Raw genomic sequence first — 55608 nt, 5'->3', positions numbered from 1 at the left:
ACGTTGATGTCCCGCCCCTGCTCCAACCACGTGTACCAAGTGACGCCCACCCCCGCGAGCAGTGCCACCTCTTCCCGCCGCAACCCCGGCGTCCGCCGCCGCCCACCCGGCGTAAACCCGACCTCGTCCGGCTGAATCCGCTCCCGCCGGCTCCGCAGAAACACCCCGAGCTCCCGCCGCTGCTCCCCCTTGTCCACAGCAGGGCCCGCAGACACCCCCCGCATGACGCGAACAGAACTGTCGGTGGCGGCTGGAACAGTGGTCATGGCACCATCATGCGGGCAAGAGCATCCTGGTTCCAGGTGGTGGCAATACCAGGATAAACAGGCTCTTAGTACCCGGCTGCCGGCGGGCGCAGGGTGGAGGCATGACAGACCAGCTCCAAGCCGCCACCACCCCGGTCGCCGCCCGGCCGCGTGCCGCCGCGTCGCCGCTGGGGCCGGTGGCCTTGACCACCTTGCTCTTCGGCGCCTTCCTGCCGATGCTCTCCTTCTTCATCATCAACGTCGCCCTGCCGGCCATCGGCTCGGACCTGAGCGCGTCCTCCGGCGAGCTGCAGCTCGTCGTCGGCAGTTACGGCATCGCCAACGCGACTCTGCTGGTCGTCGGCGGTCGCCTCGGCGACGGTTTCGGCCGCAAGCGCCTGTTCCTGATCGGCCTGACCGGCTTCACCGTGATGTCACTGATCTGCGCCATCGCCCCGACCATCGGCGTACTCCTCGCGGCCCGCGTCGTCCAGGGCGCCACGGCCGCCGCCATGACCCCGCAGGTCCTCGCGTCGATCTCCAGCCTCCTCACCGGCGAACACCGCGCCCGCGCGATGGCCATGTTCGGTGTCGCGGGCGGTGCCGCGGCCGCACTCGGTCAGATCCTCGGCGGCGTACTGGTCGAGGCCAATGTCTTCGACCTCGGCTGGCGGGCAGTGTTCCTCGTCAACGTCCCGGTCGGCCTCCTGGCCGTCGTAGCCGCGATCCGGCTGCTGCCAGAGACCAAGGCCGACAAGGCCCAGCGCGTCGACCTCGTCGGCGCCGCACTGCTCGCGCTGACCCTGGTGCTACTGCTGCTGCCGCTCACCGAGGGCCGACCGCTCGACTGGCCACTCTGGACGTGGCTCTGCCTCGCCGCGACGATTCCGGCCGTGGTGGTGCTCGGCCTGCACCAGCACCGCTCGGAGCAGGCCGGCAAGTCCCCACTGATCCCGCCGACCGTCCTGCGGCTGCGCGCGATGCGGATCGGCCTCCTGCTGGCGGTGGCGTTCTTCACCACTTTCGGCGGCTTCATGTTCGTGTTCGCGCTCGCCACCCAGGGCGAGGCGCACATGTCCCCGCTGGAAGGCGGTCTGAGCCTGCTGCCGCTGGCGGTCGGGTTCCTGATCACCTCGATCTACGGCCCGCGTCTGCAGGTGCGGTACGGCGCCGGCCTGATCCTGCGCGGGTGGATCATCCAGGCCGTCGGCTACGCCCTGCTCGCACTCGTCGCCCTCACCATCTGGCCGGACGTGAACCCGTGGAAGCTCGCCGTACCGATGCTGGTCGCCGGCTTCGGCTCCGGCCTGGTCATGGTGCCGCTGATCGGCGTCGTGCTCGGTCAGGTCCCGGCGGCCCAGGCAGGCCTCGGCAGCGGCATCCTGCTCACCAGCCAGCAGACCTGTCTCGCCCTCGGCGCGGCCACGGTCGGTACGGCGTACCTGTCACTGGCAGGCACGTCATGGGGCCAGGGCGGAGCACTCGCCGCAGTGGCAATCGCCATCACCGCCATCTCCCTCCTCATGACCCCAGTCACCCACCAACTGCGCTCGCGCCCGTAAGGGATTGTCGGTCACCAGTGGGAAGGGCGGGTGAGGGACGGGGATAGCTTGGTGGTGCGGTCACCTCGGGCGGCGTTGACCTGGGACTGCGTGAGGAAGAGGGCGCCGGTCAGGTCGGCGCCGCGGAGGTCGGCGTCGCGAAGATCGGCGCCGATCAGGTCCGCCTGGCGAAGGTCCGCGTCACGCAGGTCGGCGGCGATCAGGTACGCACCGCGCAGGTTGGCCTTCGCGAGGTCGGCGCCACGGAGACGGGCGCCGATCAGGTCGGCGCCGCGGCGGTCCTTCTTCTTGGTCTGCTTGCCACGGACGAGCTGACTCGTCTTCAGCAGCAACTCGTTGACCGCGGCCCGCTCGGCGTCCACATCCACAGTGGTCAGGTCCGCCGTACGACTCACACCTTCAACCCGGTCGATCGCCGCGCGCACCTCGGTGTCGAAAGCCTTGTATTCAAGGGCTTCCGTGAGATACCACAGCAGCTCGTGCAGCTGGCGCAGGATCGGCAGGGCCGCGAACATCGCCTGCCCTGGCTGCTCCCGCCAGCTCGTGCCGGCGCGCCGGGAGATCTCCTGACCGGCGCCGAAGCAGTCGTAGACCGTGCAGCCCGGGAAGCCCTTGGAGCGCAGCTGGCTGTGAATGCCGCACCGGAAGTCGGTGGACAGATTCGGGCAGGCCTCGCCCGCGGGCTTGTCGATCGCGAAGTCCGCGGACCTGCTGAACGTCAGCGCGACGCAGCAGAGCCCGAAGCAGCTACTGCAATCCGCGCGGAGGTCAGTTGTGCTCGGCAACCGTTTGGCCGGTGCGGCGCCAGCGGATGCCGGCCTCGATGAAGTCGTCGATCTCGCCGTCGAAGACGCCGGAGGTGTTGCCGGACTCGTACTGCGTCCGCAGGTCCTTCACCATCTGGTACGGGTGCAGCACGTACGACCGCATCTGGTCGCCCCACGAGCCCTGCACGTCACCGCGCAGCGCGTCGATCTGGGCCCGCTCCTCGGCCTTCTTCAGCGCCAGCAGCTTCGCCTTCAGGATCACCATCGCGGAAGCCTTGTTCTGCAGCTGGGACTTCTCGTTCTGGCAGGAGACCACGGTGCCGGTCGGGATGTGGGTGATCCGGACCGCGGAGTCGGTCGTGTTGACGCTCTGACCACCCGGACCGGACGACCGGTACACGTCGATCCGCAGCTCTTCCTCGGGTACGTCGATCTCGTCGGTCTGCTCCAGCACCGGGACCACCTCGACCGCCGCGAACGACGTCTGCCGGCGACCCTGGTTGTCGAACGGCGAGATCCGGACCAGCCGGTGCGTACCCGACTCCACACTCAGCGTGCCGTACGCGTACGGCGCCTTGACCCCGAACGTGGTCGACTTGAGCCCGGCCTCTTCGGCGTACGACGTGTCGTAGACCTCGGTCGGGTAACCGTGCCGCTCGGCCCAGCGCAGGTACATCCGCTGCAGCATCTCGGCGAAGTCGGCCGCATCCACGCCGCCCGCGCCGGACCGGATCGTCACCAGCGCCTCGCGCTCGTCGTACTCACCGGACAGCAGCGTGCGGACCTCGAGGGACTGGATCGCCTTGCTCAGCGGACCGAGATCCTTCTCCGCCTCGGCCATGCTGTCGGAGTCGTTCTCCTCGCGGCCGAGCTCGATCAGTGCGCCGAGGTCGTCGAGGCGGCCGCGCAGCGTGGTCACCCGCTCGACATCGGACTGCAGGCTGGACAGCCGGGACGTCACCTTCTGGGCGTTCGCCTGGTCGTCCCACAGGTCGGGTGCCGCGACCGCCTCACCGAGCTCGGCGATCTCCTTGCGCAGGGAATCGAGATCGAGCACCTTCTCGATCGAGGTCAGCGTCGCGTCGAGCTGCTTGAGCTCCGCGTCAAAATCCAGTCCAGCCACAACCAAGCAGCGTACCCGCTAGGCGGTGGTCACCGGTAAACCGAGGCCATGCCGCAGGACGCCGAAGACATAGGCGACCGCCTTCTCGAGCTCAACCCGCACGTCTTCGAGGTCGGCCGCGGACGCCTTGTCGGGCAGTAGGCGCAGCAGTTCTTCTTCCAGGACCTTCAGCGCGCCCGCGAACTGAGCGGCGATCAGCCGATTCCGCAGATGCTCGGGGCGCCGCTCGTCGAGGGCGGCGGTCAGCAAGGTCTCGAGTTCCGCCGCGTTCAGGCGACGACGGGCCAGCAAGGCCGGGCTGTCCTCGATCGTGCGAACGAACTGCTTCCAGGTCGCCAGATGCCCGACCTCCAGCCGGTCCCGGATCCCGGCCAGATAGCTCGCCTCCAGCACATCCACCGGATCCGCGTCGGCCGGTGCCTCCCGGATCGCCCGCGCCGGACCGCGCCACCAGCCCTGCTCGTCGAAGAACAGGTCCTCCTTGGTCGGGAAGTGATTGAACACCGTCTGTACGGCGACATCCGCCGCGCGCGCCACCTCCGCCACGGTCACCGCATCGAAGCCGCGCTCCAGGAACAGCGTCGTCGCGACGTCCGAGATGACCTGCCGGGTCTGTCGCTTCTTCCGCTCCCGGCGCCCGCTCTCCTCCATTGCACCGAGGGTAGAGCATCTGCTTTACTTCATCCAATCTTGTAGTCACTACATCTTTGGAGCACATCCAATGACAATTCTTGTCACCGGCGGCCGCGGCAAGATCGCCCGCGCCGTCGCCACCGGCCTCGCCGCCGCCGGTCACGACGTCCGCGTCGCCTCCCGCGAACCCTCGACCCTGGGAGCTGCCGCGGTCAGCTATGACCCAGCCGACCCCGGTCCCGCGCTGCACGGCATCAGCCAGGTGTTCCTGTACTCCGATCCGTCCTCGGCGCCGGCCTTCGTCGCGGCCGCCGACGCCGCCGGTGTGAAGCAGGTGGTGATGCTCTCGTCGCTGTCCTCGCTGGGCGGTCCCGAGGACCCGCATGCAAGGACCGAACGCGTCATCGCCGGCGGGTCCTACGCGACCACCCGGCTGCAGCCCGGCGCGTTCATGAGCAACGCGACGTTCTGGTCACACCAGGTCCGCGCGACCGGGCAGATCCGGCTGCCGTACCTGGACGCCGAAGAGGCGCCGATCCACGAGCAGGACATCGCCGACGCCGCGCTCTGCGTCCTGCTCGACGGACCGGGCAACGGCCACGACGGCCGCGGCTACCCGCTCACCGGCCCGGAGTCCATGACCCGGCGGCACCAGATCGAGCTGATCACCCAGGTCACCGGGGTGCCGATCGAGGCTGTCGAGCTCACCCCCGACGAGGCCCGGGCCGAGCTGCAGCTGCGCGACCCCGGCCAGCGCGAGACGTTGCTCGCCTATTGGGCTTCCCAGGTCGGCAGGCCGCAGCCGATCGAGCCCGGCGTCGAACGACTGACCGGCCACCCGGCCCGCACCTTCACCACGTGGCTGAACGACAACCCAGGGCTCTTCGCCTGACCGAGCAAACCCACGGCATGATCCGCGGGCTCATCGGATCGGCACGACGGCGGCGGCTTCCGAGGCGATGCCGGAGGAGCCGGGCCAGCCGGGCGGCTCGAACGGGAGGTCGACGGACGACGTGAGCCGCACGGTCACCGTCGTACCGGCGACGTCCGCCGACCAGTCCAGGCCGTCGAATCTGTTGCTCGCGGCAACTTGATCCAGATACTCGGCGGTCAGCCGGCGCGCCTCGTCCGGGTCGAGCCCGGCGTTCCCGTCCGCGGCCGGCTGCGCGTAGATCGCCGCCAGCCCGTTGGCCGCCGCCAGCACCGCCCCGTCCGCGGTCGCGTCCAGGTCCCGGCGGACCAGGAACACCTTCGAGATATCGGTGACCACCACGATCATCAGGAGGATGATCGCGGTGAACCCGATGATCAGCACGGTCATCTGACCCTGTTCGTCCCGGCGCCTCATCCGTCGCCCTTGGCTTCGCGGTAGTCGCCGTACGGCTCGGTGTGCGAGGCGCTGATGTGGATCGCCGGAGGTTCACCGCCGAGGGCGTCCGGGATCAGTGGCAGGCGTACTTCGGTGTCGAGGGTGACCGTCACGGTCGAGCCGGACTCGAGGCAGGCGGGGTCGCAGGTGATCCGGAGCTGGTCAGGGCTCAGCTCCATTCCCTGGTCCTTCATCGCCAGGCGCGCCGCGTCGAACGCCCGCCCGCGAGCGTCGTCCTCCGACAACCCCGCCGGCACGATGATGAACGCCCGCCCGGCCGCCCGGGTTGCCGCGGTCGCGCCGTACGAGGCGCGCTGTACGTCGAAGACCGCCAGCATCACGTACACCAACGGAACCATCAGCAGGATCGCCAGCCAGGAGAACTCCACCACCGCGCTACCGCGCTCGTCACGTCGGCCGAAGATCCACCAGGTGCTCATTCGCCGGTCTCCTTCACGGCGTGCCCTTCGACGCTGAAGTCGATCCCGGGACCCCACAGACCGAGCGGTGGCATGTGCGCCTTGACCACGACCAGCACTCCCGGCTGCCCGTCGACGTCGGTCTCCTCGGCGGACACCGAGTCGATCAACTGGTCCCGCACCACGCCGCCGACCAGATCCCGCGTCCGCGATTCACCGTCGGCGGGCACCCGGTTGAGTACGGCCGCATAGTGCGCGCCCTCCGATGCCGCGGCCGTCGCCGTGTTGCGCACGTACAGGTACAACCCGACCTGCAGGATCCCTAAGAACAAAGGGACTACGAGCATCGAGACCAGCACGAAATCCACCACCGCCGACCCGCGCTCGTCGCGTGACCGCGGCGCAGACCGGCCCGCGGCCGAGCGGAGGTGGGCGGAACGCATCACTTGTTGCCGACGGAGTCCAACGCGTCTTGGAGCATTCGCTGCAACTGCGTGCCGGCGAGCTGCCAGATCGCGACGACCAGACCGGCCGTCATCACCGTGATGAGCACCCAGCCGGGGACATCGCCGCGTTCCCTGCGGGCCTCACGTGGCTTCGGCAGCACCGCCAGGAACAGTCTGGTCAGGAGTAGGGACATGAGTTCTCCTCAGTTCATCCGGCGATCAGCCGGATTCCGACAGCGCCTGGATAGAAGGCGAACGCGATGGTCACCGGCAGGACCAGAAAGATCACCGGGACCATCATGGCTACCTCGCGGCGTGCGCCGGACTCGATCAGCTCGCGCCGCCCCGCCTCACGAATGTCACCGGCCTGCGCCCGCAGGACGTCGGCCAGCGGGGTGCCGCGTTCGAGCGCCACCGCCAGCCCGTCCGCGAACCGCGAGAGCGCCAGCAGACCGGTGCGATCCGCCAACGCGTCCAGCGCGCGGACCAGCGTCTCCCCCGCCCTGGTCTCGGCCAGGACACGTTTCAGTTCGTCGGCCAGCTCACCCCGGCACGATCGCGCGACCCGGTCGAGGGCCCCGGCCGGACCCTCACCGGCGGCCACCGACAACGCGAGCAACTCGGCCACGGTCGGCAGCTCGACGAGCAGCCGGCGCTCGCGACGCCGTACCTGCGAGGTGAGATAGGTGTCTCGGGCAAGCACTCCGAGGACACCGAGCAGAGTGCAGAACGCCAGCATCCCGATCGGGTTGCCGGTGCCGAGCGACAGCGCGACGACCGAGACGACCAGCGCGCCGCCGAACGCGACGGTCCCCCACAGCAACTGCTCGATCCGGAATTCCTCGACCGTCCGCTCCACCCCGGCCCGCGCCAACCGTCGGCGGATCGAGTTCGCCCCGCCGAGCAGGCGCTCCAGCCGCTGCGCACCCGATCGCAGCGATGGCCCGAACAACCGCAGGATCGCGTGGAACGGCGAACCCGAGTTCACCACCCCCACGAACACCTCGGGCCCACCGAGATCACGCAGGTACGGCGAGATCCGCTCGTCGGCCGTCGGCCTCCGCAAGAACGGCAACCGCCGTACGACGATCAGCAGGCCGGCGCCGAACAGCGCTCCGACGAGGCCGCCCATCAGCAACGGACTCATCGCAACACCCGCTCGGGCTCGGGCAGGCGGCCGATCCGCAGCATCAACCGATACGCGACCACACACACGACCGCGCCCGCACCGATGATCAACGCACCCATCGCGGAGTTGTAGCGCTGGATCACATCGCCCTGGAAGGACAGCAACGCCAGCACCAGCCAGGGCGCGGCCACCGCGACGCGGGCGCCGTTGACCGACCACGACTGTCGCGATTCGAGCTCGGACCTGGTCCGGGCATCGTCGCGCAGGAACGACGACAGCGACCGAAGCAACCGCCCGAGATCCCCACCGCCCACCTCGCGCGCGATCCGCAACGCCTCGACCACGCGATCGCCGACCGGGTCCGCGAGCCGTGCCTTCAACCGGTCCAGCGACTCCGCGAACCGGCCCGTCGACGCGTAGTCCGCTCCGAACCGCCGGAACGGTTCGCGCAACGGCAACGGCCCCCGCTCACCCACCTGAGCCAACGCCTCGGACAGCGACAGTCCGGCCCGCACCGCCGACGCGATGTTGTCCACGACATCCGGCCACAGCTCACGGAACTCGGCCAGCCGCTTCCGCGCCCGGCTCCGCACCAAAGCGATCGGCATCCCGCCGGCCATCAGCCCGAACACCACACCGACCGGCCAGGCTCTCGACACCACGAGCATCAGCAGGAACCCGACCAGTCCAGTGATCACACACGCGCCGATGAACGCGGCCGGCGTCACGCCTTCGATCCCCGCGCTCGCGAGCAACTCCCGGCTCCGGCCGATCAACCGCCCGTCCGTGGCCGGCTGGGGATCCCTCGGCGTTACGAACGTCGCGATGATCAGCAGCAAGCCGATCCCGAAGAACAACCCCAGCAGGAGCCCCATCAGCCGACACCTCGCGGCAACTCGGTCAGCAGCCCGGCCAGGTTGTACCCGGCCTGCAGGAACCGCTCGGGATGCGGCAGATGCCCTTCGGCCCGGCGGAGATGCCCGTCGACCGTGCCGAACAGCGTCTCGGTCTCGATCGCCTGCTCCTCGATCCGCCCGCTGACACCCACGATCTCCCGCACCCGCCGCTGCCCGTCCGCCCCGATCCCGAGGTGTATGACGAGATCCACGCAGCCGGCCACCGTCGGCAGCACGAACCGGGATCCGATGTTCTCTCCCGCGAGCAACGGCAGCGTGCACATCTTCGTCAGCGCCTCGCGCGCCGAGTTCGCATGGATCGTGCACATGCCGGGGAGGCCGCTGTTCAGCGCCAGGAGCAGATCCAGGCACTCCTCCCCGCGCACCTCGCCGACGATCAGCCGCGACGGCCGCATCCGCAGCGACTCCTTGACCAGGTCGCGCAGCCGCACCTCGCCGGTGCCCTCCAGACCTGCCTGCCGGGTCTGCATCGACACCCAGTCGGGGATCGGCAGCTTGATCTCGAAGACCTCCTCGCAGCTGATCACCCGCTCGCTGCCAGGGATCGAGCCGGCCAAGGCGTTCAGCATCGTGGTCTTACCGGCCTGCGTGCCGCCGGAGACGAGGACGTTGAGACCGACCGCGACCGCGGCCTCCAGCACCGCACCCGCGTGCGGTGTCAGCGAGCCGAGCGCGACCAGATCGCTCAGCCGGGTGGCGCGGACGGTGAACTTGCGGATGTTGATCGCCGCATACCGCTGGGTGATGCCGCCGAGCACGATGTGCACGCGGCTCCCGTCCGGCAGCCGGGCGTCCGTGAACGGCTGGGACACGTCGATCCGCCGGCCGGTGGTCTTGAGCATCCGCTCGACCAGATCGCTGACCTCCTCCTCGGTCAGCACGGTCGTGGTCAGCTCGTGCCGGCCCTCGCGGGCGATGAACACCCGGCTCGGCTCGTTGATCCAGATCTCTTCGACGGTCGGGTCGTCCAGGAACCGCTGCAACGGGCCGAAGCCCGCGACCCGGTCGTGCACCTCCCGGCTGACCGCCTCCAGGTCACCGATCGGCGGCACCACACCGGTCAGGCTGCGCTCGTCGTACTCGCGGACGACGGTGGCGACGATCGCGTTCACCGCACCCGGATCACGGAGCGGATCGATGCCCTCCCGGCGCACCACATCGCGCACCTGGGCGTCGATCAGCTCGACCGCGCCGTCCCAGCCCGACCGGCGCGCGGCGAGTCTGTCGGCTGTCATCGGTCTCCCCGTGTGTGTCCCGTCTGGCGACCACGCGGTCACCATGCGCGACCATCCTTTCAACGGTGGGGCACCCCGCGCCACTCGCATCCGGCGCCCTGTGGACAACCGTGACACGCGAGGGGCTCACTGACCGTATCCATCGCGTCACGACGAGGTCCAGAAGATTGCAGCTTGTTGCAATCCCGCCTCAGCGGTGGACGAGCGTGTGTTCGAAGGAGTAGCGGCTGGCGCGGTAGAGGTGGGAGCCGTACTCGACCGGCTGGCCGTGGTCGTCGTACGTGATCCGGGTGGTCGCCAGGAGTGGTGCGCCGGGCTCCTCGGACAGGAGCCGGGCCTGCTCGAGTGAGGCGGGGATGGCGGAGATGGTCTGGTGCGCCACCTTCAGCCGCACCCCTTCGGCCCGCAGCAATTGGTAGAGACCCCGCTCGGCCAGCGTGGCCGGGTCCGTCTCCAGGAGGTCAGGCGGCAGCCAGTTCCGCATCAGCGCGAGCGGCTCGCCGTCCGCCCGCCGCAGCCGCTCCAGCCGGAGCACTCGGTCGCCCTCCTCACACTGCAGCGCCGCAGCGACCTCCGCAGTGGCCGGAGCGACACCGAAGCGCAGTACGTCGGTCTCCGGCTTCCGGTGCGCTGCCGCCAGGTCGTCGTACAGGCTAGTGAGCTCAAGAGAGCGCCGTACTTGGCCGGAGTTCCCCACTACCTGGGTGCCGACGCCGCGTTTGCGCACGAGCAGACCCTGGTCGACCAGGCGGGCGATCGCCTGCCGGACCGTCGGCCGGCTCAGCCCGTACGCCTCCGCCAGGTCCACCTCGTTGCTCAGCCGGGATCCGACCGGCAGTTCACCGCCCTGGATCGCCGCCTCGAGTTGCAGCGCCAACTGCACGTGCAACGGCGTTCGGCTGTTCCGATCGACCCGGACCTGGACGGTACTCATGCGCACATCCTGAAGCCTCGGCCCGATTCCGTCGACCCACCACCCGGATTTGATCAGATGGCTTCCTTTGTGAACGCGTCCCGGAAACGGCGCAGCGCGAGATCGGTGTCGGCCGACGCGAACGCTTCCAGCCCGACCGTGCCGTCATAGCCGAGCTCCCGCAGGGCTGCGGCGATCATGGGGTAGTTGATCTCCCCGGTCCCCGGCTCACAGCGGGTCGGTACGTCGGCCACCTGGATCTCACCGAGGTACGGGAACGCCTTGCGGATCAGCTCGATCAGGTTCCCCTCGCCGATCTGCGCCTGGTACAGATCGAGCATCAGTCGCAGGTGCGGATGCCCGACCGCCTCGACCAGCGCGAGCGTGTCGGCCGCCTTCCCGAACGGCACGCCGGGATGGTTGACCTCGGTGTTGAGGTTCTCCAGCACGAACATCACGCCGTACCGCTCCCCGAGCTTCGCCAGCCGCTCCAGCGTGCGCGCGGCCGTCAGCCACATCGCGCCGGTGACCTCGTACGTCGGTGTCACCGGCAACCCATCGAGCCTGAGCTCGGTGCCGTGCAGGTTGAGGCGCGGGCAGCCGAGCTCCAGGGCGACATGGACGGACTGCTCGGCGGTCACCAGCAGCCGATCCTGATCGTGGGTCAGCGAGCCACCGATGTACCCGGTCATCGACGAGAACACCGCTCCCGTCTTCTTCAGCGCGGCGATGTCCTTGGACATCCAGGTCCAGATCTCGACGTCGAAACCGGCGGCGTCGATCCGCTCCACCCGTTCGGCGAAGGGCAGGTCGACGAACATCAACTCAGCACAGACAGCCAGCCTCATCGGAGCTCCTCGATGCGCACCGCACGGTTCTCCTGGTAGGACGCCATCGCGGCCAGCGCGACCCGCAACGCGTTGCGTGCGTCGTGGCCGGTGACCGGCGGTACGCCGTCGCCGCGCACGACGCCGGCGAACTCCGCGAGCTCCCGCACGTAGGCGTCGTGGAACATTTCCTCGTCACTGCGGAATGTCTGCTGCTGCAGGCCGCTCGCGCCGTAAAGCACCAGCGGACTGCTCGGCAGGCCCCCGGCCATCACCATGCCCTTGCTCCCGAACACCTCGCCGCGGACGTCGTAGCCGTAGAGCGCGGAGAAGTTCGCCTCCGCGGTCGCGATCGCGCCGTTGTCGAAGGTGATCACCACGACCGCGGTGTCGAGCAGCCCGTCCTCCTTGTACTGCGGGGCCACCAGCGCATCCGCCTTCGTGAAGACCTCGACCGGCCGGGCCCCGGGGTTGAGCCAGAGCAGTGTGTCGAAGTCGTGGATCAGGGTCTCTCGAAAGATCGTCCACGGCGGGATGCCGGCCCGCAGACCAGCCGGTCCGCCGGGGTCCCGGGTGATCGAGCGCATCAGCTGCGGCGTACCGATCAAGCCGTCCACGACAGCCTGGTGGGCCGCGGCAAAGTCCTTGGCGAACCGTCGGTTGAAGCCGACCTGCAAGGGGACGCCGGCGGCATCGGTCGCGGCGATCGCCTGGTCGATCTCCTCGAGCGTCAGCGAGGCCGGCTTCTCACACCAGACCGGCTTCCCGGCCGCGGCTGCGCGTTGGATCAGGTCCAGGTGAGCGGCGGCGATCGAGGTGATCACCACGCCGTCGACGTCCTTCAGCAGGCTGTCCACGTCCTGGGCCTCGGTGCCGTACCGCGCCGCGAGCTGCTGCGCCGCCTCCGGTCTGGCGTCGGCGACCGCGGCCAACTCGGCGCCGGGCACGTCCCGCGCGATGTTGCCGGCATGCATGGTGCCGATCCGGCCGGCTCCGATCAGCCCGAGCCGTACGACCGGCAGGCCGTGGTCTGTGCGCATCGGCAACCCCTTCGCGAGCAGGGACTAGAGCGCTCTAGTCATCGCTAGGGAACAATGCTTTGATGGTCCCGGTCAAGACCCTGGGAGAATCGGCGAGATGAATCACCGACCGACGATGGAGGACGTCGCGGCCCGCGCCGGCGTGTCCCGCGCCCTGGTCTCGATCGTCTACCGCGACGTGCCGGGGGCGAGCGACGAGACCCGGGCCCGGGTGTTCGCGGCCGGCGACGAGCTCGGGTACCGCCCCGACCACCGGGCCCGACTGCTCGGGCGGCAGCGCACGCGGCTGATCGGCGTGGCCTTCGACGTTCGCCAGCCCTTCCACGGCGACCTGGTCGAGGCGCTCTACCCGGCGGCCGAGGCGCTCGGCTACGACCTCACGTTGAGCGCGGTCACCGGTTCCCGTCGGGAGGCGGTCGCGATCCAGTCCTTGCTGGACTACCGCTGTGAATCGCTCGTGCTGCTTGCTCCCACCGCGCCGCCGTCCGCGCTGGCCGCACTTGCCGAAGCTCAGCCGGCGGTCGTGATCGCCCGCAAAGTACGGGCCGCCGGCGTTCACGTCGTACGCACTGACGACGCGGCCGGATCTCGCCTGGCCGTGGAGCACCTGTTGTCACTCGGCCACACCCGAATCGCCCATGTCGACGGTGCCCGTGCTCCCGGCGCGGCCGAACGTCGGACCGGCTACACCCGGGCGATGCGCCGCGCCGGGCTCGAACCACTCGTCATCCCCGGCGGCCCGACCGAGTCGGCCGGTGCGACAGCCGCCCGCGAGCTGCCGTCCGGGGTCACGGCCGTTGCCGCCTTCAACGATGCCTGCGGCATCGGCCTCCTGCACGCCCTGCGGGGCCGGGACGTTTCGATCATCGGGTACGACGACTCGACGCCGTCGCGCCTGGATCACATCCAGCTGACGACCATCGCCCAGAACGCCGATCGACTCGCGGCGGCCGGACTCGGCCTCGCCATCTGCGAGGACGGCCCGCCACAAGAGGTCATCACCGACCCGGACCTGGTCGTGCGGGCGACCACCAGGTCGCGCTAGACCAGATCATCCGGGCAGGTTGTACGGCGTAATCGGCTGGAGGTTGCTGGGCGGCGTACGGACTGCGGGGAGCAGGTGGTGGGCCTGCAGGAGGTGCTGGCAGGCGTGGTGAAGGTCGGTCGGGAGATCGTGGTGCAGGACCACGGAGAGCGCACCCGCTCGGAGGAGTGAGAGGTTGTCGGCGTCGAGGTCGTGGGCGACGAAGCAGCGGTACTCACGGCCCAGGTCTGCGAACGCCTGGACGATGGCGCGGTTGCCGCCGCCGATGGAGTAGACCGCGTTGATCGCCGGATCGGCGGTGAGCGCGGCCAGGGCCTGTCCGTGGATGGTGGTGTCGAGGCCATCGGTCTCGGCGAGTTCCACCACCGCGCGGCCCGGTGCCAGCCGGCGCAGGGTGGAGCGGAAGCCCATCTCGCGTTCCTCTTCACCACGGAACGACCCACGGCTCAGCGTGACGAGCACAGTGCCGGGCTCCGCGCCCAGCCATTGCGTGAGGAAGTACGCCGCTGTCGCACCGGCGGACCGGTTGTCGATGCCGACGTACGCGAGGCGCTGACTGCTGGGCAGATCGGTGACCAGGGTGACGACCGGGATGCCGGCGGCGACGAGGCGATCGACGGCTTCGACGACCTCGGGCTCGTCCGGCGCCTTGAGGATCACGCCCTGCGAACCGCGTTTCCGCAGCTTGTCCAGGGTCGCGACGACGTCCGCGGCGGAGGCGGTTTCACTCAGGTCGAATCGGGCCCGCAGCACCGCCGGGCGCAGACCGGGCAGCGCCGCTTCCAGGGCGGCACGGACCGATCCGGAGAACCGGGTCGGGGCCTGCATGACCAGGTCGATCACCAGCGTGCGACCACCGAGCCGGATCTGGGCGGCTTGCCGGTCGAGGTCGTGCACGGCCTGGTCGACCTGGCGGCGCGCGCGGGCGCTGACGCCGGCCCGGCCGTTCAGCACCCGATCGACGGTCGTCTCGCTCAGACCGGCCTGGACCGCGATGTCGCGGACCCGATGCTCGCGTCCCATCGTCGCGCTCCGGTCCGAATGACGGGTTTTTGGTGGATTCAGGGGATTCCGAACCCGTCAAGAAGACCCCAGGCTAGAACAATCACCCCGAGAGGAGCCAGCCATGTGGTTGAAACCGTCCGACGTTCAACTGGAAGACCTGTTGACGGTGCTCAAGCAGCAGACCGACCCCGCGGACTACCCGTACGCCGAGCGGATCGAACAGCAGGTGCCGCTGTACGACGCGGTGCGGATCCGGCGCGAGGACCCGCGGGCCGTGCAGGCCGAGTTCGTCCGGGCGTTCGCCGACGGGCCTGGGATCGTCGTCCTGAAAGGGGCCTTCGGCAACGATGCGGTCGACGCGGCGACGGCCGGGTTCAACCGCCTGATCGCCCGGCAGCACGAGTCCGGGACCGCGGCCGGTGACCACTTCGCCAAGCCGGGTGCGAACGACCGGGTCTGGAACGCGCTCGAGAAGCTGGCGATCGCGGCACCGGACGTGTTCGCGGCGTACTACGCCAACGACCTGCTCGCGCTGGTCGCGTCGGCTTGGCTGGGGCCGGCGTACCAGGTGACGTCGCAGGTGAACGTGGTGAACCCGGGCGGCGAGGGGCAGACGGTGCATCGGGACTACCATCTCGGGTTCCAGTCCGATGAGGTGGCAGCGCAGTACCCGGCGCATGTGCATCGGTTGTCGCCGGCGTTGACGCTGCAGGGGGCAGTGGCGCACTGCGACATGCCGGTCGAGTCGGGGCCGACGCTGTATCTGCCGCATTCACAGAAGTACGAGCTGGGGTACCTGGCGTACCGGCAGCCGTCATTCGCCTCGTATTTCGTGGAGAACCACGTGCAGTTGCCGTTGGAGAAGGGCGACGCGGTGTTCTTCAATCCGGCGCTGTTCCATGCGGCCGGCAGCAACCACTCCGCCGACATCAAGCGGATGGCCAACCTCCTCCAGGTCTCATCCGCCTTCGGGCGCGCGATGGAGAGCATCGACCGGGCCCGGATGATCGACGCCGTCTATCCCACCCTGCTCCGGCTGACCGATCCCGTAGCCGTGGAGAACGTCATCGCCGCCACGGCCGAGGGCTACGCCTTCCCGACCAATCTCGACCGCGACCAGCCCATCAACGGCCTGGCACCCCAGTCGCAGGCCGGCCTCCTCCGCCAGGCGGTCGCGGAGAGCTGGACCGCGGACCGGTTGACCGGCGCCCTCGCCGACCACAGCATCCGCCGCGAGACCCACTGAGCATGAACGTTGGGTGAACCCGGTCCGGATCACGGGCAGGTGCTGTCGGCGCCGGGTGCTCGTCAGGCAGGATGGCACGTTCGCCGTCGGGGCCTCGGGCTACGCTTACCGGCGCGCCACTCGGACGACCACGCCGTACGCCGCCCGTACGGCCGACCATCGAGGGAGAAGGCATGGAACCGCTGCGTATCGGGATTCTCGGGGCCGCCCGGATCGCGGACCGGGCGATCGTCGCGCCGGCCCGGTCGACCGGCGCCCGGCTGGTCGCGGTGGCGGCCCGGGACTCCGGCCGGGCCGAGGCGTTCGCGGCGGAACACCAGGTCGAACGGGTGCACGCGTCGTACCAGGACGTCCTGGACGACCCGGACGTGGAGGTCGTCTACAACCCGCTCGCCAACGGCTTGCACGGCCCGTGGAACCTGCGGGCGATTGCCGCGGGCAAGCATGTGCTGACCGAGAAGCCGTCGGCCAGCAACGCCGCGGAAGCCGCCCAGGTCCGCGACGCCGCCCACGAGCGCGGCGTGGTCTTCATGGAAGCCTTCCACTACGCCTACCACCCGGTGATGCGCCGCCTGCAGGAGCTCGTGGCCAAGGGCGAGCTCGGCGACCTGCAGCACGTCGAGGCAACCATGGTGATGCCTCCGCCGCCGGACCAGGACCCGCGCTGGTCACTCCCGCTCGCCGGCGGCGCCGTCATGGACGTCGGCTGCTACGCCATCCACGCCCAGCGGATGCTGGCGCCGTACGCCGGTGGTGCCCCGAAGCTGACCAACGCCCGCGCCGGCGAACGCAAGCGGCTGCCCGGCGTCGACGAGTGGCTCAACGCCGACTTCGAGTTCCCCAGCGGCGCAACCGGCGCAGTCCGCACGAGCATGGCCGCCGAGAACGTCGAGTTCAGCCTGAAGGTCGTCGGAACCCGCGGCGAGGCCTTCGCCCCGTTCTTCGTCCTCCCCCACAACGACGACCGGGTCATCGTCACAACCAAGGAGGACACCTGGGTCGAACACCTGGGCACTCGCACTTCCTACACCTACCAGCTAGAGGCCTTCACCGCGGCAGTCCGCAACGGCGCCCCGCTCCTCACCGACGCCAACGACGCGCTGGCCACCATGCAACTCATAGACACCTGCTACCAAGCCGCCGGCCTCCAACCCCGCCCCACCTCGCAGATCTAGCGCCGTCCGCCAGTCACGGTCACTTTCCTCCGGCTGCGCGGGCGAAGGCCTGGATGAGGGGATGCGGGCGGGTGCCGTCGCCGGCCAGTTCGGGCTGGAAGAGGGTGGCCAGGTAGAACGGGTGGTCGGGTAGCTCCGCGATGCGGGGGTCGCCGGCGGCGTCGTACCCGCTGAAGACCATGCCGTGCTCGCGCAGCACGTCCATCCGGCTGCTGTCGAGGCCGTAGGAGCAGTGGTACCGCTCCAGCGACCGCTCCACCCCCAGCAACTCCGCGGCCCGAGTCCCCGGTGTCACCTGGACCGCATCCTCGTGACCGACGAGTGAGCAGGCCAGCGGGACGATGAGCAGGTCCTCCGCTTCCGGACTGCTCTCGGCGTTCTGCGCATCCGGCCGCCCGCACACGTTGCGAGCGAATTCGAGCATCGCGTGCTGGAACCCTGCACAAGTGCCGAGGAACGGGATCCCGTTCTCCCGAGCGATCCGGACCGCGGCGATCGCTCCGGCCTCGTCTCGATACGGGCTCCCCGGAACCAGCCAGATCCCGTCGAACCCCTTCAGGTCCTCGTCGACCTCCTCGGTCGGGACCCAGTACACGTCGAGGTCCAGGTTGTCGCGATCCTTCAGCCGATCCAGCAGACCGGGCACCCGCCCATGCGAACGGACGTGCGGTGAGCGGTCTCCGACCAGGGCGATGCGTCCTGAGTAAGCGTTCATGCCGTCCATCCTGGGCGTCGAGCCGGCATCAGCGCCAACGATGATCTCTGCAGTCCGCATAAGCGATACTGATCGGCGTGGATCCCCACCTGCTGCGGACGTTCGTCGCTGTCGCCGAGTGCGGTTCGTTCTCCGCGGCCGCGGACCGCCTCGGCTACACCCAGTCCGCCGTCTCCCAACACATCGCCGCCCTCGAACACGACCTCGGTACGCCGCTCCTCCGGCGCCGTCCCGTGGTTCCGACCCCAGCCGGCGAGCGCCTCCTCGAACACGCCGCGCCCATCCTCCTCCGCCTCGACGCCGCCCGGGCCGACGTCCGCCGTACCATCGCCGACCCACCGGGCACTCTGACCATCGCGGCCTCCCCCTTGGCCGCAGCCGACGGCCGCCTGGCGATCGCCCTCCGCGAGGTACGACGCTCCCGCCCAGGCACCGAGGTCACCCTGACGGTCTGCGGCCGCGAAGCCGTAGCCCGAGGAGTAGCCGCCGGAGACTTCGCCCTGGGCCTGGTCGACGGCGTCGCCGCGCCGAGCGATCCCTTGCGGCTGTCTGACGCCGGATCGCTACGCACCACTGCCGTGGCCCACCAGCAACTGGTCGTGGCGCTTGCCGCGGACCACCCACTGGCCCGCCGCCGCGGCATCAGCCTCAACGACTTGATCGACGCCCGCTGGATCGACGCCCCCGACCTCGCCGCTCCGCTGCCCACCCTGCGAACCGCGACCGGTTCCGACGCCCTCCGCCCAGCCCTCACCTACGCCGGCACCGACCTCCAAACCCTCCTGACCCTCATCACCACCGGCCACGGCCTCGCCGTCCTCCCCCACTCAGCCACCCAAACCCCCGCCGACGCGCACAGTTCGACGGCCCTGCCCGGGATCGCGGCCGTTCCGCTCACCACCCCGCGACTTGTGCACCGGATCGAGCTCCTGCACGGCCACCTCACGGAACCGGCCGCGTCCGCGTTGGCCGCCGTACTCTCCACCTGACCTCGGACACCTACTCGGGACCTCGGACATCTCACGTCCTGTCCGAGGTCCCCACGTCCTGTCCGCGGCCCGGTCAGACGTCGAGTAGTTGCTCGAGGCCCGCACGTGTCATCGGGTAGTCGAGGACGCCGACGGCCTCTCGCTCGGCGAACACCGCACGCTCGGCGTCGTCGGGGGTGATGGCTTCGCAGATCGCGTTGTAGGCCCAGTTGAGCCAGGCGGTCAAGGCGATGCCGAAAGACTCCAGGGTGAGCTTCGGCCACTCCGCGACGTCGAGATAGCCCTCGCGGAACGCCGCGACCGCCTTCGGGTTGGTCGACGGCCGCATCGTCCAGTGCGTCAGCGCGATGCCGATTTCCAGCTCGGCAGTGAGTGACCCTGCGAAGTCCCACTCCATCACGATGAGTTCGCCGTCACGGCCCTGCCGGACGTGCGACGGGATGAAGTTCTGGTTGCAGAGGATAAGCCGGTCAGAGCCGAGATCCGTCTCGATCCCGTGGAGATCAAGCAAGACCGGAAGAGCCGCGTCGAGCTGCTCGGCCCACGGTTTGCCGGCTGCACGAGCTCGATCGCGCAACTGGTACCAATCGGCTTCCGGGCGGCGTGAGATCACGTACGGATTGATGGGCGAATCGCTGGGAACGGCCAACGCGTGCAGCGTCCCGAGCGTCGTACCGGCCCGGCGCGCCAGCGCGGTCGAGATCGGCAACACCGGCGACGGGCCGACGTCGATCCACTTGTGAACGCGCCAGCTCTCGCCGCGAACTCGCTCGATCAGCTGACCTTGCGGACTCCGTACGGCGACTGGTGCCACCACGCCGGCCGCGACCGCGGCGTCCCGCAGCCGAGCACCGAGCTCGGCCTGCGCCGCCGTGATCCAGTCGAAGACCGTGACCGCGAGCCACCGACCTCGGTCGGTCGTGATTCCCCAGCACCGCCCCATCGGCGTGAACGAAACCGGCGTGGCCGCGGCGGTGACCTCGCCCAGGCCGAAGGCGCCGGCCAGCGCCTCCGCCAGCCCGTCCGGCGCGGCGGGCGTGTCCGCGAGCCGTCGCTCGACCTCGGCCTTCAGCGCAGGCCAGTCCCGTTCGCCGTACTCAGCGGCCAGGGCGCGCTGCGCATCGGCGAGCGACGCTCCTGGCTCGGATTCGCGCAGTACGCCAAGAAGGTCCTTGGCCTGTTTGCGCAGGTACTCGATACTCGGCCGATCCGGCAGCAGTCTCATCACGCGTCCTCTCGCGCCCGGACTCGCACGGGCCACAAGAGAGCGTCACCCACCGCACTCGGCTGATCGATCGCGAGGTGGCTTCCAGCCTTCCGGCGAGTCTCGGCGCGCCCTCAGCACGCCTGCGTGACGCTACCCAACCTTCCTCCGGCGGTCAACGGCGCCCGCGCCTACTTCCGGCCCTGCTTGGTCGGCGGGATGATCGAGCTGTCGCTCGGGTTGGGTTTCGGCTGTTTGGGTTGCTTGGGCTTGCGGACTTCACGTCCGCCTTTGTTCTTCGACATGACGCACTCCCGGAGCTTGAAGATCGCTGACATCGCACAGGCCGACGGCCGTCGTACGCCGCGGTACTCCTCATGCCCCGGGGGTCGTCTTCGACGCTACACCCAAACCGCCGCTTTCAGTCGTGGATCTGTCAGCCGGCGGCCGCGGTCAGGAGGGTCTTGGCGGCGTACTCGAGGCCTTCCAGCTGGCCCAGCTCCTGGTCCTCGTGCTCGATGTTGACGGCCATGTCCGGGTCGATGCGCTTGATCGCGGCGAGAAAGTCCGTCCAGAACGCGACATCGTGACCACGGCCGACGGCGACGAAGTCCCAGGAGGAATTCTCCGGCCAGCGGCTGAGCGTGTCCTTACCACCCAGCCCGATGGCGCCAGGGTCCGTCGGAAGCACCCGCCCGAAGCGGTCGTCCAGTACGCCGTTGACCTTGGCTGCTGCGTTGATCCGGGTGTCCTTCGCGGCCGCGTTGTAGACCAGGCCGCCGAGACTGTCCAGGGCGCCGACCGGATCGATCCCCTGCCAGAACAAGTGACTCGGGTCCATCTCGGCCCCGACGTGGGTGGCGTCGATCTCCTCGGCGAGCCGCACCATGGTGGCCGGGTTGTAGACCAGGTTGTGCGGATGCATCTCGATGCACACCTTCACGTCGGCGTCGGCAGCCCGGGCCTGGATGTCCTTCCAGTACGGGATCGCCACCTCGTTCCACTGGTAGTCGCGGGCGTCGAGGTACACGCTGTCCCAGGGCAGGACCGTCCAGGATGGCGCCGTACCACCGGCGTGCGCCTCGGGCAGGCCGGACATGGTGACGACCCGCTTGACGCCGAGCAGGGCGGCGAGCTCGATGGCGTCGACCACGTCCTGGCCGTGCTTGCGCCGTACGTCCGGGTCGGGGTGCAGCGGGTTGCCGTTGCAGTTCAGAGCTGTGAGCGCGACGCCGGCGGCGTCGAACTGGGCGAGGTACTCGTCGCGGGCGTCCTTGCTGCCGCGGATCTCGTCGATCGGCAGATGCGGCGCGGGCAGGAAACCGCCCGAATTGATCTCCGCGCTGTCGAGGCCGAGTCCGCGCAGCGTCGTCAACGCGTCACCGATGGGCAGGTCGTGCAGGCAGGCCGTGTAGGCACCGAGCTTCATGGTGATGGTCCTTCCGGATCAGTCGATGGTGACGGCCGCGCCGCCGGTCTGGGCCGAGGTGACAACGGCGCCCAGCAGCCGCAGGTTGCGCAGTCCGTCCTCGAAGGTCGGGCAGGGCGGGAGTCCCTCGACGCCGGCCACCTGGCCGAGGAATGCCCTGGCCTGGAAGGCGAACAGGTCGTTCTGTCCGTGGCCGACCCCGGGGAAGTCCATCGGCAGGCCACCGGTGATGTAGGGGTGTTCCGGGCCGACGAGCACCTGGCGGTACCCCTGGGTCGCGAGTGGTGCCGTGCCGTCGACGAAGCCGAACTCCGACGCCCGGGCGAGCTCGAACGTGGCCGAACCCTTCTCGGCGAAGGCCTCGAAACCGAGCCCGTTCGGGTGACCGAACGAGGTCCGGGACGCCGACAACGTCGCGGTGGCTCCGGACGCGAACCGCGCGGTGAAGCTGACCAGGTCCTCGTTCTCGACCGGCTCCGTCTCGTCGCTGACCGCCGCCAGGGCGTGCCCCACGACCGCACCGACCGGAAGGTGCCGCTCGGTGATGTACGTCGCCAGCACCGCCCCGCCGACCGACTCGATCGGCCCGCCGAGGAACTCGGCCACGTCGGCCAAGTGAGCGCCGATGTCAGCGAGCGCACCGGAACCGGGGCCACCCTTGTACCGCCAGCTCATCGGAGCCATCGGGTCACAGCCGTAGTCGCACCAGTAGTGCCCGTCGAGGTGCAGCAGCCGGCCGATCGCCCCGGACTCGAGCTGCGCACGAACGGCGTTGATCGCCGGCGAACGCCGGAAGGTGAAGCCGGTCGCGGTCTGTCGGCCCGAGGCGCGTGCGGCGGACACCATCGCAGCCGCGTCCTCGACGCTCGGCGCCAGCGGCTTCTCACAGAGCACATGCTTGCCGGCGGCAAGCAGACCCTCGACGATCTCGCGGTGCAACGTGTTGGCGACCACCACGCTGACCACGTCGACGTCAGGCGCCTCGGCGATGGCCTGCCACCTGGTCTCGGCCCGCTGGTACCCGAACCGGTCGGCGGACTCCTTCGCGACGCCGGCGTTGACATCACCGACGGCGACGAACCGCACCTCGGGCAGCCCGGCGCCGTGGATCGCGGTCGCGGCCCGATAGCCGGCCAGGTGCGCGCGGCCGGCCATCCCCGCACCGATCACCGCCACGCCGATGGACGAAGATGACATGCCTGCTCCTCACCTGCACAGATCCGGATTCCCTGCGCCTGTTGAATTTCAAGCGCTTTAAGACTCTGCTACCATGCTTGTCCTGACAAACTGTTGTCAAGGGCTCGCCACCGGGAGATTCCGTGACCACTCGCGATCGACGTTCGGCCGGCGCGACCCGGCGCCCACGGCTGGAGGATGTAGCGGCCGCGATCGGCATGTCACCGTCGTCGGTCTCGCTCGCGCTCAGCGATCGGCCAGGCCCCAGCGAGGAAACCCGCCGCCGGGTGCGGGAGGCCGCCGACCGGCTCGGCTATCGGCCCGACCGGACCGCGAGTCTGCTGGCGCGCCGTCGTACCCGGCTGTTGGGAGTCATGCTCGACATCCGGAGTCCGTTCCATGCCGAGTTGGTCGAGGATCTGCATCGGGCCAGCGCGGGCCGCGGCTACGAGCTGGTTCTCAGCGCCGTGACCGCCGAGCGGGACGAGCGGCGCGCGATCGAGACCCTGCTGGACTTCCGCTGCGAGGCCCTGATCCTGCTCGGCCCGTCCGGATCGATCCCCCGCCACGGTCTGCCGGTCGTGGCCATCGGTAAGCACACCGGCACCGGCATCGATGTGGTCCGGGCCGCGGACGACCTCGGCGTGGCGCAAGCCGTCGCGCATCTGGTGGGCCTCGGTCACCGCGAGATCGCCTTCGTCGACGGCGGCAAAGGACCGATCGCGGCTCTGCGCCGGCGCGGCTACCGGACCGCCATGCGCGAGCACGATCTGGCCGACTCGCTGCGGATCATCCCGGGCGGACACGACGAGCTCGCCGGCGCACAGGTCGGTCGGGTGTTGCTCGACGACGGCCGACTACCGACCGGGATCGTCGCGTCCAACGACATGTGCGCGGTCGGCCTGCAGGACACCTTCACTCGTGCCGGCGTACGCATCCCGGAGGACGTGTCGCTCGTCGGGTACGACAACAGCACGCTGGCGCGGCTCGCCCACATCGACCTGACCTCGATCGATCAAGACGCCACGCAACTGGCCAAGCACGCCGTCGAAGCGGCGGCCGACCGCCTCGAGAACGGCCGGACCACCGCCGAGGAGTTCGTCCTCACGCCCCACCTGGTCGTCCGCGGCAGCACGGCAGCCGCACGCGACCAGGCGGAGCGCCCCTGACGCTCAGTCGTGGGTGGGGAAGCCCAGGTTGATGCCGCCGTGGCTCGGGTCGAGCCAGCGGGACGTGACGACCTTGCCGCGGGTGAAGAAGTGGACACCTTCCATGCCGTGGGCGTGGGTGTCGCCGAACAGCGAGTTCTTCCAGCCGCCGAAGGAGTAGTAGGCCATCGGGACGGGAATCGGGACGTTGATGCCGACCATGCCGACCTCGACCTCGTTCTGGAACCGGCGGGCGGCGCCGCCGTCGTTGGTGAAGATCGCCGTGCCGTTGCCGTACGGGTTCGAGTTCACCAGGTCGAGGGCGGCGTCGTACGACGGCTCCCGGAGGACCGACAGCACCGGCCCGAAGATCTCGTCGGTGTAGATCGACATCTCCGGCGTCACCTTGTCGAACAGCGTCGGCCCGAGCCAGAACCCATCGGCCACACCGTCGAACTCACCGTCCCGGCCGTCCACGACCAGCTCCGCGCCTTCCTCCACACCGGCGGCGACGTACCCGGCGACCTTGTCCCGGTGCGGGCCGGTGACCAGCGGGCCCATGTCGCAGCCGCGGGTCCCGTCGCCGGTCTTGAGCTTCGCCATCCGCTCCTTGATCTTGCCGACCAGCTCGTCGGCGATCGGCTCGACCGCGACCAGCGCGGAGATCGCCATGCACCGCTCACCGGCCGAACCGAAGCCGGCGTTCACCGCGGCGTCCGCGGCCAGGTCCAGATCCGCGTCGGGCAGCACGATCATGTGGTTCTTCGCGCCACCGAGCGCCTGCACGCGCTTCCCGTTCTTCGTGCCGTTCTCGTAGACATACTTCGCGATCGGGGTCGAGCCGACGAACGAGACCGACTTGATGTCGGGGTGCTCGAGCAGCCGGTCGACGGCCTCCTTGTCACCGTGGACGACGTTGACCACGCCGTCCGGCAGACCGGCCTCCTTCCAGAGCTCGGCCATCGCGTTCGCCGCCGACGGGTCCTTCTCGGACGGCTTGATCACCACACTGTTGCCACAGGCAACCGCGATCGGGACGAACCACATCGGCACCATGGCCGGGAAGTTGAACGGCGAGATGATCGCGCTGACGCCGAGCGGCTGGCGGATCGAGTACACGTCCACCTTCGTCGACACGCCCTCGCTGAACCCGCCCTTGAGCAGATGCGGGATGCCACACGCGAACTCGATCACCTCCAGGCCGCGGGTGACCTCGCCGACGGCGTCGGACAGCACCTTGCCGTGCTCGGCGGTGATCAGCGCGGCGATCCGCTCCTTGTGCTGGTTCACCAGCTCGCGGAACGCGAACAGCACCTGGGTCCGCCGGGTCAGCGAGGTCTGCGCCCACGTGCGGGCCGCCTCGTGGGCGACCTTGACGACCTCGTCGACGGTCGCGGCCGAGGCCAGGTCGAGCTCGCCGGTGACCTCACCGGTCGCCGGGTTGTAGACCTTGCTGGTGCGCTCCGAGACCCCGGTCCACGGGCTCCCGCCGATCAGGTGGGTGATTCGCTGAGTACTCACGTCTGGATCCCTTGTTTGGTCAGTAGCTCCGTGATCTTCTCCCGCATGAACGTGCTCGACTCGCGAGCCCGTTCCTCCCAGGCGAAGACACAGGTCGTGATGGTGCCATTGAACCCGGCCGCGGCCAGGCACGCGAACAGTTCGTCGAAGTCGACCTCGCCCTGGCCGATGTCCAGGTGCTGGTGCACCCGGACCGTCGATCCGGGCGGGTTGACGATGTAGCGGAGTCCGGACGAGCCGGTGTGGTCGAACGAGTCCGCGACGTGGATGTTGGTGAGCAGGTCGCCGGCGTAGTCGATGATCCCCTGCGCGTCGTTACCCATGTGGAAGGTGTGCGGAGCGCAGTACAGGAAGGTCACCAGCGGACTGTTGATCCCCCGGATCAGGTCGACCGCCGCCTTCCCGTCCTCCTCGAAGTCGTCCGGGTGCGGCTCCAGCGCGAGCTTGATCCCCTCCCGCTCGAAGACCGGCAGGAGTTCCTCCAGCGAGCGCCAGAACTGCGCCTCGCTGCGGGCCGCCTGCTCCGGCCGGCCGTTGAACTCGGAGTTCATCGTGTCGACGCCGAGCACGGCCGTGATCTCGATGGCACGTTTCCAGTACCGCACAGCCGCCTGCCGGTCGTCCTCGTCAGGGCCGGACCACCTGAACAGCGGCAGCACCGAGGACACGCCAACTCCGGCCGCGGCCAGCTCCTTCTTGAAGGCGGCCACGGTCTCGTCGTTCACCCGTGGGTGGTTGAAGAACGGGATGAAGTCATCCCGGGGTGACAGCTCGATCCACTCGTAGCCGAGCTCGGCGACCAGGCGCGGCAGCTCGAGCAAGGGCGTACTGCGGAACATGTACGGATCGAGGGCAAGTTTCATGGGTCAGCCCTTCGCGTAGAAGTCGGGGCGTTCGTGCGAGACGACTTCGACTCGCTGACCGGTCCGCAGTGACTCCAGGCAGGTGTCCGACACCACCGCCGCGAGATGGCCGTCCCACGCGCTCGGGCCGGTGAACCCGCCGGAGGCCACCGCGTCGATCCAGTCCTGCAGCTCGACGTCGTACGCCCGGACGAACCGCTCCTGCCAGGACGCCGGCACGCGGCCGGCGTACCGGCCGTCGCTCTTGACCACTGCGCCGGCAGCCTCGGCCAGTGCCGCCGTACCGATCTCGCCGACGACCTCACCACGGATGTCGTACCCGTAGCGGATGTTGAGCGACACCTCGACGTCCACCAGCACCCCGCTGGCCATCTCGAGCAGGATGATCAGCGGATCCTGCAGGTCGTCCCCCGCGTTGCTGTTGCGCCGCGGCTTGAGCACCGTGGTCGCCACGATCTCCTCGCCGAACATCCACCGCACCAGGTCGATCTCGTGGATGGCGGAGTCGGTGATGATCATCTCGGTTGTGAAGCCGTACGGCGGCACCGACGGGTTGCGGTGTGCACAGTGCATCAGCAGCGGTGCGCCGATCGAACCGTCGTCGACGGCCGCCTTCACCGCCTGGTACGGCGCGTCGTACCGGCGCATGAAGCCCACCATCACGAGCCGCTTGCCACTCGCGACCTCGGCGTCGACGATCCGGCGGCAGGCCTCCTGCGTGGTGGCCAGCGGCTTCTCGCAGAACACCGGCTTGCCCGCCTCGATGGCCGCCAGCACGAACTCCTCGTGCGTCGGTCCCCACGACGTCACCACTACGGCGTCGACCGCGTCGTCACCGATGAGCTCCTGCCCGGTCGCGTGCACCGTGCAGCCGGTCAGTCCGTCGGCGATCGACTGGGCCCGCGCCGGGTCCACGTCCGTCACGGCGACCACCTGAGCACCGGACAGCACCTGTGTCAGCCTCCGGATGTGGTCCTGCCCGATCATGCCGACGCCGATGACTCCGACCCGGACCGTCATGACTGGTCACCTCCGATTCCCACACTGCGCAGGTAGTCGTACGTCCGCCGGGCGATCGGCTCCGGTACGTCGAAGTCGCACGGATACAGGTCCTGCTCGACGATGACGAAGACCTCGTCCCGGTCGAGCGCCCGCAGCGCCGCGGCGATCGGTTCGATCTTCGGTTCGGCGTTCGGCGGTTCCGCCATCACGCCGCGCTTGACGGCCTCCCCGAACGGCAGGTCCTCCGCGTCGACCACCTTCAGAACCTCCGGATCGACGCCCTTGATGTGCAGGAACCCCAGCCGCTCCGGGTACTTCTCGATGATCGCGACGTTGTCGCCGTGCCGGTAGGCGAAGTGCCCGGTGTCGAGGCACAGGGAGACGTAGCGCGGGTCGGTGTCCTGCAGGAATCGCTCCACTTGCGGTTGCGTCTCCACGTGGGAGTCCGCATGCGGGTGGAGCGCCACCGTGAGGCCGTACTCCTCGCCGATGATGCGGCCGAGCTCGTTGTTCTGCCGGATCAACGTGTTCCAGGCGTCGGCGTCGAGCTCGCGCACCGCCTTCGTCGCGCCGGTCCGCTCGTCCCGGTACGCCGCGGGGAGGATCACCAGGAAGCGCCCGCCGACCGCGGTTACGAGTTCCGCGACCTTGCGGGCCTCGTCGAGGGTGGATTGCCATTGCCCGGCGTCCTGCAAGGGTGCGCCGACGGCTTGCCCGGACACCCTCAGCCCACGCTGGTCGAGCTCGTCGGTCAGCCGGGCGGGGTCGGTCGGCAGGTAGCCGTACGGTCCAAGCTCGACCCAGCGGTAGCCGACGCCCGACAGCTCGTCGAGGAAGCGCTGCCACGGGGTCTGCAGCGGGTCGTCGGCGAACCAGACGCCCCAGGAGTCGGGACAGCTGCCCAGCGCCAGGCGAGGGCCGCTGCTTGGACTAGTGCTCATCAAGTGGGGTCCTTCCAGGTGGGTGGGTCTCCGGGCGGTTCCGCCGCCGCCCCGTCCAGGCGGCGGAACCGCCAGGTCAGGAACCGGTGGGCCGTTCGGTGATACCGAGTTCCTGCACTTCCTCCGAGAGCACCTGCGCCGCCTCGGCGACCGCACCGCCGCCCTGCTCGAGCTCGTGGTGCAGCTCCTCGAGCTCGGCCCCGCCGGCCATCAGCGCGGTGAGTTCGTCCCGGGTGATCTCGTCCTTCTTGTAGTACCCGAGCGTCTTGCCGCGCTTGAGCAGCAGGAACCGGTCGCCGACCGGGTAGGCGTGGTGCGGGTTGTGGGTGATGAAGATGACGCCGAGACCGCGGTCCCGGGCCTGGACGATGTACTTCAGCACCACTCCGGACTGCTTCACCCCGAGAGCGGCGGTCGGCTCGTCCAGGATCAGCACCTTCGCCCCGAAGTACACCGCCCGGGAGATGGCGACACACTGCCGCTCGCCACCGGACAGCTGCCCGATCGGCTGGTCGACGTCGCGAAGGTCGATGCCCATGTCGAGCAACTCCTTCTTGGTCGTCTTCCGCATCAGGTCGATGTCCAGCCGGCGGAGCGGGCCGACGCCCTTGCTGATCTCGTTGCCGAGGAAGAAGTTCCGCCAGACCGGCATCAGCGGTACGACGGCCAGGTCCTGGTACACCGTCGCGATCCCCCGCTCGAGCGCCTCCCGGGGCGACCCGAAGGTGACCTCCTCCCCTTCGACCTCGTAGGAGCCGTGGGTCGGCTGATGCAGGCCGGCGATGATCTTGATCAGCGTGGACTTGCCGGCCCCGTTGTCCCCGAGCACGCAGGTCACTTCACCGGCGTCCACTTCGAGCGAGATACCACCCAGGGCGATGATGTTGCCGTAGTTCTTGTCACAGGCGCTGAGCCGAACCAGCGGCGCCTTGGCGGGAGCTTCCGTGGTGACAGTCATCGTGATGCCTCCGCACGTCGACGGATGTAGGTGTTGAGCAGGATGGCGCCCAGCAGCAGCACGCCCAGGAAGAAGTACTTCCAGTCGGGGTTCCAGCCGGCGTAGACGATGCCGAGCTCGGCCATGCCGTAGATGAAGGCGCCGATCGCGGCGCCGATCGCGGAACCGTACCCACCGGTGAGCAGGCAGCCACCGACCACGGCGGCGACGATGTAGATGAACTCGTTGCCCACCCCGAGGCCCGACTGCACCGTGTTGAAGGCGAACAGCGTGTGCATGCCGATGAACCAGCCCAGGAAGCTGACGCCCATGAACATCCCGATCTTCACCCGGTTGACCGGCACGCCGACCGCCCGGGAGCTCGGGGCCGAACCGCCGACGGCGAAGATCCAGTTGCCGATCTTCGTACGGAGCAGGAGCCACGTCGCCAAGACGATGAAGAGGAGCCACCACAGCAGGGTGATCTTGATCGTCGCGCTGCCGACGGTGAACTGGGACGAGAACACGTTGTGGGCCGAGCCGAACCCGTCGATGTCCGACACGTCGTTGGTCGCGACGTTCCCGGTGACCTGCTTGGTCAGCGCCAGGTTGAGGCCGCGCAGCATGAAGAACGTGCCCAGCGTCACCAGGAAGCTCGGAATCCCCGTCCTGACGACGAGATAGCCGTTCACGAAGCCGATCCCGAGCGCGACCACCAGGGACACCACGACCCCGAGCCACATGTTCGCGGTGAACTGGTAACTGAACATCGAGGCGACGAGGGCCGAACTGGTGACGGCGACACCCGCCGACAGGTCGAACTCACCGCCGATCATGAGGACCGCGACGGCGATCGCCGGGATGCCGTACACGGAGCTCGAGTAGAGAACGGTGGACAGCGACGTGGCGTCCCGGAACGGCGGGGCCACGATGAAGAAGACCGCATAGATGACGATCGCGCCGACGAGCGCCCCGAGCTCGGGACGGGCCAGCAGCCTGGAGACGGCGGACCTGCGGCCCACGCGCTCGTCCTGCGCCGGTGGTGCCGGAGTGGCAGCCAGTGTCTGGCTCATGGAGACCTCCTAGTCTCAGTTCCGACTGGGCCACCGCACGCGGTGGCCCGATCGGACTACCGGGTCCCGCCGGCAGCGAACTTGCCCACGAAGTCGACGTTCTGCTTGTCGACGAGGAACGGCCCGGTCAGCGTCGGCTTGCCACCGCCGATGATGTTGCCGTTGTTCTTGTACAGCCACAGCGAGTCAACCGCCTCGTAACCCTGGAGATAGGGCTGCTGGTCGATCGCGAACTGCAGCTCACCCGACTGGATCTTCGCCGGGATCTGCGGGTTGAAGTCGAAGGTGCCGACCTTGGCCGTGCTGCCCGAGTCCTTCACCGCGTTCATCGCCGCCAGCGCGTCCGACGCGCCCAGGGTGATGATGAAGTCGATGCTCGGGTCCTGCTTCAGCTTCGCGGCGATCGTGGACTGCTCCGACGGCCGGTCCGAACCGTTGACGTAGATCTTGGTCCACTGCCCCTTGAAGGTGTTCTTCACACCGTTGCAGCGATCCTCGAGCTGAACCTGACCCTGGAACTGGATCACGCACAGCAGGTGCTTGTAGCCACCCTCGGTGGCTCGCTGACCGCCGGCCTCTCCGGCCACGGTCTCGTCCGAACCGAAGTACGACAGCGCACCCGACTGCTCGAACGAGCCGATGCCCGCGTTCAGTGCGACCACCGGGATACCCGCGGCGATGGCCTTCTTCACCGCCGGGATCAGCGCCGGTGGATCGGGAAGCGTGACCGCGATGCCGTCGACCTTGCTGTCGATGGCGCTCTGGATCAGGTTCGCCTGGTTGCCCGAGGACGGATCCGACGAGTACTTCAGATCGACGTTGTCCTTCGCGGCTGCGGCCTTGGCACCCTTCTGGATGATGTCCCAGAAGGTGTCACCGGGCGCGCCGTGGGTGATCATCGCGACCGTCATCTTCGGCGTGTCGGCCTGACCGGCCGCCGCGCCGCCGGCGGCCGCCTCCTCCGCCTTCTTCCCCCCGCTGCTGCTACATGCGGCCGCTGTGACCACCAGACTCACAACGACCGCGGCGGTCAGCAGCCGCCGCCTGCCAGATCCGAACATCTCTCTTCCCCTTCTTCCACGACTTCTCCTACCTGCAGAGCCGAAGAGCCTCCGGCCCGTGGATTCGCGTGTCCCCGAAAAGTGAGTCTGTCCGCCACCGATCAGTCCTCCGTCTCCCGTGTGTACGTCACCGGTGCCACGTAGGTGCGCTGGCCGGCCTTGAACTCCTCGTAGGCCGTCCGCGCGGCAATCGTCGACTCGAGCGTCGACACCTCGCTGACCGGGACGTCCCACCACGACTCGCTGTCCGGGGCACCGATCAACGGATCGGTCCGGACGTGGATCAGCACCGGCCCGGCCGCGGCCTTCGCGATCCCGATCGCCTTCTCCAACTCGGCCCGGCTCTCGACCTCGATCACCTCGACGCCGAGACTGCGGGCGTTCGCGGCCAGGTCGACCGGCAGGTGGTCGCCGTCCAGCCGGCCGTCCCCGGTGCGGTAGCGGTACGACGTACCGAACCGCTGGGAGCCGAGCGACTCCGACAGCGCGCCGATCGAGGCGAACCCGTGGTTCTGGACCAGGACGACGATCACCTTGACGTTCTCCTGCACCGCGGTGACCAACTCGGTCGACATCATCAGGTAGGAGCCGTCGCCGACCATCACGAATACGTCCCGGTCCGGGGCGCCGAGTCGTACGCCGATCCCGCCGGCGATCTCGTAGCCCATGCAGGAGTAGCCGTACTCGACGTGGTAGCCCTTGCCGTCGCGGGTCCGCCAGAGCTTGTGCAGGTCGCCCGGCATCGAGCCGGCCGCACAGACGACGACGTCGCGTGGATCGGACAACTCGTTCACCGAGCCCAGCACCTCGCCCTGGGTGAGCAGACCGGCGGCCAGCTTGCCGGTCACCTCGGCCGGCGGGTTGTACGCCTGCTCCACGATCGCGTCCCACTCGCTCGCCAGCCGCGCGGTCTCCGCCCGGTAGTCGTCGTCGACCGACCACCCGTCGAGCGCGGTCGTGAGCGCGGTCAGCGCCTCGCGGGCGTCGGCCACCACCGGCAGACCGGCGTGCTTGCCGCCGTCGAACCTGGCCACGTTGATGTTCACGAACCGTACGTCGGGGTTCTGGAACGCGGTCCTGGATGCGGTCGTGAAGTCGGCGTAGCGGGTGCCGATACCGATCACGAGGTCGGCCGACTCGGCGAGTTCGTTCGCCGCAGTCGTCCCGGTCGAGCCGATCGCTCCGACCGATTGCGGGTGGTCGTAGCGCAGCGATCCCTTGCCTGCTTGGGATTCCCCGACCGGGATCCCGGTCGCCTCCGCGAGCGTCCGCAGTAGGTCGTTCGCCTCGGCGTACGCCACGCCGCCACCGGCGACGATCAACGGACGCCGGGAGTTGCGGATCAGCGTGGCCGCCTGGTCGAGGATGCTTGCCTCAGGCAATGGTCGCGCCACATGCCACTCGCGCTCGGCGAACAGCTCCTCCGGCCAGTCGTACGCCTCCGCCTGCACGTCCTGCGGTAGCGCCAGGGTGACCGCGCCGGTCTCGACCGGGTCGGTGAGCACACGCATCGCGTTCAGCAGCGCGGACGGCAGCTGCTCGGGCCGGCTGACGCGGTCGAAGTACCGCGACACCGGGCGGAACGCGTCGTTCACGCTGATGTCGCCGGCGCCGACGTTCTCCAGCTCCTGCAGCACCGGGGTCGCGACCCGGGTGGCGAACGTGTCCGACGGCAGGAGCAGGACCGGCAGCCGGTTGACCGTCGCGAGCGCGGCACCGGTCAGCATGTTCGTCGAGCCGGGTCCGATGCTCGCCGTACAGGCGTAGGTCCGCAGCCGGTTCGTGGTCCGCGCGTACGCCGCCGCGGTGTGCACCATCGCTTGCTCGTTGCGGGCCAGTATGTAGGGCAGCGCCTCGGGGTCGGCCAGCTCGGACTGCAGGAGCGCCTGGCCGACACCGGCGACGTTGCCGTGCCCGAAGATGCCGAAGCATCCGGCGAAGAGCTTCTGCCGCTGGCCATCGCGCTCGGAGTACTGCACGCTCAGGAAGCGCACCAGTGCCTGGGCGACGGTCAGCCGCACGGTCCGGGACAGCCCTGTCGTCATCGCTGCTCTCCAAGGGGAAGTCTGGGGTCGACCTGCTGGGTGTTCCACAGCTCGCGGACCCACGCGTGCTGCGGGTCGTCGGTGATCAGCCACTGGCGTTCAGTGCCAGGCCCGGCCATCACATTCAGGTAGTACATGTCGTAACCGGGCGGCGCCATCGCCGGGCCGTGCCAGCCGTGCGGGACCAGCACCAGATCGCCGCTGCGGACCTCGGCCAGCACGTCGATCGGCCGGTCCTCGGTGCCGTAGACCCGCTGGTAGCCGATCGGATCGTTGCCCTTGACACCTTCCGGTACGTCGTCCGACAGCTGCAGCTCGAAGTAGTAGATCTCCTCGAGCTCGCTCTCGTGGCCAGGCTTGTGCTCGTCGTGCTTGTGCGGTGGGTACGACGACCAGTTGCCGGCCGGGGTGAGCACCTCGCAGGCGATGATCGAGTCCGCCTCGAGGACACCCGGCGTACCGAAGTTCCGGACCTGCCGGGAGGCGACGCCGGCACCGCGCAGCTCCGTCTCCACCTGCTCGACACCGAGCCGGCGGAACGGGTAGTCGCGGGCTGCCTTCGCGTTCGGGAAGGCGACCCGGGCGCCACCGGCGCTGACGACCGCGAACGTCGTACCGCGGGGCACGTAGGCGAGGTCGGTCGGGCCGGCGAAGACGTCGGCGCGCCCGCCGAGCGGCACGGTCTCGCCGTCGACGATCACCTCGGCCGAGCCACTCAACGGGAGGACGAGGTATTCGCAGTCGCCGGTGTCGATCTCCACCGACTGACCGGGAAGCAACGTGCGGATCGAGAGCCCGGTGTGGTGCCAGTCCCGCTCACCGGGCCGGACCATCAACTCGAAGCCGTCGCGCGCCGTGGAACCCCGCGGCCGGAACCACCGACTCATGGACGTCCTCGCTTCGCTCCGGGCGCCCATGAGGCACAAGTCGGGCTGCGTTTATTGATTCCCTCGCTACGCTCGGTCATGCGGCACCTCCGTGGACGAGGGCCGCGGCCTGGTCGACCGCGGCCGCCACGTCACCGTCGGGCGGGAACAGCAGCGCCCGGCCGACGACGAGGCCACGGACCGAGGGCAGGATCAGCGCCTTTCCCCAGGCCGCGTACGTTGCCTCCGGCGCGCCGGTCGGGTCGCCACCGAGCAGCAGCGTCGGCAGGGTCGTCGCCTCCATCACCCGCTCGAGGTCGTCGACGACCGGCAGCTTGAGCCAGGTGTACGCGCTGGTCGCGCCGAGACCGGAGGCGATCTGGATCGACTTGATCACCGAGTCCGGGTCGAGCAGATTCGTCACGCGCCCGTCGTCGGTGCGGGTGGACCAGAACGGCTCCACCATCGCCATCAGCTTGTGGTCGGCCAGCCCCGTGACCGCGGCGGCGCTGTGATCCAGCGTGGCCACCGTGCCCGGGTCGGCCAGGTCGATCCTGGTCAGCATCTTGCCGCCGTCGAGCCGGCGGGCGGCGATCTCCGCCGCGGAGCGGTAGGCGGTGAAGCGGTCGTCGAGTTCGAAGGACGCGCCCTGCAGGCCGCCGCGGTTCATCGACCCGATGACGACCTTGCCTTCGAGCGCGCCGAGCAGCAACAGATCCTCGAGTACGTCGGGGGTCGCGAGGACACCGTCGACACCGGGCCGGTGCAAGGCGGTCAGCAGCCGGTCGATCAGGTCGGGCCGGCTGGCCATCGCCATCCGGTCACCGCGGACGCCGAGCGCGCCCCGCGCCGGGTGATCGGCCGCCACGATCAGCAGCCGGCCGTCGTCGCCGACCAGCGCGCGGGTCCGGCGCTGCTGCCAGGCTTCGGCGACGCGCTCCGGATGGCGGACGCGGATCTCGGTCAGCTCCGCGAGCCGGCTGCCGAATCCTTGCGCGGCCGGATACCCGGCCTGCGGTACCGGTTGCTCGGTGGGCAGGTCGAGGTCCGCGATGACGGTCGTCAGGCCGTCGGGAGAGGCGGAATACGCACCAGGTGCCGGCCGGCGGGCGTCGGGATTCGGGTCAGAGATCATGCTTCATCACCCATGGAGGAGAGGACTTCGGCGGTGGTGGGCATGGCGGTGGAGCACTCGAGGCGGGAGGCGACGATGGCGCCGGCGGTGTTGGCGAAGCGGATGATCTTCTCCAGCGGCCAGCCGGACAGCAACCCGTGGCAGAGCGCGCCGCCGAACCCGTCACCGGCACCGAGACCGTTCACGACCTCGACCGGGAACGGCGGTACCTCGACCCGCTCGTCCCGGGTCCGGGCGAGGGTGCCGCGCGGACCCTGCTTGACGACGGCCAGGTCGAGCCCGCGGTCCAGCAGCGCCTGGGCGGCCTTGTCCGGATCGGTCTCGCCGACCGCGACCTCGCACTCCTCACGGTTGCCGACGGCAACGGTGCAGTGGTCGAGCGCGCGGCTGACCTGCTCGTGCGCCTCGCCCGGATCGGCCCAGAACATCGGCCGGTAGTCCAGGTCGAGCACCGTGATCGGCCTGCGTCCGCGCGCCTCCCAGGCGGCGAAGTGCGCCGACCGGGACGGCTCCGCCGACAGCCCGGTCACGGTCGACCAGTAGATCCGGGCGTCCCGGATCGCGTCGAGGTCGAGCTCGGACGGGTTGATGACGAGGTCCGGCGCCTTCGGGAATCGATAGAAATACAAGGGAAAGTTGTCCGGTGGGAAGATCTCGCAGAACGTGATCGGCGTCGGCAACCCGTCGACCGGGGCGACGAACTGATCGTCCACGCCGAGCTCGCCGAGGGTCCGGTGGATGAAGGTCCCGAAGGGATCGTTGCCGGTCCGGCTGATCACCGCCGACCTGCGCCCGTGCCGTGCCGCGGCGACCGCCACGTTCGTCGCGCTGCCGCCGAGGAACTTCCCGAACGACGTCACGTCCTCCAGGTGCGTACCGACCTGCAACGGGTACAGGTCGACCCCGATCCGCCCGATCGTGAGTACGTCGTGCGCCATCAGACCCCACCCGCGATCGCCTGCAGGTGCTCGATGCTGCCCCGGACGTCGGCCACCGGTCCCTCATCGGCCGGCGGGCCGGCCAGGATCGTGTCCTGCTCGAGCACGTACCAGCCGTCGTACCCGGCGTTCTCCAGCGTGGTCACGATCGTGGCGAGGTCGATGTCACCCGCGCCGAGCGGGCGGTACATGCCCTGGCGGACGGCGTCGGTGTAGCTCACCTCGCCGGCCTGGACCTTCGCGGCCCACTGGGCGTCGACGTCCTTGAGGTGGGTGTGCTTGATCCGCGCCGTGTTCCGTAGCGTCAGCTCGACCGGGTCGACGCCGCCGATCAGGAGATGCCCGGTGTCGAGAGTGAGTCCGATCGACGAACCGCGCAGGACGCGATCGACGTCGTCGGCGTTCTCGACCATGGTGCCGACGTGGGGGTGGATCGTGGCCAGCACGCCACGGTCCGCGGCCAGCGCGGACAGCTCGTCCAGGTTGGCCAGCAAGGTGTTCCAGCCGGCCTCGTTCAGCACCGGGCGATCGTCGTACCCCTTCTGGCCGGTCGCGGCGGCGAGGACCAGGGTGGTCGCGCCGGATGCGACGAAACCTTCGAGGGCCTTGGCCACCTCGTCGGACGGATCGTGCGCCGGGTCGTGCAGGACGACCGGGACGAAGCCGCCGACGGCTCGCAGGCCCAGGTCGGCCAGGGTCTTCGCCTTCTCGGCCGGATCATTGGGCAGGAACCCGTCCGGTCCGAACTCGGTCGCCGCGATACCGACCTCACGCATCTGGGTCAGTACCGTCCCCGGGTCGTACTGCCAGCCCCACCCCGGGACCTCGCAGACGCCCCAGGAGATCGGGGCTCCGGCGATCCGGAGAGCAAGGTCAGTCATCGGCCGATCTCCTCTGTTGTCGATGCGGGTTTCGAGCGGTCGTGGCTCATGCGATCTCGTCGAGGGTGACGACGCGGTTCTCGCGGCGGGAGAGTTCGCAGGCGTCCGCGGTGCGGAACGCCTGGTAGGCGTCGCGGACCGTGCACGGCACCTCGCGGGTGCCGGCCACGACCTCGGTGAAGGCGGTCAGCTCGGCGACGTACGCCGGGCGGAACCGATCCATGAACGTCGCGTGCGACACTCCGCCGGGGAAGGTGACACCGGCCTCGGCCGAGCGCAACGCGGTGTGCTCGTCCAGACCGACCGCGACCGAGCCGAGGCTGCCGAGGATCTCCATCCGGACGTCGTGGCCGGCGGCGTTGTACCGCGTCCCGCTCACGGCGACGAAGGTGTTGTCGTCGAGGGTGAGCAGGGCGGCGGCCGCGTCGACATCGCCGTAGTCGCTGAAGAAGGACTCACCGCGGTTCGCGCCGGTGGCGAAGACGCTGACGACCTCGCGGCCGGTGACGTACCGGATGATGTCGAAGTCGTGCACGGTGCAGTCGCGGAAGAAGCCGCCACTGGTCGCGATGTACTCCTTCGCCGGCGGGAACGCGTCGTTCGTGTTCGCCCGGATGTGGTGGATGAATCCGAGTTCTCCGGACCGCACCTGGGCGGCGGCCGCCTGGTACCCGGAGTCGAAGCGGCGCTGGAAGCCGATGTGCACCGGTACGTCGGAACCCTCGACCAGCTCGACCACCCGCAGGGTCTCGGCGAGGTCGATGGCGACCGGCTTCTCGCAGAACGTCGGCAGGCCGGCCGCGACTCCGGCGGCGATCAGGTCCGCGTGCGCGGCCGTCGCGGCCGCGATCACGAAACCGTCCAGCCCGCTCGCCAGCAACGCCTCGACATCCGGCGCGAACGCGACACCCTGGTCCTTGGCGACCAGCTCGGCGCGGCCCGCATCGGCGTCCGCAACCACCAACTGATCCACCGCCGGCAACGCCTTCAGCGTCGCGGCATGGAACGCCCCGATCCGTCCCACCCCGACCAACCCGATCCGCATCTGTCGACCTCTCTGTTCATGCTGCCGCGCCACGGCCCTGTGCTCGTTGCCCGCAACTTTCCCGGCCGACGGAAGAGGTGTCAATAGTTTGTTAACACATTTTCACGTCGAGACATACATACCTTCCTCATGTAACATCCCCGCCATGGTTGCCCTTCCGGTCAGCATCGATCGGACCAGTCCGGTGCCGCTCTATCACCAACTGGCCGAGCAACTGACGGCTGCCATCACCGGTGGCTCACTCCACCCGGGCGACGCGTTCGAGAACGAGATCGCCATGTCGGACCGCCTCGGCCTGTCCCGGCCGACGGTGCGGCGGGCGATCGCCGAGCTGGTCAACCAGGGCCTGCTGATCCGCCGCCGCGGCATCGGCACCACGGTCGCGAACCAGATGGTGCACCGCAAGGCCGAGCTGACCAGCCTGTACGACGACCTGGAACGCGAGGGCCGGACGCCGCGGACCGAGGTGCTCTCGCTCGACTGCGAGGCCCAGGACGACCGCGCGGCCGCCGTGCTCGAGCTCGCGCCCGGGACGCCGCTGGTGTCGATCGTCCGGCTCCGGTACGCCGACGACCTCCCGCTCGCGATCATGCGCAACTGGTTGCCTCCGGCACTCAAGGACCTGAGCCTCGAGGAACTCACCAGCACCGGCCTGTACGCCGTACTCCGGGCCCGCGGGATCCGCCCCACGGTCGCCCGCCAGCGGATCGGCGCCCGCAACGCCACCGCCGACGAGCGCCGCACCCTGCACATGTCCAAGGCCGAGCCCCTCGTCACCATGACCCGCTCCGCCTACGCCGCCGACGGCTCCCCGGTCGAATACGGCAACCACTGCTACCGAGCCGACCAATACTCAGTAGACGTCATCGTCTCCGAACGCTGACCGGGGTATCACTCAGGTCAGCACTACAGACAGACTGGACGCTTCCACGGTCGAGTCGGCGTAGATCTGCACCAGCACCGGACCAGGTGTGACCTGGACCTCGGTGGGCAGCCGACAGCGCGTCCGAGATCTTCAGTACGCCGCTCTTCACCTCGAGCTCACCAGCGAAGATCTGGCCGCCGGCGGCGTCGCCTGGCGAGTCGACGACGCGCACGGTCACCTCGCCCTCGTCCGCGTGCCGGATGCGGACGACCAGCCCACTGGCGGCGACCGGCTCCTCAGGCGAGTCCCAGGACGGGACCTGCTCCGTCGACTCCGCGTCGGTGATGAGCAGCACGCCGTACGGGAACTCGGCCTCCCACGCGGCTGTCAGCACCGGGAACTCCTCCTGATCGTTGTCGAGATTCACAGTTTGCCCTGCCGGATCAGGTTGATGATCCACAACCCCATCGCGTTGCTGCAGGCCTGACAGTGCGGATACAACGCCTCCGGAGTACCCGGCGGAACCGTGCGGGAGACCGGCTGGTGATCACCGATCCAGTTGCCACTTTTGGTCCCCGGCGAGGCGGCCTCGATGCAGCGCAGGTCCGTACTGAAGTGGAGTCGCGCGGGTGCCGTCGCACCCTCGTCGCCGGAGCGTTGCGAGTAGACGATGTCGCGGACTTGACCGCCGCGGATGTACTCGGTCGACTTGCCGGACTCGCCGGTTGCGGGCGGTCTTCTCGACGTCGTAGAAGTACGTCGTACTGTTGCCGAGGGCATCGACCACGCCGTCGAGGTTCCAGCGCCACGCCTGGGTGCACCAGGAGTCCTGAACACTGCCCTTGTGGCACGGCTCGCCCTCGTCGTCGCCGAAGACCGGCACGGTGAAGACCGAGTTGGTCGCCGTACCCGTGGTCGCCTGCTTGCCGCGGCCGAAGGTGAACGTCATGCCCTGCGGCGTCTGGACGACCCAGTACTCGCCATCGTCGTCACCGTTGTCCGCGTTCCTCTTACGCTCGACCCGCCAGCCTGGGTCCTGCTTGGCTCGCCAGACGTCACCGGCGGCGGCCTTGTCCTTGACGAGCTCGGACGAGGTGCCTTCGAGGGCGGACGAGGTGCCTTCGAGGACGGCATCAGCTGGTCGCCGGCCCAGCAGGTCGCCGGTGTCGCCGCGGTCGTCGGAGCAGCCGTTGCACCGGCGCTCGAGGTACGGCGTGTCCAGGTTCCAGCCGGGGCCCGCCAACGAGGGCTGGGCGTTCTCCGAGGCGGTCATGCCATCGACGGATCGCGACGAGCAGGAGAGGTCGAGGTCCGGAGCCTTGCCGGAGATCGCCGCGACCTTCGGGATCGGATAGCTCCAGTTGAAATCACCCGACTGCAAGCCCACGGACCACTTGCTCGACGAGGCCAGCTTGGTCGCCGTGTACGAGCCGGCTTCGCCGTTCGGGGCGGCGGCGACGACGTACACCGGCCGGGCAGCCGGCAGGGTGCCAGAGAGCTTCTGGTCGACCAGGTCGACCTTGCTCGGAACCGGCGTACTCGCGGCGCACGCGGCCGAGGCCGGAGTGGTGAGAGCGCAAGCGGGCTTGGCGATCAGACGCAGCCGCGACTCGAAGTCGCCGCCGTACGCGGTGCCGAACCCGGCCACGTCGACAGTGACGCCGACCGGCGCGGCCCGCGGCTGCCGGCGGCCCGGGTCAGCTTCAGTGCGACACCGTGACCGGCTTCTCTGCAACCTGGTGGTCGTAGGTCGCCACAGTCACCTGCTCGGGACCACCGGCGACCGGTTGCAAGGAAACGGCTCCAGCGCTGCGAGAGCTGCTAGGGCCGGTGAGGCTGCGAGAGCTGCTGGAGCCGGTGAGATCGACTGTTTTGGTGCCGGCGGCCGGCCAGACGGCCTTGGTTGTCGTCGCTGCGGACGATCGATGCCGGCGGTGGACGGATCGAGTTGTTGCGGAACCGATCTGCTCGCAACGGTGACGACCGAATCCTCGGCCGACACCGCCTTCGGCTTCTTCGGATCAGCCGTCGCGGCCGGTGGGACGTGGAGTCCACCGATCAGTACAGCGAGTGCTACGACACCTGCAGTGATGGTTTCGGACGAGACGAAACCATGCCTCACTCCCCCAGAGTGCTTGGCGTCACGTCGCCACCACTGGTTGCCATCACTCACCACGGCGTCGGGTGCGAGGGGTCGGTGACGTCGCCTGCGCCAGTTCGTGCTCGGGTCCGAGGGCGGGTTCGGGATCAAACCTCTCCGAGATCCGAGGTCATTGTCAACAGTGGCCTAGACAGGTGTCCCGCACCGCCGAGCGGGCGCCGGCACCAGGTCAGGCAGAGCGTCGTTTCTCCCCTCGCCGCTGCGGTGGTGTCTCCTGACGTGCCCAGCCACCAGGTCTGGGGACACGTCATCGCCGTACAGGCTGACCAATGCACGACCTGGGTTCACGCGAGTGGGCAGTGCCTGAGGTCCTCCGATCAGCGTGGCAAGCACCGGCCGGATCCAGGCCCACCTGCTTGTGACGAGCCGTTGGCTATCAGCCGGGCCGCCGGCGCAGGGGGTTGAGGGCCGGGTGACCCAGCAGAACCCTTGCTCCTCGGGCTTACGCCGCGGTGGTGGCAGCGTCACGAAGCTCCGTGGAGTCGCCCCATGGGTCGGGGGTGTGGCGGTCGAGCTTCGGACCGTCGTCACCAAGAACGACGCCGTCGGCAGACTCCGGCCCATCCCCGCCTGATAGATCTGCAGTGCGGCGGTCGAGTCTCGGACCGTCGTCGGCACGCCGTGGGCCAGTGGCGGAGTCGGACTCAAGATCACCCCACGGGTCGAAGGCGCCACGGGTATCTGTGCGCGGCTTGCTGCCGCGATCAGCGTTCGGGATCGGACCCACGGCATCGCCCCAGACATTGCCTGTACTCACCAGCCGTTTGTCGGCCGGCTCGTTCTCGGCTGGCTCGTTCTCGCCTGGCGCGGTGGGTACGCCGCGAGTCTTGTCGCCGGAGCCTTCGCCCCACGGATCGAAGTCGGTGGCGGATGAGCGCGGCCGGGCGCGCACGGGTCGTTCGTCGGGGGTGTCGCCCCAGGGGTTGAGGCGTGCGGCGTCCTCGGCGGTGATCCAGGGTGGGTCGGTGTCGCGTGGCCAGGCGCGGGCGGGTGCGCCGGGTGTGGTCACGCCGAGTGTGGTCGCGTCGGCTGCTCCGCGCGGGGATGAGCGGGGTGTCGGTTTGGTGGTGTTGGGTGCGGTGGTTGGTGACCGGTATCTGTCGCGGGGGACGGGGCCGGGGGTGGCCCAAGCCGGGCGGGCGACATCGACGACGCCGTTGGCGATCTGGATGGTCCAGTGGCCCGCGTGCAGGTCACGGTGACACCGTTTGCACAAGAGCACGAGATTGGTGATCTTGGTTTCCCCTCCGTCGATCCACGACTTCACGTGGTGGGCGTCGCAGTACAGGGGTGGGGCGCCGCAGCAGACACAACCCCTGTCGCGGGCGATCAGGGCTTTGCGGATCGGGCCGGTCGCGAGCCGCACGGTGGTGCCGACATCCAACGGCTGGGAGTCCGAGCCGAGCACGATGGGCAGGATGTGGGCGTCGCACGCGAGTCGCCGAATGGTGGCCGCGGACAGGCCGCCACCGTAGATCAGGTGGCCGAGTTTGTCGGCGGTGGCGGCCTTGAGGTCATTGAAGTCGATGGTGACGGTGATGTGCGGCTTCGAGCCGTGCCCGGGAACTGACCCGCCGCTGTTCTTGTGGGCCGCATCGCTGCCCGCGCTGCCCGCGTTCTCCGTGGTGGTGGCGGTCCCCGCCGGTGTGCTGTCCGTAGTGGTGGCGGTCTCTGCGGGCGCGGTGGCGGCGGTGCCTGCGGACGCGTGACTCCTTAGGGTGGCGGCCGTGGCGGCGCCTGTGGTGGCGGCCGTGGTAGTGGCGCCTGGGGTGGTGAGGAGGGTGGTGAGGGCGTCGGCTTGGCGTTTGGTGCGGGGGCGGGGGTCGAGGGCGCCGTCGATGGTTTTGTGGGGCTTGGCGTGGGTGTGGATGAGGGTGCGGAACAGTTCGGCGTTCTCGTTGGCCAGGTACCCGGTGAACGCGACGCCGTTGTCGGCATTCTTCAGGGTGAGCGACTCACGATCGTAGGCCTTTTGTTCGGCGGGTTCGGGGCCGTCGGTGTCGAGGCGGTCGCGGACGAGCCGGCCGGCCCGGCGCAGGTCGAGCGGGCCGTGGGTGCGGCCGAGTTCGACCAGTTGCTGTTCGGCGACCCGTAGGTCGTCGGCCGCGACGGTGGTCGGGACCTTGTCCAGGGCGGACACGATCGCCTCGGCCTGCGCCGGATGCAACAACACCCCCACCCCCGCACCACCCTCGCCCGCACCACCCTCGCCCGCACCACCCTCGCCCGCACCACCCTCGCCCGCACCACCCTCGCCCGCACCATCCACACCCGCATCATCCGCACCCGCACGGTCCTCGCCTGCACCGTTTTCGCCTGCACCGTGGTCGTCCGCGTCGTCCGTGCTGTGCGTGCTGGTGTCGTGGTCGGTGGCTGCGGCGGCGGGGTGGTCGGGGTTGGGGAGGGCGGCGGCGACGGCCGGGTACTTGTCGAGGCTGGTGGCCAGGTGGATGTCACGGCGGGCCTTGGTGGCGTCGATGCGGTAGCGGAAGGTCAGCAGCCGGGCGGTGGTGCCGGCGCCGAGTTCCTGGGCGTGGCCGGTGGTCTCGAGGCCGGCGATGAGGTGCAGGGCGGAGGTTTCCAAACGGGCAATCTCGGCGTAGGTGGCGTCGAGGGTCGACAGCATGTCGCTGCCGCTCATCGACCACACCGGTCGCTGTCCGAGAATCTCCATACACAAACTGTAGGCGGCGCCACCGACAGTTTCAAACCCGGAGGCCCTTGTTTTCAAGGGATTCCAGCGACCAAGGTTATCCACAACGATGCGGACTTGTGGACAACGCTGGAGTGACACGAGCTATCACGTTGCCGCTAGAACCTACGGCTCCTTGACTGTTGCCGTCGGCAACACCTTTGGCCAGTGCACCAATATGGCTACGTCTCGGTCAACCCCAGCACGCCACGATGGTCAAGCGGCGCACGGCGCGTCGTCGCCTGCTCGGTCCTGTGCCAGGTGCTGGGTGGCGCGAGTCCGGCCTTGACCGGCGGCACCGGTTAGCGCTGGATCGCGTCCGCGAAGCTCGGCGCGTCGAGCGGCACTACGAAGAGGGCGACGCGCAGACCCGGGTCGAGCCGGCCCCAGACGAGATCGGCGACCGACGTCCAGGCGGCGTCGGTGGACACGACTTCCGGGATGCCGGAGGCGATCACGCCGGCGGCGGTTCCGGCGTACGTGCTGATGGTGACGGCCGTGGCAGGTGGCAACTCGGGGATGTACAGCGACGGATGCTGCACCAGGCCCTCCGCGCCGGGCAGGGAGCGGGCCGAACCGATCGTGATGCCGGTCCCGTCGGTCGACGCGGTCGCGAAGATTCGCGGAGTCTGGATCGGCGGATCCGGCTCGTAGGCTTGGTCGCGCAGGGCCAACTGCAGGTCGCGTCCGGCCGCGCGCGCCTCCGCCAGCTCGCTGACCTGTGTCCCGTTGCCGACGACGATCCAGCCGTCGCCACGGACGGCGGCGGTGTAGTGCCGCAGGTCGTCGCTGGATCCGCCCGAGACGTCCTGTACGACGATCTCGTCCGCGGACACGACCAGTTTCCGTCGCTTCGACGCCGGACTGCGCCCGGTCAGCCAGTACGCGGCGAACCCGGCACCGTCCCGATCCCGGCCCAAGGCGAGACCGCGCCCTGGATACTCAGCCGCGCCAACCAGGTCCACGAGTCTTCGCACACCCGCATTGTCGCAAGCCGGGCGACGAGGTCGGCGCGGCGACGGTCAGGCCTGATTCGCGATCAGGGTCCGGACCAGGCGGAGGCCGACGGACAGTTGGGCCAGCTCCGGGCCGTCGGTGTCGACGATCTCCTCGAGCATCGACGCGGCCCTCGAGAGGGCGATCGCGTTCTGGTCCTGCCAGGTGATGACCCGGTCCTCGGGCTCGGCCGAGGCGTCGGTCGTGGCCAGCACCTGACGGGTCAGCCGGGCATGCACCGCGTGCAGGTCGTCGCGCAGCGCGGCGCGCGCCATCGTCTGCCACCGGTCGGTGCGCGGCAGGCCGATGATGCGTTCCAGGAAGCGGCCCAACTGGAGCCGCTCGCCGAGCGCGAAGTGCACCTTGGCGACCTCGAGGATGTCGATGTCGTCGCGCGACGCGGTCTCGACCACACCCAGCCCTGCGTACGCCGGTGGCAGCACCGCGATCCTGGTCGCGAAATCGGGCGAAACCCCCTTCTGCACCAGGGCTTCCCGGCGCTGCTCGAACAGCGCCAGCTCGCGGCCGCGCAGCAGCTCGGGCAGCGCCGCGGTGAGCTTGGCGATACCGGGACCGAAGAACTCGATCAGGTCGTCGATGTCGAGCGGTGGGCGCCGGTTGCTGACCAGCCAGCGGGTCGCGCGCTCGACCAGCGTCCGGGTCTCCAGCCGCATGTGCGTCTGGACCGCCGCGTCGACGATGTGGTCCAGCTCGGCGTTGCGGGACAGCAGCTCGGGCTGCGAGAAGATCCGCGACGCGGCCAGATTGCAGCGCACGACGTCCTCGACCGACCCGCCGGTCTCCAGCGAGAGCCGGTGGAACGCCGTGATGCCGGAGGTGTTCACGAACTCGTTCACCACCTGGGTGGTGATGATCTCGCGCCGCAGCTGGTGGCCCTGGATCTGCTCGCCGAACCGCTCCTGGATCGCCTTCGGGAAGTAGCTGGCCAGCTTGTGCGCCAGGAACTCGTCGTCCGGCAGCGACGTCTTGAGCAACTCCGCCGCCATCACGATCTTGGTGTACGCGATCAGCACGGACAACTCCGGCGAGGTGAGCCCGCGCCCCTCCGCCTTGCGCTTCTTGAACTCGGCCACGCTCGGCAGGAACTCGAGTTGCCGGTCCAGCAGTCCTTGCCGCTCCAGCCGCCGTACCCAGTCCTGATGGACGTGCAGCAGGGCCGGCGCCTGCGCGGTCGCGTTGGCCAGCGCGATGTTCTGCCGGTAGTTGCTCTTCAGCACCAGCGCGCCGACCTCGTCGGTCATCGACGCGATGATGTCGTTGCGCTGCTTCTCCGTCAGGTCGCCGTCGGCGACCACCTTGTCCAGCAGGATCTTGATGTTCACCTCGTGGTCGGAGGTGTCCACGCCGGCCACGTTGTCGATGAAGTCGGTGTTGATCCGGCCGCCACCGGCGGCGTACTCGATCCGGCCGAGCTGGGTGAAGCCCAGGTTGCCGCCCTCACCGACCGCGCGGGCGCGCAGCTCGGCGCCGTTGATCCGGATCGTGTCGTTGGCCTTGTCGCCGACGTCGGCGTTCGACTCGGCGGTCGACTTGACGTAGGTGCCGATGCCGCCGTTCCAGAACAGGTCGACCGGCGCCTTCAGGATCGCGTTCATCAACTCGGCCGGCGTCAGCGTCGCCGGGCTGCCGTCGAGACCGAGGACGTCGCGAACCTCGGCCGAGATCGGGATCGCCTTGTCGGTCCGCGGGAAGACCCCACCACCGGCGGAGATCAGCGACGCGTCGTAGTCGGCCCACGACGACCGCGGCAGGTCGAACAGCCGCCGCCGCTCGGCGAACGACGTGGCCGCCACCGGGTCGGGGTCGAGGAAGATGTGCCGGTGGTCGAACGCCGCGACCAGCCGGATGTGCTCGGACAGCAGCATCCCGTTGCCGAACACGTCACCGGACATGTCGCCGACGCCGACGACGGTGAAGTCCTCGGTCTGGCAGTCGTGGCCCAGCTCGCGGAAGTGCCGCTTGACCGACTCCCACGCGCCACGGGCGGTGATGCCCATCGCCTTGTGGTCGTACCCGACCGAGCCGCCGGAGGCGAACGCGTCACCCAGCCAGAAGCCGTACTCCTTCGCGACCCCGTTCGCGATGTCGGAGAACGTCGCCGTGCCCTTGTCGGCGGCAACCACCAGGTAGGCGTCGTCGCCGTCGTACCGGACCACGTCCTTCGGCGGAACGATGTCCCCGGCAACGATGTTGTCGGTGATGTCGAGCAGCCCGGAGATGAACGTCTTGTACGACGCGATGCCCTCGGCCAGCCAGGCGTCCCGGTCGACGGCCGGGTCGGGCAGCTGCTTGGCGTAGAACCCGCCCTTCGCACCGACCGGCACGATCACCGAGTTCTTCACCATCTGCGCCTTCACCAGGCCGAGCACCTCGGTCCGGAAGTCCTCCCGCCGGTCCGACCAGCGCAGCCCGCCGCGTGCGACGGCGCCGAAGCGCAGGTGCACACCTTCGACCTGCGGTGAGTACACGAAGATCTCGTACGCCGGCCGCGGCTGCGGCAGGTCCGGGATCGCCTTCGGCTCCAGCTTCAGTGAGATGTAGGACCGCGGCCGGCCGTCCGGGCCGGGCTGGTAGTAGTTGGTCCGCAGCGTCGCCTTCATCACGGTCAGGTGGGAGCGCAGGATCCTGTCCTCGTCCAGGCTCTTCACCGTGTCCAGCGCGGCCAGGATCTCCTTCTCCAATTGGGCCACCCGGCTCGTCCGGTCCGGGTCGTCGACAGCACCGCGCGCCGGGTCGAAGCTGGCCTCGAACAGCTGGACCAGGAGACTCGCGATGTCCACGTGGGTCAGGAACGCGTTCTCGATGTAGCTCTGGCTGAACGGTGTGCCGCCCTGCCGGATGTACTTGCGGTAGGCGCGGAGGATCGACACCTGGCGCCAGCTGAGGCTGCCACGCAGTACCAGCGCGTTCAGCGCGTCCGACTCGGCCCGGCCGTCCCAGACCGCCTTGAACGTGTCAGAGAAGAGCTTGCGCAGCTCCTCACGCTCCTCGGTGTCCTCCGGTGCCTTGAGTCCGAAGTCGTAGATGTACGCCGCGGTGCCGTCGTCGCAGCGGATCTCGTACGGGCGCTCGTCGATCACCTCGACACCCATGTGGGTCAGATGCGGCAGCACCTGCGACAGGGAGAGCGCCGTACCGGTCCGGAAGACCTTGAAGCGGCGTTCGCCCTCCCACTCCTCGTCGATCGGGCTGTAGAGCGACATGGCCAGACCGTTCTCGGCCGGGAGGCTCTGCAGCACGTTGACGTCGTTGACCGCGACGCGGGCGTCGAAGTCCTCCTTGTAGGCCTCCGGGAACGCGTTGGCGTACCGCCGGGCCAGCTGGGTGACCGCACCGTCGCCACCCTGCGCGTGCAGAGCCGCGGTGAAGTCGTCCGCCCAGGCGCGGGTCGCTTCGATCACCTTCTGCTCGAGCAGGTCGGCGTCGTACTCACCGACCGTCTCTCCCTGCTTCATCCGGACGACGAAGTGCACGCGAGCGAGCACGGACTCGGTCACGTAGGCGGCGTAGGTGACGCTCTCCGCGCCGATGGCGTCCTTCAGGATCTGCTGCATCTTCAGCCGGACCGCGGTGGTATAGCGGTCGCGCGGCAGGTACACCAGGCAGGACAGGTACCGGTTGTAGACGTCCCGCCGGACGAACAGCTTGACCGCACGCCGCTCCTGCAGGTGCAGCACGGACTGCACGATCGGCAGCAGGTCCTCCACCGGCGCCTGCAGCAGCTCGTCGCGCGGGTAGGTCTCGAGGACGTCGAGCAGACCCTTGCCGCTGTGGCTGTTGGGGTCGAACCCGGTCATCCGGAACAGCTCCAGCGCCTTGCGCCGCAGCACCGGCACCTGCATCACGCTCTCGGTGTACGCCGTCGACGAGAGCAGACCGATGAAACGGCACTCCCGGACCGGCTCGCCGTTCGCGTCGAACTGCTTGATGCCGACATAGTCCAGGTACGTCGACCGGTGCACGGTGGACCGCGAGTTGGCCTTGGTCAGGATCAGCAGCTTCCGCTCCTGCGCCCGCGCGCTCGCCTCGGGCGGGAGCTTGCCCGACCCCGGCTTGGGGTCCGGCCGGAGGATGCCGAGCCCGGTCCCGGGCCGGCCGCGCAGGATGCCCTGGTCACCCTCCATGGTGAAGTCGTACTCGCGGTAGCCGAGGAAGGTGAAGTGTTCGTCGGCCAGCCACTCGAGCAGCTCGCGCGCCTCCTCCACCTCGTTCTCGCCGACCGGCAGGTCGGCCGCGTTCAGCGACTCGGCGATGGAGACCGCCTTCTCGTGCATCTTCGGCCAGTCCTCGACCGCCTCGCGCACGTCGTGCAGCACCTTCTGCAGCTCCTGCTCGAGGGCGCGGTGCTCGGCGGCGTCCGCGATCCGCTCGATCTCCAGGTGCATCCAGCTCTCCCGGACCAGGTCGTGCCCGTCCGCCGCCTCGGTGTCGTCGAGGACCTCGTGCAGGGTGCCGGCGATATCCCGGCGGACCACGAACTGGGGGTGGATCAGCAACAACATCTCGAGGCCGTGCTCGGTGATCGCCATCGCGGCGCTGTCGACCAGGAACGGCATGTCGTCGATGACGATCTCGACCACGGTCCGGCCGTTCGCCGACCAGCCGTACTCCTCGAGGGTCGGCGTGAAGACGTGCACCTTCGCCGTACCCTGCGGGCGGGACATCGCGGTCTTGTAGTGATGCCGTGCCGCGCCCAGACAGTCGTTCGGCTGCCGCTCGGCCACGTCCTCGGCGGCGACGTGCCGGTAGTACCGCTCCAGGAAGGTTTTCAGCTTCGCCGGGTCCACCGACTTGTCATGCCCATGTGTCCCCGCGGCCACCGCCTTGGCGAGCACATCCGCCTTCTGGACGTCCAGCTTGCTCTGCATTCCCCACCGTCTCCACACGTGACCTCGGCGCGGCTCGTCGCCGGACCGCACGACGTTGTGCGGTCACTCAGAGACTAGTCCACCTTTGTCACTGGTGTGATGTTGGGACGAGCCTGTCACGGACGCTTGACCGGTCCGTTGAGTCGCAGTGCCAGGGCGGGACAGGCCAGCACTGCGCGGCGTGCGTCCGGCAGTTCACCGGCGGTGATCTCGCGGCCTCTCAGGACCGGGAATCCCCACTCGTCGAGAACGATGTCGTCCGGCAGCAAGGTGGCGCAGAGGCCGTGCCCGTCGCAGCGCGTCCAGTCGATCTCCAGCTTGTTCACGACGCACCTCCCGGGACCGGAAGGACTCCCCGGACCGGCCTTCCGCAACCGCCACCGGCGAGGTGCAGCCGCACGTCTTCACCGAAGACTTCGAGTGCCGATCCGAGGAATCGCGCTGAGCCGTCCGGGTGCGCACAAGCACCCCGGCCCGGGATCAGCCCCAGGTGCCGCTGGGCGTCGTGCCAACCGGCCGGATCGCCCTTGACCAGCCTGTCGAAGTCGTCGACCAGCGACGCCAGTCCGAACACACACGGACCGCACTGCCCCGCCGACTGACTTGCGAGCCACTGAGCGACCCGATGCACCTCACCGATCGGGCAAGTGTCCACGCCGAGCGCCAGGATGATGCCCGCGGACACTTCCGGTCTCTGCAGTGTCAGCCCATCGGTCCGCGGCAGCCAGCTGCCGTGGTAGCCGCCGAGCAGCACCGGCCCGGGTACCGCGCCGGCGAACTGGAGCACTGTGTCCAATGGCACACCGGTCGGGGTCTCGATCACACCAGGCCATTGCACAGCCCCGTCGATCGTCAGCAGCTGCGTGCCCGGCTCGCTGATCAGTCCGGTGTCACTGAACCCTCTGGCCCCGAGGCGCGCCAGTACGGCGAGCTGCGCGAACGTCTCCACGTTCGACAAGAAGGTCGGGCGCCGGTGGTAGCCCTTGCGCGTCGGCAGCACCCTCCGACCAGGCGGTACGGCGGGACCGCCTTCCAGCGCACTCAGCACCGCACGAGCCTCGCCCGCGACGAAGCGACCGGGTGTGTCAGTCACCTCGATCGCCAGACCGTCATCACGCTCCATCAGTGCCGCACGGACGGACATGGCCGCGGCCGCGTCGTGCACGGCGATCAGCACGTGAGGCGCGCCGAGTGCGTGAGCCAGGCTGGTGGCGCCGTCCAGGACGAGGTGTGGCGCAAGGGTGAGGAGCAGGCGGTCCTTGCGGCTGACCGGCTCGCTCTCCGAGCCGTTGACGACGACAGCCTCGACGCCCTTGGCCGGCAGGTCCGCGAGCTTCAGGGCGACCGGGAAGGCCGCGCCACCGCGTCCTCTGAGTCCGACTGCTTCGGACAGCCTGGTGTAGTCCTCGCGAGTCAGCTCCGGCTGGACTCCGTGGATCCAGAGGTGACGCTGCCGGTCCAGTCGGCCCTGGTCGAGTCCGGCCAGCACTCGGGCCTGACCGATGACTCTCGTGTCCTGCATGGTCATCGTCATTGGGCCCTCCAGGCACGGGCAAGGTTCGGAGACGTGGTGGCGCGGACGCGGTAGGCAGCGGCTGCACCGACCGCGGTCAGGCAGCCGATGGTGATGGCGAGCATCCACGGCGTACCGCGGTCAGTTCCGGCCAGGAGTGCGTGCCCGATGGACAGCAGCCAGCCGACCGACGCGGCGATGTGGATCGTCCGCCAGTGCTTGGTGAAGGACGCTGACCGAGCCAAGCGACCTCGTGCGGCCCCGACGACGGATGTGAGCACGATCCCGTACAGGGCGAGCACGCCGACCACCATCGCGAACGGCCGATAGCCGGAACCGAACGGCCAGATCAGGACCGTCGGACTGATAGCGACGAAGCTGTCGGTGATCACGGCTATGACGTGAGTGGTCAGCAGGACCAGTCCGGTGGCCGCAGCCGAGCGGTGCACGTACTGCAGCCAGAACCGACGCTCCGGCCGGCGACTGCCGGACATGACCATGCCGAGGGCGGCCGACAGCGTGAACATGATCATGGCGACGATTCCGGCCGCGCGGGCCAGGTACCACAGCGTCATCAGGCGGCCCTGCTCGCAGCCGGCCAGCCCGACAGCTCGGTGACGTCACCGTCGTCGGCGACCAGCCGGGCCGGGTGACCCGCCAGCGTCAGTCGCCCGACGGCCGCGTCGCCAGTGGCGACAAGCGCCGTACTGAAGGTATTCGCGCGTACGGCAGTCGGAGCCCAGACGGATGCGGTTCGCCAAGGGCCGTCCGCGGGGCGTCCGGTGCGCGGGTCGATGACGTGGTGCCCGTAGCCGGTCGGGGTCTGCCAGCGGCGTGCTGTCCGGGTCGACGTGGTCAGGCCGCCGTGCGCGAGGCTGACGAGGACTCCGGGGTCTCCGGCGCGTTCGGCGACGGTGATGACCCAAGGCTCGGCCGGCTTGCCCGCGGCCCGCAGGTCACCACCGATCTCGACGAGGACTGCACAGCCGTAGCGCTTGCTGAGTACCAGGGCTGCCCGGTCGGCGGTCCAGGCCTTGGCGGTGGCGCCGAGGTCGAGCGCGGAGTCCTTCGGTACGCCGAGCAGGGCGAGCTTGCGGTTGAGCTGGACGCTCTGCCAGCCCGGGACCGGCTTCGCGTCACCGGCCGGCTGCGGGAATCTCCGCCGTACCGCCTCGATGTCGTCGTCGTAGCCGGCGGCGATCACCGCCGAGCCGACGGTCGGGTCGACCGCGCCGCCGCTCATCGAGGCAGCGACCAGGCTCACGTCGACGAGGTCGACGAGCAGCCGCGAGACCGGCACGAGGGCCCCGGCCCGATTGTTGACAATCGACAGCTCGGAGTCCGGGCGGAACCGGCTGGCCGCCTTGTCGACGCAATCCATCAGGGCCTTCAGCTCACCGCACACGGCACCGAGGACGGCGGGGTCGTCAACCGTCAGGCGGACCGTGCAGCTCCAGGCCGACCAGGTCCGGGACGCGGTCATGATCCGTTGCTCCCACCCTGCGACGTGGAGCCGGAGCTCGCCGAGCCGAGCCCGCTGCCCGAGCTGTTGGAGTCGTCGGAGCTCGAACCGGAGCCGGAGTTGCTGCTCGAACCGGAGCCGGAGCTGCTCGAGCCCGAGTCGTCGGAGCCGGTGGAGGTCGCCGTCGTACCGGTGCCGCCGGAGCCGGACTGCCGCGCGGACACGATGGCGACCGAGAGGCCGGTGCCGCCGATGCCGAGGACGGCCGTCGCGATCGCGGCGGCGCCGGCCCGGCGCAACCACCGGGCGCGTGCGGACCGCGCAGCTACCGGAGCGCCCGCCCGGGCGGCGTGGGATTCGTCGAACGCGTCTGTGGTGACCATGGCCTCAGCCTCGCCGGAGGCTCCTCAGCCGCACTCCAAGAGAACGTCAAGCGACCATCAAGTCCTGCTGAAAGCTCTCTGAGAGCTCTCCTCAGGATGCGTCGAGACCGCTGACCGCCGGCGGGCAGTCGGTGTGGCAGTGCTTGCCGATCGCCTCGACGATGTCGTCCGACACCTCACCGAGCACCGCCAGGCGGTCCGGGCCGAAGACGTCGACGAAGAACTCCCGGACCCGAGCCGCGTGGGCCGGTGCGCACGCCTTGATCGCGGCCCTCCCCGCCTCGGTGATGGCGATCTCCGGGTACCGCGAGTCGCAGGACTCCTTGCTGATCAGGCCGCGCTTCTCCATCCGGCTGAGGTGGTGCGACATCCGGCTCTTCTCCCACTGGGTCAGCTGACCCAGCTCGAAGGCCCGCATCCGGCCGGTCTCGGACTCGGACAGGTTGACCAGGATCTCGAAGTCCGACTTGGACAGGCCGAACTCGCGCTGGAGATGGCGCTCGAGGTGCGTCTCCAGCGTTTTGTGCATGAGCAGATAGCTGCGCCACGCCTTCTGCTCGTCGTCGTCGAGCCACGGTTCCTTGCCCACAACCCCATCCTACCTGGTCGGGTTGACACATCAACCAGACGAGCTACGATCGGTGGAGTTGACACATCAACCCAATCTCTGGAGTTGCTGGATATGAGTGAGAAGAAGCTGATCGCCGTCGTCGGAGCCACCGGAGCGCAGGGTGGCGGACTGGCCCGGGCGATCCTCGACGATCCCTCGCACGAGTTCGCCGTACGGGCGCTGACCCGGAACCCGGACTCCGCCCAGGCGAAGGAACTCGCGGCCGCCGGCGCCGAGGTGGTCGCGGCCGATCTGGACGACGAGGCGAGCGTGCGGGCCGCATTCGACGGCGCGTACGGCGCTTTCGTGGTGACGAACTACTGGGCCGAGCGGACTCCCGAGCAGGAGGCGGCCCGGTCTCGCGCCGAGATGGAGCTCGCCCAGGCCGAGACCGCCGCGCAGGCCGCGCGTGACGCCGGCGTCACGCACCTGATCTGGTCGACACTCGAGGACACCCGGCCGTTCTTCGCCGGCCGGGACGACGTACCGAGCCTGGACACCGGCCGCTACAAGGTCCCCCACTTCGACGCGAAGGGCGAGGCGGACGCGCTCTTCACGAAGTACGGCGTACCGACGACCTTCCTCCGTACGACGTTCTACTTCGACTCGCTGATCAGCGGGATGGAGCCGGTCCGCAACGCCGACGGCAAACTGATCCTCAACATGCCGATGGCCGACCAGCCCCTGAGCGGAATCGCCTCGGAAGACATCGGCCGCACCGCCCTCGGCGTGTTCCGCCGCGGCCCCGAACTGATCGGCCAGACGGTCAGCATCGCCGGCGACCACCTGACCGGCGATCAGTACGCCGCAGCCCTGACCGCGGCGCTCAAGGACACCCTGGGCGAGGACATCACCTATCAGCCCCTGACCTGGGACGAGTTCCGCGCCCTGCAATTCCCCTTGGCAGTAGAAATCGCCAACATGTTCCAGTTCTACGCCGAGGACTCCGCCCGCTTCACCGGCGACCGCAACCTCACCAAGGTCCGCGACCTCAACCCGGCCCTCCAGTCCCTCGAAGACTGGCTCACCAAGCACAAATCCGACTTCAAACTCGAGCCGACACTGTGATCCGGCGGGTTCGAGGGCAGCTCATCGAGCTGCCCTCGAACCCGTCGCTCCGTGCTCACCAAGTCGCGACACTGACCGTCGTCTGGCAGCGTTCCACGGAGCAGTGACGGAGCAGATTCGAGCACGAGCCCGTCCCGTTCTCGGCGGTAGACAGCCCCTGAGCAGGTCACCTTGATCGACATCGTCGATGTCGGGCGCCGGGTGAGCCCCCGTGTCGGGGACACCTTCGAGGTCGCCGACGTCGCGACCACCAGGGCTGAGCTCAAGGCAACCGGCATCGCCGTCCTGGCATCACCGACATGCACACCGTGGACCACTACCTCAACTTGCGCCTCGCAGGCCCCGCCGACCTGCAAATCACGCTGTTCCAGGAGCTCACCTGAGCTCAGTTCTGGCGACCGCGAAGCGATGCCACGTGCGGTCTGCACCGTCGAATGACTTCCTGACGGCCGCGTTGCACACTTGAGAACGGCGGTCGACTTCGTTGCTCGATCGAGCCTTCCCCCCGGCTCTCGGCGCGAGGCCGGCCGTCCAGCTGGCAGAGGATCAGAGATGACGCTGCATCGCCGCGCCACTCCCGGTATCGACACGCCGACACCCTCTGCGCTACCCCGAGGGACACGCGGTCGACATCGCGCCAATCTGCGAGTCGGCACGGGTAGTCGCCATGGCACCGGGTGTCGGTCACAGCTAGCCGGCATAGGTCCGGGCGGGGGTGGTGGCGGGATGCCCGTGAGGGGTGAAGAAGCGGGGCCTGGCTAGCCCCAATACCGTTCAGTTAAGGGCTCTGATCTGGTAGGTGGGCGGTTGCTGGGGCTGTGGCCAGGCGTGGTGGTGGGCGCGTTTGACGTGCCACTTGGGCATCTTGCGTTTGATGACGTGTGGCGCGGCGCGGCGGCGCCTG

The 55608-nt window shown here is 69.1% G+C and carries 52 protein-coding genes (1 of these 52 only partly in view); 9 read left to right on the top strand and 43 right to left on the bottom strand.

Annotation, left to right across the window (positions count from 1 at the left end; all coding sequences use genetic code 11):
* Nucleotides 1-266, bottom strand: partial view of a helix-turn-helix transcriptional regulator gene (locus ACXC9Q_RS40925; protein ID WP_457062353.1) — the beginning only. The gene continues 631 nt to the left of window position 1, outside the view; only the first 266 of its 897 coding nucleotides appear in the window; the start codon lies at nucleotides 264-266; the stop codon falls past the left edge of the window.
* Between the two features lie 101 nt (nucleotides 267-367).
* Here ACXC9Q_RS40925 and ACXC9Q_RS40920 point away from each other — a divergent pair, with 101 nt between their 5' ends.
* On the top strand, nucleotides 368-1807 hold the full coding sequence (locus tag ACXC9Q_RS40920) for an MFS transporter (protein WP_457062351.1): 1440 nt from the start codon (nucleotides 368-370) through the stop codon (nucleotides 1805-1807).
* 11 nt (nucleotides 1808-1818) lie between these two features.
* Here the strand turns inward: ACXC9Q_RS40920 and ACXC9Q_RS40915 are convergent, their stop codons facing one another.
* Genes ACXC9Q_RS40915 through ACXC9Q_RS40905 form a run of 3 tightly spaced genes read right to left on the bottom strand, consistent with a single transcriptional unit; the run spans nucleotide 1819 to nucleotide 4348 of the window.
* The gene (locus ACXC9Q_RS40915; RefSeq protein WP_457062349.1) at nucleotides 1819-2592 is read right to left on the bottom strand and encodes a pentapeptide repeat-containing protein; all 774 of its coding nucleotides are present in this window, start codon (nucleotides 2590-2592) and stop codon (nucleotides 1819-1821) included.
* Nucleotides 2576-3697 carry a peptide chain release factor 2 gene (prfB, locus tag ACXC9Q_RS40910; RefSeq protein WP_329474408.1) on the bottom strand — a complete coding sequence of 374 codons (1122 nt, stop codon included), beginning with the start codon at nucleotides 3695-3697 and terminating at the stop codon, nucleotides 2576-2578. The genes ACXC9Q_RS40915 and prfB overlap by 17 nt, the downstream gene beginning before the upstream one ends.
* A gap of 18 nt (nucleotides 3698-3715) precedes the next feature.
* Nucleotides 3716-4348 (bottom strand): TetR/AcrR family transcriptional regulator, encoded by a 633-nt coding sequence (locus tag ACXC9Q_RS40905; RefSeq protein WP_457062347.1) that lies wholly within the window; start codon nucleotides 4346-4348, stop codon nucleotides 3716-3718.
* A 70-nt stretch (nucleotides 4349-4418) separates the two neighbouring features.
* On the opposite strand from ACXC9Q_RS40905, the gene ACXC9Q_RS40900 reads away from it, so the two are divergent.
* On the top strand, nucleotides 4419-5222 hold the full coding sequence (locus ACXC9Q_RS40900) for an SDR family oxidoreductase (RefSeq protein WP_457062346.1): 804 nt from the start codon (nucleotides 4419-4421) through the stop codon (nucleotides 5220-5222).
* A gap of 30 nt (nucleotides 5223-5252) precedes the next feature.
* Here ACXC9Q_RS40900 and ACXC9Q_RS40895 read toward each other — a convergent pair whose 3' ends face one another.
* The 10 genes from ACXC9Q_RS40895 to ACXC9Q_RS40850 form a co-directional block, all read right to left on the bottom strand.
* Complete coding sequence (locus tag ACXC9Q_RS40895; protein ID WP_457062344.1) at nucleotides 5253-5651, bottom strand: pilus assembly protein TadG-related protein; 399 nt, start codon at nucleotides 5649-5651, stop codon at nucleotides 5253-5255.
* 23 nt (nucleotides 5652-5674) lie between these two features.
* Complete coding sequence (locus ACXC9Q_RS40890; protein ID WP_457062342.1) at nucleotides 5675-6139, bottom strand: hypothetical protein; 465 nt, start codon at nucleotides 6137-6139, stop codon at nucleotides 5675-5677.
* Nucleotides 6136-6561 (bottom strand): TadE/TadG family type IV pilus assembly protein, encoded by a 426-nt coding sequence (locus tag ACXC9Q_RS40885; RefSeq protein WP_457062341.1) that lies wholly within the window; start codon nucleotides 6559-6561, stop codon nucleotides 6136-6138. The genes ACXC9Q_RS40890 and ACXC9Q_RS40885 overlap by 4 nt, the downstream gene beginning before the upstream one ends.
* The gene (locus tag ACXC9Q_RS40880; RefSeq protein WP_457062340.1) at nucleotides 6561-6758 is read right to left on the bottom strand and encodes a hypothetical protein; all 198 of its coding nucleotides are present in this window, start codon (nucleotides 6756-6758) and stop codon (nucleotides 6561-6563) included. The genes ACXC9Q_RS40885 and ACXC9Q_RS40880 overlap by 1 nt, the downstream gene beginning before the upstream one ends.
* Before the next feature lie 14 nt (nucleotides 6759-6772).
* Nucleotides 6773-7711, bottom strand: coding sequence for a type II secretion system F family protein (locus ACXC9Q_RS40875; protein WP_457062339.1), 939 nt, complete (start codon nucleotides 7709-7711; stop codon nucleotides 6773-6775).
* Nucleotides 7708-8568 carry a type II secretion system F family protein gene (locus tag ACXC9Q_RS40870; protein ID WP_457062338.1) on the bottom strand — a complete coding sequence of 287 codons (861 nt, stop codon included), beginning with the start codon at nucleotides 8566-8568 and terminating at the stop codon, nucleotides 7708-7710. Before ACXC9Q_RS40870 ends, ACXC9Q_RS40875 begins: the two co-directional genes overlap by 4 nt.
* On the bottom strand, nucleotides 8568-9845 hold the full coding sequence (locus ACXC9Q_RS40865) for a CpaF family protein (RefSeq protein WP_457062336.1): 1278 nt from the start codon (nucleotides 9843-9845) through the stop codon (nucleotides 8568-8570). Before ACXC9Q_RS40865 ends, ACXC9Q_RS40870 begins: the two co-directional genes overlap by 1 nt.
* 190 nt (nucleotides 9846-10035) lie before the next feature.
* On the bottom strand, nucleotides 10036-10779 hold the full coding sequence (locus tag ACXC9Q_RS40860) for a GntR family transcriptional regulator (protein ID WP_405071560.1): 744 nt from the start codon (nucleotides 10777-10779) through the stop codon (nucleotides 10036-10038).
* Nucleotides 10780-10832: 53 nt separating this feature from the next.
* A complete protein-coding gene (locus tag ACXC9Q_RS40855) occupies nucleotides 10833-11606 on the bottom strand; it encodes a TIM barrel protein (protein ID WP_457062334.1) in 774 nt (257 codons plus the stop codon).
* Nucleotides 11603-12625 (bottom strand): Gfo/Idh/MocA family oxidoreductase, encoded by a 1023-nt coding sequence (locus tag ACXC9Q_RS40850; RefSeq protein WP_457062333.1) that lies wholly within the window; start codon nucleotides 12623-12625, stop codon nucleotides 11603-11605. The genes ACXC9Q_RS40855 and ACXC9Q_RS40850 overlap by 4 nt, the downstream gene beginning before the upstream one ends.
* 97 nt (nucleotides 12626-12722) lie before the next feature.
* On the opposite strand from ACXC9Q_RS40850, the gene ACXC9Q_RS40845 reads away from it, so the two are divergent.
* The gene (locus ACXC9Q_RS40845; protein ID WP_457062331.1) at nucleotides 12723-13670 is read left to right on the top strand and encodes a LacI family DNA-binding transcriptional regulator; all 948 of its coding nucleotides are present in this window, start codon (nucleotides 12723-12725) and stop codon (nucleotides 13668-13670) included.
* A gap of 6 nt (nucleotides 13671-13676) precedes the next feature.
* On the opposite strand, the gene ACXC9Q_RS40840 is transcribed toward ACXC9Q_RS40845, so the two are convergent.
* Nucleotides 13677-14693, bottom strand: coding sequence for a LacI family DNA-binding transcriptional regulator (locus ACXC9Q_RS40840; RefSeq protein WP_457062329.1), 1017 nt, complete (start codon nucleotides 14691-14693; stop codon nucleotides 13677-13679).
* Nucleotides 14694-14796: 103 nt separating this feature from the next.
* Here ACXC9Q_RS40840 and ACXC9Q_RS40835 point away from each other — a divergent pair, with 103 nt between their 5' ends.
* Both ACXC9Q_RS40835 and ACXC9Q_RS40830 read left to right on the top strand, forming a co-directional pair.
* Entirely contained in the window at nucleotides 14797-15921 is a 1125-nt protein-coding gene (locus ACXC9Q_RS40835) for a phytanoyl-CoA dioxygenase family protein (protein ID WP_457062328.1), read from the top strand.
* A gap of 173 nt (nucleotides 15922-16094) precedes the next feature.
* Complete coding sequence (locus tag ACXC9Q_RS40830) at nucleotides 16095-17096, top strand: Gfo/Idh/MocA family protein (RefSeq protein ID WP_457062326.1); 1002 nt, start codon at nucleotides 16095-16097, stop codon at nucleotides 17094-17096.
* Between the two features lie 19 nt (nucleotides 17097-17115).
* Here ACXC9Q_RS40830 and ACXC9Q_RS40825 read toward each other — a convergent pair whose 3' ends face one another.
* Nucleotides 17116-17811 (bottom strand): CTP synthase C-terminal region-related (seleno)protein, encoded by a 696-nt coding sequence (locus ACXC9Q_RS40825; RefSeq protein ID WP_457062324.1) that lies wholly within the window; start codon nucleotides 17809-17811, stop codon nucleotides 17116-17118.
* A gap of 77 nt (nucleotides 17812-17888) precedes the next feature.
* Here ACXC9Q_RS40825 and ACXC9Q_RS40820 point away from each other — a divergent pair, with 77 nt between their 5' ends.
* Nucleotides 17889-18800 carry a LysR family transcriptional regulator gene (locus ACXC9Q_RS40820; RefSeq protein WP_457062323.1) on the top strand — a complete coding sequence of 304 codons (912 nt, stop codon included), beginning with the start codon at nucleotides 17889-17891 and terminating at the stop codon, nucleotides 18798-18800.
* A 73-nt stretch (nucleotides 18801-18873) separates the two neighbouring features.
* Here ACXC9Q_RS40820 and ACXC9Q_RS40815 read toward each other — a convergent pair whose 3' ends face one another.
* The 3 genes from ACXC9Q_RS40815 to ACXC9Q_RS40805 all read right to left on the bottom strand — a co-directional run bounded on the left by ACXC9Q_RS40815 (nucleotide 18874) and on the right by ACXC9Q_RS40805 (nucleotide 22630).
* Nucleotides 18874-20025 (bottom strand): hypothetical protein, encoded by a 1152-nt coding sequence (locus ACXC9Q_RS40815; protein ID WP_457062321.1) that lies wholly within the window; start codon nucleotides 20023-20025, stop codon nucleotides 18874-18876.
* Between the two features lie 415 nt (nucleotides 20026-20440).
* Nucleotides 20441-21433 (bottom strand): sugar phosphate isomerase/epimerase family protein, encoded by a 993-nt coding sequence (locus tag ACXC9Q_RS40810; RefSeq protein ID WP_457062320.1) that lies wholly within the window; start codon nucleotides 21431-21433, stop codon nucleotides 20441-20443.
* An 18-nt stretch (nucleotides 21434-21451) separates the two neighbouring features.
* Nucleotides 21452-22630, bottom strand: a complete 1179-nt coding sequence (locus ACXC9Q_RS40805; protein ID WP_457062319.1) for a Gfo/Idh/MocA family protein — start codon at nucleotides 22628-22630, stop codon at nucleotides 21452-21454.
* Nucleotides 22631-22752: 122 nt separating this feature from the next.
* Between ACXC9Q_RS40805 and ACXC9Q_RS40800 the strand changes: the two genes are divergently transcribed.
* Entirely contained in the window at nucleotides 22753-23778 is a 1026-nt protein-coding gene (locus ACXC9Q_RS40800) for a LacI family DNA-binding transcriptional regulator (RefSeq protein WP_457062317.1), read from the top strand.
* Between the two features lie 3 nt (nucleotides 23779-23781).
* On the opposite strand, the gene ACXC9Q_RS40795 is transcribed toward ACXC9Q_RS40800, so the two are convergent.
* From ACXC9Q_RS40795 to ACXC9Q_RS40735, 13 genes are all read right to left on the bottom strand, one after another.
* Complete coding sequence (locus ACXC9Q_RS40795) at nucleotides 23782-25278, bottom strand: CoA-acylating methylmalonate-semialdehyde dehydrogenase (protein WP_457062316.1); 1497 nt, start codon at nucleotides 25276-25278, stop codon at nucleotides 23782-23784.
* Entirely contained in the window at nucleotides 25275-26141 is an 867-nt protein-coding gene (locus ACXC9Q_RS40790) for a sugar phosphate isomerase/epimerase family protein (RefSeq protein WP_457062314.1), read from the bottom strand. The genes ACXC9Q_RS40795 and ACXC9Q_RS40790 overlap by 4 nt, the downstream gene beginning before the upstream one ends.
* A 3-nt stretch (nucleotides 26142-26144) precedes the next feature.
* Nucleotides 26145-27161, bottom strand: a complete 1017-nt coding sequence (locus ACXC9Q_RS40785; RefSeq protein WP_457062312.1) for a Gfo/Idh/MocA family protein — start codon at nucleotides 27159-27161, stop codon at nucleotides 26145-26147.
* On the bottom strand, nucleotides 27158-28084 hold the full coding sequence (locus ACXC9Q_RS40780) for a sugar phosphate isomerase/epimerase family protein (RefSeq protein WP_457062311.1): 927 nt from the start codon (nucleotides 28082-28084) through the stop codon (nucleotides 27158-27160). Before ACXC9Q_RS40780 ends, ACXC9Q_RS40785 begins: the two co-directional genes overlap by 4 nt.
* 76 nt (nucleotides 28085-28160) lie before the next feature.
* Nucleotides 28161-29042, bottom strand: a complete 882-nt coding sequence (locus ACXC9Q_RS40775) for an ATP-binding cassette domain-containing protein (protein ID WP_457062310.1) — start codon at nucleotides 29040-29042, stop codon at nucleotides 28161-28163.
* A complete protein-coding gene (locus tag ACXC9Q_RS40770) occupies nucleotides 29039-30094 on the bottom strand; it encodes an ABC transporter permease (protein ID WP_457062309.1) in 1056 nt (351 codons plus the stop codon). The genes ACXC9Q_RS40775 and ACXC9Q_RS40770 overlap by 4 nt, the downstream gene beginning before the upstream one ends.
* A gap of 56 nt (nucleotides 30095-30150) precedes the next feature.
* Nucleotides 30151-31155, bottom strand: a complete 1005-nt coding sequence (locus tag ACXC9Q_RS40765; RefSeq protein ID WP_457062308.1) for a sugar ABC transporter substrate-binding protein — start codon at nucleotides 31153-31155, stop codon at nucleotides 30151-30153.
* A 101-nt stretch (nucleotides 31156-31256) separates the two neighbouring features.
* A complete protein-coding gene (gene iolD / locus ACXC9Q_RS40760; protein WP_457062307.1) occupies nucleotides 31257-33200 on the bottom strand; it encodes a 3D-(3,5/4)-trihydroxycyclohexane-1,2-dione acylhydrolase (decyclizing) in 1944 nt (647 codons plus the stop codon).
* The gene (gene iolB / locus ACXC9Q_RS40755; RefSeq protein WP_457062305.1) at nucleotides 33197-34087 is read right to left on the bottom strand and encodes a 5-deoxy-glucuronate isomerase; all 891 of its coding nucleotides are present in this window, start codon (nucleotides 34085-34087) and stop codon (nucleotides 33197-33199) included. Before iolB ends, iolD begins: the two co-directional genes overlap by 4 nt.
* Nucleotides 34088-34163: 76 nt before the next feature.
* A complete protein-coding gene (locus tag ACXC9Q_RS40750; protein WP_457062303.1) occupies nucleotides 34164-35201 on the bottom strand; it encodes a Cgl0159 family (beta/alpha)8-fold protein in 1038 nt (345 codons plus the stop codon).
* Nucleotides 35198-36139, bottom strand: a complete 942-nt coding sequence (iolC, locus tag ACXC9Q_RS40745) for a 5-dehydro-2-deoxygluconokinase (RefSeq protein ID WP_457062301.1) — start codon at nucleotides 36137-36139, stop codon at nucleotides 35198-35200. The genes ACXC9Q_RS40750 and iolC overlap by 4 nt, the downstream gene beginning before the upstream one ends.
* On the bottom strand, nucleotides 36139-37020 hold the full coding sequence (locus ACXC9Q_RS40740; protein WP_457062300.1) for a sugar phosphate isomerase/epimerase family protein: 882 nt from the start codon (nucleotides 37018-37020) through the stop codon (nucleotides 36139-36141). Before ACXC9Q_RS40740 ends, iolC begins: the two co-directional genes overlap by 1 nt.
* A gap of 46 nt (nucleotides 37021-37066) precedes the next feature.
* A complete protein-coding gene (locus tag ACXC9Q_RS40735) occupies nucleotides 37067-38065 on the bottom strand; it encodes a Gfo/Idh/MocA family protein (RefSeq protein WP_457062298.1) in 999 nt (332 codons plus the stop codon).
* A 145-nt stretch (nucleotides 38066-38210) separates the two neighbouring features.
* Between ACXC9Q_RS40735 and ACXC9Q_RS40730 the strand changes: the two genes are divergently transcribed.
* On the top strand, nucleotides 38211-38948 hold the full coding sequence (locus ACXC9Q_RS40730; RefSeq protein ID WP_457062296.1) for a GntR family transcriptional regulator: 738 nt from the start codon (nucleotides 38211-38213) through the stop codon (nucleotides 38946-38948).
* On the opposite strand, the gene ACXC9Q_RS40725 is transcribed toward ACXC9Q_RS40730, so the two are convergent.
* The 11 genes from ACXC9Q_RS40725 to ACXC9Q_RS40675 form a co-directional block, all read right to left on the bottom strand.
* Nucleotides 38929-39324, bottom strand: a complete 396-nt coding sequence (locus tag ACXC9Q_RS40725; protein WP_457062294.1) for a hypothetical protein — start codon at nucleotides 39322-39324, stop codon at nucleotides 38929-38931. The two genes, ACXC9Q_RS40730 and ACXC9Q_RS40725, sit on opposite strands and share 20 nt — an antisense overlap.
* A 153-nt stretch (nucleotides 39325-39477) precedes the next feature.
* Entirely contained in the window at nucleotides 39478-40578 is a 1101-nt protein-coding gene (locus tag ACXC9Q_RS40720; protein ID WP_457062292.1) for a hypothetical protein, read from the bottom strand.
* A gap of 955 nt (nucleotides 40579-41533) precedes the next feature.
* The gene (locus tag ACXC9Q_RS40715; RefSeq protein ID WP_457062290.1) at nucleotides 41534-43765 is read right to left on the bottom strand and encodes a DUF222 domain-containing protein; all 2232 of its coding nucleotides are present in this window, start codon (nucleotides 43763-43765) and stop codon (nucleotides 41534-41536) included.
* 320 nt (nucleotides 43766-44085) lie between these two features.
* Nucleotides 44086-44760 carry an IMP cyclohydrolase gene (locus tag ACXC9Q_RS40710; RefSeq protein WP_457062289.1) on the bottom strand — a complete coding sequence of 225 codons (675 nt, stop codon included), beginning with the start codon at nucleotides 44758-44760 and terminating at the stop codon, nucleotides 44086-44088.
* A 45-nt stretch (nucleotides 44761-44805) separates the two neighbouring features.
* Nucleotides 44806-49668 carry an NAD-glutamate dehydrogenase gene (locus ACXC9Q_RS40705; protein WP_457062287.1) on the bottom strand — a complete coding sequence of 1621 codons (4863 nt, stop codon included), beginning with the start codon at nucleotides 49666-49668 and terminating at the stop codon, nucleotides 44806-44808.
* Between the two features lie 116 nt (nucleotides 49669-49784).
* A complete protein-coding gene (locus tag ACXC9Q_RS40700) occupies nucleotides 49785-49994 on the bottom strand; it encodes a ferredoxin (protein ID WP_457062285.1) in 210 nt (69 codons plus the stop codon).
* On the bottom strand, nucleotides 49991-51202 hold the full coding sequence (locus tag ACXC9Q_RS40695; RefSeq protein ID WP_457062283.1) for an NADH-ubiquinone oxidoreductase-F iron-sulfur binding region domain-containing protein: 1212 nt from the start codon (nucleotides 51200-51202) through the stop codon (nucleotides 49991-49993). Before ACXC9Q_RS40695 ends, ACXC9Q_RS40700 begins: the two co-directional genes overlap by 4 nt.
* Nucleotides 51199-51756, bottom strand: coding sequence for a hypothetical protein (locus ACXC9Q_RS40690; protein ID WP_457062281.1), 558 nt, complete (start codon nucleotides 51754-51756; stop codon nucleotides 51199-51201). Before ACXC9Q_RS40690 ends, ACXC9Q_RS40695 begins: the two co-directional genes overlap by 4 nt.
* Nucleotides 51756-52664 carry an FAD:protein FMN transferase gene (locus tag ACXC9Q_RS40685; RefSeq protein WP_457062280.1) on the bottom strand — a complete coding sequence of 303 codons (909 nt, stop codon included), beginning with the start codon at nucleotides 52662-52664 and terminating at the stop codon, nucleotides 51756-51758. The genes ACXC9Q_RS40690 and ACXC9Q_RS40685 overlap by 1 nt, the downstream gene beginning before the upstream one ends.
* Nucleotides 52661-53026: a hypothetical protein gene (locus tag ACXC9Q_RS40680; protein WP_457062278.1), complete on the bottom strand. Its 366-nt coding sequence runs from the start codon at nucleotides 53024-53026 to the stop codon at nucleotides 52661-52663. Before ACXC9Q_RS40680 ends, ACXC9Q_RS40685 begins: the two co-directional genes overlap by 4 nt.
* A gap of 91 nt (nucleotides 53027-53117) precedes the next feature.
* Complete coding sequence (locus ACXC9Q_RS40675; protein WP_457062276.1) at nucleotides 53118-53615, bottom strand: MarR family winged helix-turn-helix transcriptional regulator; 498 nt, start codon at nucleotides 53613-53615, stop codon at nucleotides 53118-53120.
* A gap of 93 nt (nucleotides 53616-53708) precedes the next feature.
* On the opposite strand from ACXC9Q_RS40675, the gene ACXC9Q_RS40670 reads away from it, so the two are divergent.
* The gene (locus tag ACXC9Q_RS40670; protein ID WP_457062274.1) at nucleotides 53709-54704 is read left to right on the top strand and encodes an NmrA/HSCARG family protein; all 996 of its coding nucleotides are present in this window, start codon (nucleotides 53709-53711) and stop codon (nucleotides 54702-54704) included.
* Nucleotides 54705-55608: the final 904 nt, after the last annotated feature.

The organism is Kribbella sp. CWNU-51 (genome assembly GCF_054073265.1).
This window is presented reverse-complemented; position numbering and strand designations above follow the sequence as displayed.

Coding starts and splice junctions, on each gene's coding strand:
- ACXC9Q_RS40765 (WP_457062308.1), bottom strand. CDS start 31,155: ATGTTCGGATCTGGCAGGCGGCGGCTGCTGACCGCCGCGGTCGTTGTG.
- ACXC9Q_RS40900 (WP_457062346.1), top strand. CDS start 4,419: ATGACAATTCTTGTCACCGGCGGCCGCGGCAAGATCGCCCGCGCCGTC.
- ACXC9Q_RS40830 (WP_457062326.1), top strand. CDS start 16,095: ATGGAACCGCTGCGTATCGGGATTCTCGGGGCCGCCCGGATCGCGGAC.
- ACXC9Q_RS40695 (WP_457062283.1), bottom strand. CDS start 51,202: ATGACGATGACCATGCAGGACACGAGAGTCATCGGTCAGGCCCGAGTG.
- ACXC9Q_RS40785 (WP_457062312.1), bottom strand. CDS start 27,161: ATGACGGTCCGGGTCGGAGTCATCGGCGTCGGCATGATCGGGCAGGAC.
- ACXC9Q_RS40895 (WP_457062344.1), bottom strand. CDS start 5,651: ATGACCGTGCTGATCATCGGGTTCACCGCGATCATCCTCCTGATGATC.
- ACXC9Q_RS40680 (WP_457062278.1), bottom strand. CDS start 53,026: ATGGTCACCACAGACGCGTTCGACGAATCCCACGCCGCCCGGGCGGGC.
- ACXC9Q_RS40805 (WP_457062319.1), bottom strand. CDS start 22,630: ATGTCATCTTCGTCCATCGGCGTGGCGGTGATCGGTGCGGGGATGGCC.
- iolB (WP_457062305.1), bottom strand. CDS start 34,087: ATGAGTCGGTGGTTCCGGCCGCGGGGTTCCACGGCGCGCGACGGCTTC.
- ACXC9Q_RS40840 (WP_457062329.1), bottom strand. CDS start 14,693: ATGGGACGCGAGCATCGGGTCCGCGACATCGCGGTCCAGGCCGGTCTG.
- ACXC9Q_RS40735 (WP_457062298.1), bottom strand. CDS start 38,065: ATGCGGATCGGGTTGGTCGGGGTGGGACGGATCGGGGCGTTCCATGCC.
- ACXC9Q_RS40690 (WP_457062281.1), bottom strand. CDS start 51,756: ATGACGCTGTGGTACCTGGCCCGCGCGGCCGGAATCGTCGCCATGATC.
- ACXC9Q_RS40815 (WP_457062321.1), bottom strand. CDS start 20,025: ATGAGACTGCTGCCGGATCGGCCGAGTATCGAGTACCTGCGCAAACAG.
- ACXC9Q_RS40885 (WP_457062341.1), bottom strand. CDS start 6,561: ATGCGTTCCGCCCACCTCCGCTCGGCCGCGGGCCGGTCTGCGCCGCGG.
- ACXC9Q_RS40775 (WP_457062310.1), bottom strand. CDS start 29,042: ATGACTGTCACCACGGAAGCTCCCGCCAAGGCGCCGCTGGTTCGGCTC.
- ACXC9Q_RS40865 (WP_457062336.1), bottom strand. CDS start 9,845: ATGACAGCCGACAGACTCGCCGCGCGCCGGTCGGGCTGGGACGGCGCG.
- ACXC9Q_RS40835 (WP_457062328.1), top strand. CDS start 14,797: ATGTGGTTGAAACCGTCCGACGTTCAACTGGAAGACCTGTTGACGGTG.
- iolD (WP_457062307.1), bottom strand. CDS start 33,200: ATGACGACAGGGCTGTCCCGGACCGTGCGGCTGACCGTCGCCCAGGCA.
- ACXC9Q_RS40855 (WP_457062334.1), bottom strand. CDS start 11,606: ATGAGGCTGGCTGTCTGTGCTGAGTTGATGTTCGTCGACCTGCCCTTC.
- ACXC9Q_RS40875 (WP_457062339.1), bottom strand. CDS start 7,711: ATGAGTCCGTTGCTGATGGGCGGCCTCGTCGGAGCGCTGTTCGGCGCC.
- ACXC9Q_RS40810 (WP_457062320.1), bottom strand. CDS start 21,433: ATGAAGCTCGGTGCCTACACGGCCTGCCTGCACGACCTGCCCATCGGT.
- ACXC9Q_RS40825 (WP_457062324.1), bottom strand. CDS start 17,811: ATGAACGCTTACTCAGGACGCATCGCCCTGGTCGGAGACCGCTCACCG.
- ACXC9Q_RS40780 (WP_457062311.1), bottom strand. CDS start 28,084: ATGAGCACTAGTCCAAGCAGCGGCCCTCGCCTGGCGCTGGGCAGCTGT.
- ACXC9Q_RS40890 (WP_457062342.1), bottom strand. CDS start 6,139: ATGAGCACCTGGTGGATCTTCGGCCGACGTGACGAGCGCGGTAGCGCG.
- ACXC9Q_RS40920 (WP_457062351.1), top strand. CDS start 368: ATGACAGACCAGCTCCAAGCCGCCACCACCCCGGTCGCCGCCCGGCCG.
- ACXC9Q_RS40770 (WP_457062309.1), bottom strand. CDS start 30,094: ATGAGCCAGACACTGGCTGCCACTCCGGCACCACCGGCGCAGGACGAG.
- iolC (WP_457062301.1), bottom strand. CDS start 36,139: ATGGCGCACGACGTACTCACGATCGGGCGGATCGGGGTCGACCTGTAC.
- ACXC9Q_RS40870 (WP_457062338.1), bottom strand. CDS start 8,568: ATGGGGCTCCTGCTGGGGTTGTTCTTCGGGATCGGCTTGCTGCTGATC.
- ACXC9Q_RS40905 (WP_457062347.1), bottom strand. CDS start 4,348: ATGGAGGAGAGCGGGCGCCGGGAGCGGAAGAAGCGACAGACCCGGCAG.
- ACXC9Q_RS40845 (WP_457062331.1), top strand. CDS start 12,723: ATGAATCACCGACCGACGATGGAGGACGTCGCGGCCCGCGCCGGCGTG.
- ACXC9Q_RS40750 (WP_457062303.1), bottom strand. CDS start 35,201: ATGATCTCTGACCCGAATCCCGACGCCCGCCGGCCGGCACCTGGTGCG.
- ACXC9Q_RS40730 (WP_457062296.1), top strand. CDS start 38,211: ATGGTTGCCCTTCCGGTCAGCATCGATCGGACCAGTCCGGTGCCGCTC.
- ACXC9Q_RS40705 (WP_457062287.1), bottom strand. CDS start 49,668: ATGCAGAGCAAGCTGGACGTCCAGAAGGCGGATGTGCTCGCCAAGGCG.
- ACXC9Q_RS40740 (WP_457062300.1), bottom strand. CDS start 37,020: ATGACTGACCTTGCTCTCCGGATCGCCGGAGCCCCGATCTCCTGGGGC.
- ACXC9Q_RS40880 (WP_457062340.1), bottom strand. CDS start 6,758: ATGTCCCTACTCCTGACCAGACTGTTCCTGGCGGTGCTGCCGAAGCCA.
- ACXC9Q_RS40860 (WP_405071560.1), bottom strand. CDS start 10,779: ATGAGTACCGTCCAGGTCCGGGTCGATCGGAACAGCCGAACGCCGTTG.
- ACXC9Q_RS40850 (WP_457062333.1), bottom strand. CDS start 12,625: ATGCGCACAGACCACGGCCTGCCGGTCGTACGGCTCGGGCTGATCGGA.
- ACXC9Q_RS40790 (WP_457062314.1), bottom strand. CDS start 26,141: ATGAAACTTGCCCTCGATCCGTACATGTTCCGCAGTACGCCCTTGCTC.
- ACXC9Q_RS40670 (WP_457062274.1), top strand. CDS start 53,709: ATGAGTGAGAAGAAGCTGATCGCCGTCGTCGGAGCCACCGGAGCGCAG.
- ACXC9Q_RS40715 (WP_457062290.1), bottom strand. CDS start 43,765: ATGGAGATTCTCGGACAGCGACCGGTGTGGTCGATGAGCGGCAGCGAC.
- ACXC9Q_RS40685 (WP_457062280.1), bottom strand. CDS start 52,664: ATGACCGCGTCCCGGACCTGGTCGGCCTGGAGCTGCACGGTCCGCCTG.